Origin of the sequence: Streptomyces swartbergensis (assembly GCF_002148965.1) — a bacterium.
GTDB classification, from domain to species: Bacteria; Actinomycetota; Actinomycetes; order Streptomycetales; family Streptomycetaceae; genus Streptomyces; species Streptomyces swartbergensis.
In genome coordinates, this window is sequence record NZ_NGFN01000023.1 from 1 (window position 1) to 44446 (window position 44446).

The 44446-nt window shown below is 68.2% G+C and carries 46 protein-coding genes and 10 pseudogenes; 23 read left to right on the forward strand and 33 right to left on the reverse strand.

The window, feature by feature from the left end; all coding sequences use genetic code 11:
* The 7 genes and pseudogenes from CA983_RS06225 to CA983_RS06255 form a co-directional block, all read right to left on the reverse strand.
* Positions 1–268 (reverse strand): annotated as a pseudogene (locus CA983_RS06225) (IS982 family transposase); the annotation flags it as partial.
* Between the two features lie 57 nt (positions 269–325).
* Positions 326–670 (reverse strand): DUF6233 domain-containing protein, encoded by a 345-nt coding sequence (locus tag CA983_RS47645; protein ID WP_341866646.1) that lies wholly within the window; start codon positions 668–670, stop codon positions 326–328.
* A pseudogene (locus CA983_RS06235) lies at positions 610–1363 on the reverse strand (phosphotransferase family protein); the annotation flags it as partial. The pseudogene CA983_RS06235 and the gene CA983_RS47645, both read right to left, overlap by 61 nt.
* Before the next feature lie 38 nt (positions 1364–1401).
* Positions 1402–1704, reverse strand: a complete 303-nt coding sequence (locus CA983_RS06240; protein ID WP_208636901.1) for a hypothetical protein — start codon at positions 1702–1704, stop codon at positions 1402–1404.
* Between the two features lie 209 nt (positions 1705–1913).
* On the reverse strand, positions 1914–2348 hold the full coding sequence (locus CA983_RS06245; protein ID WP_158101836.1) for an Imm1 family immunity protein: 435 nt from the start codon (positions 2346–2348) through the stop codon (positions 1914–1916).
* Positions 2335–2625, reverse strand: coding sequence for a DddA-like double-stranded DNA deaminase toxin (locus CA983_RS49395; protein ID WP_158101837.1), 291 nt, complete (start codon positions 2623–2625; stop codon positions 2335–2337). The genes CA983_RS06245 and CA983_RS49395 overlap by 14 nt, the downstream gene beginning before the upstream one ends.
* On the reverse strand, positions 2622–3326 hold the full coding sequence (locus CA983_RS06255; protein ID WP_143645455.1) for a hypothetical protein: 705 nt from the start codon (positions 3324–3326) through the stop codon (positions 2622–2624). The genes CA983_RS49395 and CA983_RS06255 overlap by 4 nt, the downstream gene beginning before the upstream one ends.
* Between CA983_RS06255 and CA983_RS06260 the strand changes: the two genes are divergently transcribed.
* The 4 genes from CA983_RS06260 to CA983_RS06275 all read left to right on the forward strand — a co-directional run bounded on the left by CA983_RS06260 (position 3325) and on the right by CA983_RS06275 (position 6963).
* The gene (locus CA983_RS06260) at positions 3325–3867 is read left to right on the forward strand and encodes a TetR/AcrR family transcriptional regulator (RefSeq protein WP_086599883.1); all 543 of its coding nucleotides are present in this window, start codon (positions 3325–3327) and stop codon (positions 3865–3867) included. The genes CA983_RS06255 and CA983_RS06260 overlap by 2 nt on opposite strands.
* 440 nt (positions 3868–4307) lie before the next feature.
* Complete coding sequence (locus tag CA983_RS06265; protein ID WP_086599884.1) at positions 4308–4907, forward strand: TetR/AcrR family transcriptional regulator; 600 nt, start codon at positions 4308–4310, stop codon at positions 4905–4907.
* 126 nt (positions 4908–5033) lie between these two features.
* Positions 5034–5768 (forward strand): NADPH-dependent F420 reductase, encoded by a 735-nt coding sequence (locus tag CA983_RS06270; RefSeq protein WP_086599885.1) that lies wholly within the window; start codon positions 5034–5036, stop codon positions 5766–5768.
* Positions 5769–5955: 187 nt separating this feature from the next.
* Positions 5956–6963, forward strand: a complete 1008-nt coding sequence (locus CA983_RS06275; RefSeq protein WP_244206675.1) for an NtaA/DmoA family FMN-dependent monooxygenase — start codon at positions 5956–5958, stop codon at positions 6961–6963.
* 612 nt (positions 6964–7575) lie between these two features.
* Here CA983_RS06275 and CA983_RS06285 read toward each other — a convergent pair.
* The 6 genes from CA983_RS06285 to CA983_RS46135 form a co-directional block, all read right to left on the reverse strand.
* Entirely contained in the window at positions 7576–9171 is a 1596-nt protein-coding gene (locus CA983_RS06285; protein WP_086599887.1) for a glycosyltransferase family 39 protein, read from the reverse strand.
* A gap of 109 nt (positions 9172–9280) precedes the next feature.
* Positions 9281–10123 carry a hypothetical protein gene (locus CA983_RS06290; protein ID WP_086599888.1) on the reverse strand — a complete coding sequence of 281 codons (843 nt, stop codon included), beginning with the start codon at positions 10121–10123 and terminating at the stop codon, positions 9281–9283.
* A gap of 11 nt (positions 10124–10134) precedes the next feature.
* A complete protein-coding gene (locus tag CA983_RS06295) occupies positions 10135–11103 on the reverse strand; it encodes a hypothetical protein (RefSeq protein ID WP_086599889.1) in 969 nt (322 codons plus the stop codon).
* Positions 11100–11855, reverse strand: coding sequence for an ABC transporter ATP-binding protein (locus tag CA983_RS06300; RefSeq protein ID WP_086599890.1), 756 nt, complete (start codon positions 11853–11855; stop codon positions 11100–11102). The genes CA983_RS06295 and CA983_RS06300 overlap by 4 nt, the downstream gene beginning before the upstream one ends.
* A 17-nt stretch (positions 11856–11872) precedes the next feature.
* Positions 11873–12295 carry a hypothetical protein gene (locus CA983_RS06305; RefSeq protein ID WP_086599891.1) on the reverse strand — a complete coding sequence of 141 codons (423 nt, stop codon included), beginning with the start codon at positions 12293–12295 and terminating at the stop codon, positions 11873–11875.
* Between the two features lie 466 nt (positions 12296–12761).
* Complete coding sequence (locus CA983_RS46135; RefSeq protein ID WP_158101838.1) at positions 12762–12905, reverse strand: hypothetical protein; 144 nt, start codon at positions 12903–12905, stop codon at positions 12762–12764.
* A gap of 194 nt (positions 12906–13099) precedes the next feature.
* Here CA983_RS46135 and CA983_RS06310 point away from each other — a divergent pair, with 194 nt between their 5' ends.
* The 3 genes from CA983_RS06310 (at position 13100) to CA983_RS06320 (ending at position 14435) form a co-directional block, all read left to right on the forward strand.
* Positions 13100–13438: a hypothetical protein gene (locus CA983_RS06310; RefSeq protein ID WP_086599892.1), complete on the forward strand. Its 339-nt coding sequence runs from the start codon at positions 13100–13102 to the stop codon at positions 13436–13438.
* A gap of 159 nt (positions 13439–13597) precedes the next feature.
* Entirely contained in the window at positions 13598–14101 is a 504-nt protein-coding gene (locus CA983_RS47650; RefSeq protein WP_244206685.1) for a hypothetical protein, read from the forward strand.
* 109 nt (positions 14102–14210) lie between these two features.
* Positions 14211–14435 (forward strand): DUF5133 domain-containing protein, encoded by a 225-nt coding sequence (locus tag CA983_RS06320; RefSeq protein ID WP_086599894.1) that lies wholly within the window; start codon positions 14211–14213, stop codon positions 14433–14435.
* Positions 14436–15181: 746 nt separating this feature from the next.
* On the opposite strand, the gene CA983_RS46610 is transcribed toward CA983_RS06320, so the two are convergent.
* A complete protein-coding gene (locus tag CA983_RS46610; protein WP_086599895.1) occupies positions 15182–15337 on the reverse strand; it encodes a DUF6131 family protein in 156 nt (51 codons plus the stop codon).
* A gap of 384 nt (positions 15338–15721) precedes the next feature.
* Here CA983_RS46610 and CA983_RS06330 point away from each other — a divergent pair, with 384 nt between their 5' ends.
* Positions 15722–15991, forward strand: coding sequence for a hypothetical protein (locus CA983_RS06330; RefSeq protein WP_086599896.1), 270 nt, complete (start codon positions 15722–15724; stop codon positions 15989–15991).
* A 228-nt stretch (positions 15992–16219) separates the two neighbouring features.
* Here the strand turns inward: CA983_RS06330 and CA983_RS06335 are convergent.
* Both CA983_RS06335 and CA983_RS06340 read right to left on the reverse strand, forming a co-directional pair.
* A pseudogene (locus CA983_RS06335) lies at positions 16220–16726 on the reverse strand (uridine kinase family protein); the annotation flags it as partial.
* A gap of 181 nt (positions 16727–16907) precedes the next feature.
* Positions 16908–17050 (reverse strand): annotated as a pseudogene (locus tag CA983_RS06340) (ATP-binding protein); the annotation flags it as partial.
* Between the two features lie 309 nt (positions 17051–17359).
* Here CA983_RS06340 and CA983_RS06345 point away from each other — a divergent pair.
* The 5 genes from CA983_RS06345 to CA983_RS47085 all read left to right on the forward strand — a co-directional run bounded on the left by CA983_RS06345 (position 17360) and on the right by CA983_RS47085 (position 21757).
* Positions 17360–18178 carry a class I SAM-dependent DNA methyltransferase gene (locus CA983_RS06345; protein ID WP_086599898.1) on the forward strand — a complete coding sequence of 273 codons (819 nt, stop codon included), beginning with the start codon at positions 17360–17362 and terminating at the stop codon, positions 18176–18178.
* A gap of 1269 nt (positions 18179–19447) precedes the next feature.
* Positions 19448–20272 carry a helix-turn-helix domain-containing protein gene (locus tag CA983_RS06355; RefSeq protein WP_086599899.1) on the forward strand — a complete coding sequence of 275 codons (825 nt, stop codon included), beginning with the start codon at positions 19448–19450 and terminating at the stop codon, positions 20270–20272.
* Positions 20273–20310: 38 nt separating this feature from the next.
* Positions 20311–20931 (forward strand): LysE family transporter, encoded by a 621-nt coding sequence (locus tag CA983_RS06360; protein WP_086599900.1) that lies wholly within the window; start codon positions 20311–20313, stop codon positions 20929–20931.
* 371 nt (positions 20932–21302) lie between these two features.
* The gene (locus CA983_RS47080) at positions 21303–21410 is read left to right on the forward strand and encodes a hypothetical protein (protein ID WP_244206677.1); all 108 of its coding nucleotides are present in this window, start codon (positions 21303–21305) and stop codon (positions 21408–21410) included.
* A 92-nt stretch (positions 21411–21502) separates the two neighbouring features.
* A complete protein-coding gene (locus CA983_RS47085; protein WP_244206687.1) occupies positions 21503–21757 on the forward strand; it encodes a transposase in 255 nt (84 codons plus the stop codon).
* 703 nt (positions 21758–22460) lie between these two features.
* Here the strand turns inward: CA983_RS47085 and CA983_RS06370 are convergent.
* Positions 22461–22940: a MarR family winged helix-turn-helix transcriptional regulator gene (locus CA983_RS06370; protein WP_086599901.1), complete on the reverse strand. Its 480-nt coding sequence runs from the start codon at positions 22938–22940 to the stop codon at positions 22461–22463.
* An 81-nt stretch (positions 22941–23021) separates the two neighbouring features.
* On the opposite strand from CA983_RS06370, the gene CA983_RS06375 reads away from it, so the two are divergent.
* Positions 23022–23537, forward strand: coding sequence for a YceI family protein (locus tag CA983_RS06375; protein WP_086599902.1), 516 nt, complete (start codon positions 23022–23024; stop codon positions 23535–23537).
* Here the strand turns inward: CA983_RS06375 and CA983_RS06380 are convergent.
* On the reverse strand, positions 23512–23940 hold the full coding sequence (locus CA983_RS06380; RefSeq protein WP_086599903.1) for a hypothetical protein: 429 nt from the start codon (positions 23938–23940) through the stop codon (positions 23512–23514). The genes CA983_RS06375 and CA983_RS06380 overlap by 26 nt on opposite strands.
* Entirely contained in the window at positions 23937–24071 is a 135-nt protein-coding gene (locus CA983_RS47660; RefSeq protein ID WP_425276423.1) for a hypothetical protein, read from the reverse strand. Before CA983_RS47660 ends, CA983_RS06380 begins: the two co-directional genes overlap by 4 nt.
* Positions 24072–24165: 94 nt before the next feature.
* On the opposite strand from CA983_RS47660, the pseudogene CA983_RS49400 reads away from it, so the two are divergent.
* Positions 24166–24261, forward strand: a pseudogene (locus CA983_RS49400) (IS5/IS1182 family transposase); the annotation flags it as partial.
* A 65-nt stretch (positions 24262–24326) separates the two neighbouring features.
* Here CA983_RS49400 and CA983_RS06390 read toward each other — a convergent pair.
* Entirely contained in the window at positions 24327–25670 is a 1344-nt protein-coding gene (locus CA983_RS06390; protein WP_244206680.1) for an ROK family transcriptional regulator, read from the reverse strand.
* Positions 25671–26223: 553 nt separating this feature from the next.
* Here CA983_RS06390 and CA983_RS06395 point away from each other — a divergent pair.
* The 6 genes and pseudogenes from CA983_RS06395 to CA983_RS06420 all read left to right on the forward strand — a co-directional run.
* Entirely contained in the window at positions 26224–26553 is a 330-nt protein-coding gene (locus CA983_RS06395) for a hypothetical protein (protein WP_086599905.1), read from the forward strand.
* 180 nt (positions 26554–26733) lie between these two features.
* Entirely contained in the window at positions 26734–27186 is a 453-nt protein-coding gene (locus CA983_RS49130) for an FAD-binding oxidoreductase (RefSeq protein ID WP_107500205.1), read from the forward strand.
* Positions 27187–27631: 445 nt separating this feature from the next.
* Positions 27632–28981 carry an aspartate aminotransferase family protein gene (locus CA983_RS06405; protein WP_086599906.1) on the forward strand — a complete coding sequence of 450 codons (1350 nt, stop codon included), beginning with the start codon at positions 27632–27634 and terminating at the stop codon, positions 28979–28981.
* A gap of 23 nt (positions 28982–29004) precedes the next feature.
* Positions 29005–30084, forward strand: a complete 1080-nt coding sequence (locus CA983_RS06410) for a phosphotransferase (protein ID WP_244206681.1) — start codon at positions 29005–29007, stop codon at positions 30082–30084.
* Positions 30085–30135: 51 nt separating this feature from the next.
* Complete coding sequence (locus tag CA983_RS06415; RefSeq protein WP_086599908.1) at positions 30136–30816, forward strand: haloacid dehalogenase type II; 681 nt, start codon at positions 30136–30138, stop codon at positions 30814–30816.
* Between the two features lie 408 nt (positions 30817–31224).
* Positions 31225–32075 (forward strand): annotated as a pseudogene (locus CA983_RS06420) (ABC transporter ATP-binding protein); the annotation flags it as partial.
* Here the strand turns inward: CA983_RS06420 and CA983_RS44930 are convergent.
* The 4 genes and pseudogenes from CA983_RS44930 to CA983_RS06435 form a co-directional block, all read right to left on the reverse strand.
* Positions 32073–32171 (reverse strand): annotated as a pseudogene (locus tag CA983_RS44930) (IS5-like element ISMra2 family transposase); the annotation flags it as partial. The pseudogenes CA983_RS06420 and CA983_RS44930 overlap by 3 nt on opposite strands.
* Before the next feature lie 787 nt (positions 32172–32958).
* Positions 32959–33126 (reverse strand): annotated as a pseudogene (locus CA983_RS47100) (IS701 family transposase); the annotation flags it as partial.
* Between the two features lie 294 nt (positions 33127–33420).
* Entirely contained in the window at positions 33421–34356 is a 936-nt protein-coding gene (locus tag CA983_RS06430; protein WP_086599909.1) for a CU044_5270 family protein, read from the reverse strand.
* Positions 34349–34966 (reverse strand): RNA polymerase sigma factor, encoded by a 618-nt coding sequence (locus CA983_RS06435; RefSeq protein ID WP_086599910.1) that lies wholly within the window; start codon positions 34964–34966, stop codon positions 34349–34351. The genes CA983_RS06430 and CA983_RS06435 overlap by 8 nt, the downstream gene beginning before the upstream one ends.
* Positions 34967–35217: 251 nt before the next feature.
* Here CA983_RS06435 and CA983_RS06440 point away from each other — a divergent pair, with 251 nt between their 5' ends.
* On the forward strand, positions 35218–35712 hold the full coding sequence (locus tag CA983_RS06440; protein WP_086599911.1) for an HIT family protein: 495 nt from the start codon (positions 35218–35220) through the stop codon (positions 35710–35712).
* Here the strand turns inward: CA983_RS06440 and CA983_RS46140 are convergent.
* The 9 genes and pseudogenes from CA983_RS46140 to CA983_RS06485 form a co-directional block, all read right to left on the reverse strand.
* Entirely contained in the window at positions 35681–36088 is a 408-nt protein-coding gene (locus tag CA983_RS46140) for a hypothetical protein (RefSeq protein WP_158101839.1), read from the reverse strand. The genes CA983_RS06440 and CA983_RS46140 overlap by 32 nt on opposite strands.
* Positions 36089–36551: 463 nt before the next feature.
* Positions 36552–36730, reverse strand: a pseudogene (locus CA983_RS46620) (leucine zipper domain-containing protein); the annotation flags it as partial.
* 81 nt (positions 36731–36811) lie between these two features.
* Positions 36812–37294 carry a hypothetical protein gene (locus tag CA983_RS06455; RefSeq protein WP_086599912.1) on the reverse strand — a complete coding sequence of 161 codons (483 nt, stop codon included), beginning with the start codon at positions 37292–37294 and terminating at the stop codon, positions 36812–36814.
* Between the two features lie 73 nt (positions 37295–37367).
* Positions 37368–38273: a hypothetical protein gene (locus tag CA983_RS06460; protein WP_086599913.1), complete on the reverse strand. Its 906-nt coding sequence runs from the start codon at positions 38271–38273 to the stop codon at positions 37368–37370.
* 1269 nt (positions 38274–39542) lie between these two features.
* Complete coding sequence (locus CA983_RS45760; RefSeq protein ID WP_143645456.1) at positions 39543–39782, reverse strand: hypothetical protein; 240 nt, start codon at positions 39780–39782, stop codon at positions 39543–39545.
* Between the two features lie 200 nt (positions 39783–39982).
* Positions 39983–40939, reverse strand: a complete 957-nt coding sequence (gene ppk2 / locus CA983_RS06470) for a polyphosphate kinase 2 (RefSeq protein ID WP_208636905.1) — start codon at positions 40937–40939, stop codon at positions 39983–39985.
* 31 nt (positions 40940–40970) lie between these two features.
* On the reverse strand, positions 40971–41213 hold the full coding sequence (locus CA983_RS06475) for a DUF6411 family protein (protein WP_086599915.1): 243 nt from the start codon (positions 41211–41213) through the stop codon (positions 40971–40973).
* A 431-nt stretch (positions 41214–41644) separates the two neighbouring features.
* Complete coding sequence (locus CA983_RS06480) at positions 41645–43168, reverse strand: PstS family phosphate ABC transporter substrate-binding protein (protein ID WP_086599916.1); 1524 nt, start codon at positions 43166–43168, stop codon at positions 41645–41647.
* Between the two features lie 693 nt (positions 43169–43861).
* Positions 43862–43969 (reverse strand): annotated as a pseudogene (locus tag CA983_RS06485) (cold-shock protein); the annotation flags it as partial.
* Between the two features lie 260 nt (positions 43970–44229).
* Here CA983_RS06485 and CA983_RS06490 point away from each other — a divergent pair.
* Positions 44230–44446, forward strand: a 217-nt coding sequence (locus CA983_RS06490) for a transposase (protein ID WP_143645457.1), incomplete at its 3' end; no start/stop codon positions are given.

Genomic DNA, 44446 nt, shown 5'->3' on the forward strand with positions numbered 1-44446 from the left:
TTGACTTGACCAGGGGCAAAGCAGCTCGCAGCCGCTTGTTGTAGGCCGGGCGCTGCGGCAGGTACGGGAACATCCCGTGCAGGTGGGCGTGGGCGAAGCGCAGCCAGCGGGCCTCGCAGTGGAAGCCCAGCACGGCCTGGGCCACTGCCAGGGTCACCAGCTCGGCATCGGTCAGCCGCGGCGGACGCCCACGCCACCGCAGGGTCTTCAAACGGTCATCGACATGCACGTACAGTGCCGTCAAGAGGGTGTCTAAATCGGTCGTCACAACCCGATGTTGGACACCCTCCCTACGTCTGAGAACCCCGCATTCGGAACTACTCGTCTAGACCTCGATGCCGAGCGCCGTGTCCGGCCTGCACTTCGTACACGCCGGCACCTGATGGCGTAGCGCCTCGACCGCCTGCGCCCTGGTCGCAGGTCTCGACCGCTTGCCCGCATCCCAGCAGTCCCCAGTGCGTACGGCAACGATGTTGCTGCGGTCCAGGCCGCGCTCGATCAGCCACTCGGGCGTCGGCGGGCGCCTGGCTGCGCCGACGCGACGCTCAGCCTCGCGGCGCTGTTCGTCCCCGCCGACCGCCGACGGCAAGGGCGCGCTGATCACTTCACCGCGACCATGGCCAGCACCCCGCCGGCCTCCTCGTACGCCTCGGTGAACCGCAGACCCCACGCCGGGCCGTGCAGCAGCGCGAGGTTGGTCGAGCAGTGCGCCACATCGAGATCCGCCGGGCCCCAGGAGGCCGCTGCCCAGTCGACGACGCCGGTGATCCGGGCACCGGCCGACTGTGAGAGCCGCTCGTCGAACAGCACGTTGCCGGGCTGGAAGTCCCGGTGCAGGAAGCGCCCTTTATAGGGCGGCGCGGGGCTGCGGATCACGTCGATCGCCGCAGCCCATACTGCCGCGTCGGCACCCGGGTACCACGACGGTGTCAGCAGTCGTCAACGCCGCATACTCCCGGAGCGGCTGGATGGGACGTACCGCGTGGATCGTCACGAGTTGACGGGCCAGCAAGGGAACACGCGTCTCCAATCCCTCATTTTCGATGACCGTCCGGCCCGCCAGATGGGTCATCAGGAGCGACGGATACTCGCAGTGCGCTGCGGTCGGATCAACCGCGATCAGTCCAGGAGCCGGCACACCGGTCCCCGTGAGCAGGGTGAGGGCGCCGGCCTCCCGGCTCAGCCAGTCCGCGGCGTCCCCCAGGTAGCGCGAGTCGACGAAGCTCCGGAGGACCAGGCCACGGGTGCCTCCGTCCCGCGTGCCGACGGTCAGCCTCCGCATTTCCGCGGTGATGCCGCCGTGCAGCGTCTCGGCGTTGACGACCCGTTCGCCGACCGTTAGGTGCTGGCTCACCCAAGCCATGGTCCGCGGTAGGACAGCCGTCTCCTCGTCACGGTTAGTCACCTGTACACCGCTGTGGCGCCGGGCACCCAGGCGCAGATCAGGGTGGCGGTCGTCGTGGAGGGGCCGTGGCCCTTGCGGTGGCCGACGGGGCTGTGTGCAAGGAAGGCCGGGGGTGAGGCGGCGGGGCGCAGCACGGCGTAGATGCCCTCCCCGGCGGGGACGGTGCTGTGCGGGAGGTCGGTGAATGGCACGAATCCGTCGAAGCCGCGCTCGGCCAGCGTCGCGTCGGTCAGAGGCGCGGGGCGGCCCGTTGAGGCCGCGGCGAGGCCGTTCTCGGCAGGTTCGCGCTCGGGCGTCATCGTRCGTACCTCCAGGGTGGAGCGAGAGAACGACGCATCGCGCAGGTAGCCCCTGGCGCTGCCGATGGACGTCCGTCAATCGGTGATGCCCTCCCGAGGAGCTCGGGAGGGCACCCCGTCAACAAGTCCCGGCCACCAGGCCGGGAAGTTGCCGACTGAACTTCCATTCGAAGACGGCGCTAAGATTGGGAGGAACTGGATAGATCAGCTCACCAGAGCTCTGGCTCTTGCCATTGGACACACGTTGGACGCTGCCCACCGGAAGACAAGAACTCATTTACCGCTTGCCGCACAAGAGCGATAGAGATTTCTGAATTCTCCGGAAATTCGGTCGCATTTCCCATAATGGAGTAGGAGACCTCTCCCCGCCCCTTCGAAGGGTCGAGCGAGGCGTAGTTCCCGTCGTCCATGAAGGCGAGGACTCCGACCTGTGGTCCTGCGTCGACCCCAACCAGCAACTCGTGGTCGGGAACCCCTGCAGGCATCAGTGGACGTTCCATGCTGTGCAACGAAGCCAAGTTCTCCGACGGACCGCCGGCAAGGAGCGCGTCGATCAAAGCGTCAACATCACTCGGGCCCTGGAGCAGAACCGGGTTATCTCCGTGTTCACGCCGATAGTAGGCTTGCACCTTACGGGTCGTCACTTCGCGCCTCCATAGGTCCAATCCTCCCAGCCGCCCTTTCCGTTGGGCCAGTGTACGTGAGCTGCCTCTTGCCTAAAATGGCGTCGAGTACGCGATGACACCCGAGTGGCTGCGCGCATTGACCAGCTGGATTATTAATGACGAGTTTCGCCTTATCTACGCCATCCCGGATCATAGTAGCGGCCATTTTCTGTTCGACATCGCTCGCACGAGCAGACTTTGCAGCACCTTTCAAGAATCCCGCCTTACGAAGGCGATCGTTAACTATATCTATCAATGCGGCGTCTGCCCTCTTGTTACCGCTGACGAGGCGAATCGCGTGGCCGGAGGGGAAGTGGCTGGGTCTGGGCCTGGACTAGGAGCCGGGGTGGGGTCCGCGATATTCGTGATGGACGTGCCCGCATCGTCATTGGCCGCGCCACCGCTCCCCGGAACGGGACCTGTGATGTCGGCAGTGCCATCTGGGTTCTCGCCGTAGCAGTAAACGTCAGGATCGCCGCACTGATCTTCGCCCGGATGTCCGCACTTGAGGCCACTGCTTGGGTCGAGGCCTGTAGGGTCAGCCAGTGTCGCAGGGGAGTTTTTCGCGTAGCTCAGGCTCGTGATGCCCGCGTCGTCGTAGCGGGCGTACCAGTTGCGGGTACAGATCTCGTCCCCGCCAAGGCCCTTCTGCCCGTAATCGTCCACCGACGTCACCATGCCGAGGGTGTCGTACCGCTTGGTGACGACATGGGTGCGCCAGCTGTTCGTTGCTGTGAGCTGGGTGCTGGTGTAGGTGACGGTGTCACGGACCCACCGGGAGGGCTGGTCGGCGCCTGGGGCGCTCTGGATGCCGGTCTGCCGATACGTGTAGTTCTTGAAGGTGCTGGCGATGGGCTGACTGCCGTCGTACGTAATCTGCTGGCGCAGGCGACCCGCGTGCTGGCCGCTGTCGGTGACGGCGCCAAAGTCCACGTCCGTATCGAGGAGCGGTGCCATGGACACCTTCGCCGCCCGCGGCTACAACAACGCCTCGCTCCAGGAGATCGCCGACCGCGCCGGCGTCACCCAGGCCGGCGTCCTGCACTACTTCCGCTCCAAGGCCCAACTGCTCACCCGCGTCCTCGCTCTGCGCGACGAGACCGACATCGAACAGCTCGGCACCGACCGCCCCCGCGGCCTGGCCTTCCTGCGCCACCTCGTCGACACCGTACGCCGCCACACCGAACGCGAAGGCGTCGTCCGCCTCTACGCCGCCCTCTCCGCGGAGAGCGTCACCGAGGGCCACCCCGCCCGGGACTACTTCCGCGACCGCTACGCCGGTCTGCGCACCTTCGTCACCGAAGCCCTCGCCGAAGCCGCCGAAGTCGGCGAGACCCGGCCCGGCCTCGACCTCGAAGAGGCGGCCACCGCGATCATCGCCGTCATGGACGGCCTCCAGATCCAGTGGCTGCTCGCCCCCGAATCCGTCGGCATGGCCGCCGCCACCGGCCGCGTCATCAACGCGCTCCTGGCCGACTTCACCAGCCAGACCACCTGAACACCTGCGAAGGGCGTCCGAACGTCTCAGCCCGCCACGCGGCAGCCTCGCCTGCTCAGGAAAGATCCGTTTCTGCGGCCCCCTTTGGGTCTTGGGCCAATGCTCGCCGGCCCGGCGGCAGTTGCCGCCGGCCAATAATGCCCGCCCGGAGGCATCGTCGCGGAACAGAAGCCCGACGGGGAGGACCTCGTCCTAGACGGTGAACGGGTCGTGCCCGGGTCAGGGCAAGCCGGGCTTCGCCGCACTCCAGCGCCGCCCTGCCGCCGAGGTCGCAGTGCCGAGTAATCCGCCGTGGAGCACCCCGCCTCTGCAATCGGCGGCCGAGCCCCGGGACCGGCGGTGAGGACAGGAGTGAAGCCGTTTGACCGGATGCTGCCTCCGCTTTAGTCTGGAATCAGTACGGAGGTAGCCTCCGTTTTATGGAAGGGCCAAGAGAGCACATGAGTGCCAGTGAGCAGAAGGGGCGCAAGCCCCGTGCGGACGTCCAGCGCAACCGTGCTGCCCTCCTGCGAGCGGCGCAGCACCACTTCCTGAGGCATGGGGTCGGTACGTCCCTGGAGGCGGTGGCCAAAGATGCGGGCGTCGGACCTGGCACCTTGTACCGGCACTTCCCCACTCGGGAAGCGCTGCTGGCGGCCGTGCTGCAGACGCGCTCCGAGGAGCTGGTGGCGCGCCAGGAGGAGATCGCGCAGCTCGGCGACGCCGGCGAGGCGCTGGAGCAGTGGCTGCGCGCGCTGGAGGAGTACTTCAGCGCGTTCAGCGGACTGCCGGAGCCGCTCATGGCCGCGGCCAGGGCGCAGGATCCGGACAACCCGCTCACGCTCCCCTGCGACACGGTCATCACCGCTACCGAGGAGTACGTGCGAGCCGCCCACCGGGCGGGGAACGTGCGCGCGTCGGTGAAGGGGTACGACCTGTTCCTCGCGGCCCTCTCCGTCGCCTGGCTCAAGGGAGCCGGCGCCGCCGACGAGGAGTCACTGGACCGTGTTCGCGCGCTCATTGCCACCGGCTACCGCCGCGAGCGGGACACCCAGGCGTAAGCCTCCGCCTGGCGATCACCGGAATTCCCGGAGACCTCTGGAATTTGGGGCGATACCCGGCGCCCCCATCCACAGTGACCACCACCCGCCGCCCTGGGGGTAGTGCGACTTTCGAAAGGATAAATCATGAAAATTTCTGTTATCGGCGCCGGAGCGATCGGTGGCAACCTCGCTCGCAAGCTCAGTGGAGCCGGTCACGACGTCGAGGTGGCGGACGCCCGCGGCCCCGAGGCTGTCGCGCCCGACGTACTGGAGACCGGCGCCCGCGCCGTGGCACTTGAGGACGCCGTCAAGGGCAGGGACGCCGTCATCCTGGCCATCCCCTTCGGAGTGGCGGGGCAGCTGGCCGACCTGTTCGCCTCCGTCCCCGCCGAGACGGTGGTCATCGACACCTCCAACTACTACCCGCACCTCAACGGGCGGATCGAGGCAGTGGAGGACGGTGTGGTGGAGAGCGTGTACACCTCCGAGCTCCTCGGGCGCCCCGTGGTCAAGGCATGGAACGCCGCCCTGGCCGAAACCCAGCGGACGAAGGGTGTCCCGGCGGGTACTCCGGGCCGCATCGCCATCCCGGTCGCCGGCGATTCCGAGGAAGCCAAGCGCGTGGCCATGCGCCTGGTGGACGACACCGGATTTGACCCCTACGACGCCGGCGCACTGGCCGAGTCCTGGCGTCAGCAGCCGATGGGCCCCGCCTACTGCACCGAGCTGACCCTGGACGAGCTGCCGGCGGCCCTGGCCGCGGCCGATCGCGTCAAGGACGCGGCCGTCCGCGACAGCATGCCAGAGCGCTTCGCCGCCCTCGGGGCCAATCCCACCCTGGATGACGTCGTCGAGATGAACCGCGCCGCCCACCGGTGACAACGCCTGCCGCCGGCCGCGGCGCACACCCCGTGCGAGGGGGAGGACCACACACATCCTCTAGCACGAGCGCCGCGGCCCTTCGGTACGCCCGCTCTCCTGGCGTGCGCTGCCCCTGGGTGCGCGTCACCCCTGACGGTCACCGGACTCCGACTCCTTTGGTCTCGCCTCGTTTGGAGGAGCGACCATGACAAGCCGACAGATGCTCCTGTGCATGCAGTTCACCAGCGGCTACGGAGCCGAACCCGGTGCATGGCGCCTGCCAGGTGCGAACCTGTCCAGCTACACGGACATGGACCAGTACGTGCGCTACGCGCAGGCGGCCGAGCGCGGCAAGATCCAGCTGCTGTTCTTCGCGGACACCCCGGTGCTGGACGTGGACCTCGAAGATCAGGCCCCGCACCACCCGATCGATCCGCTGCTGGTGATGACCTCTATCGCTCGCGAGACCGAGCGGATCGGTCTGGTCGCCACCGCCTCCACCACCTTCAACGAGCCCTACACTCTCGCCCGGCAGTTCAAGGCCCTGGACGTGATCAGCCACGGCCGGGCCGGCTGGAACGCGGTCACCACCTCCGACCCCGCCGCCGCGGCGAACTTCGGCCACCACATCCCGCCGCGTGCGCAGAAGTACGAGCGCGCGCACGAGGTCGTCCAGATCGTGCAGGCGCTGTGGGGCAGCTGGGAGAAGGACGCCTGGGTCCGTGACATCTCCGGGAAGCGGTTCGCCGACATGGGCAAGATCCAGCCGTTCAACCTCCAGGGCCGCCACGTCGCCTCCCGTGGCCCTCTGCCCATCCCGCCGTCCGAGCAGGGTCAGCCGGTCATCTTCCAGGCGGGCGGCGGCAGTTACGGCCTGGAACTGGCGGGCCGTTACGCCGACGGCGTCTACGCCAACCCCTACACCATCGAAGACGGCCAGGCCCAGCGCCAGGCCCTGCACGACGCCGCCAAGCGCGCCGGACGGGACCCGGACGAGGTGAAGATGTTCGCCGGCTTCATGCCGACCATCGCCCCCTCCCGCCGGGCCGCGCTCGACCGGCGCCGTTTTCTGAACGAGTCCGTCGACCTGCGCCAGCGGGTGCGCTACCTCGGCGCGATGATCGGCCTGCCGCTCACCTACGACCAGATCGACGGTGGTCGGCCACGTCGGCGGCGGTGCCGACGACGACCCGAACGACCAGGCCCAGTCTGAGGGGTAGCCACATGCGCCCGTCGACACGAGTGAGTCCTCCCCGCGCTGCCCAGAAGCTTTCGGCGCCCCCGCCGCGCGCATCCTCCCTCGCCCTCCCCGGATCAACCGCACAAACGGAACCACCATGAAGCTCTCCCTCGTCGAACTGGCCACCGTCAGCCCCGGCGGCGACAAGCCGCAAGCAAGCAGGACGCCGTCAACGCAGCCAGCAGGCCGAGGACCTCGGCTACCACCGCATCTGGTACGCCGAGCACCACGACTCCGCCAGCACCGCTGCCTCGTCGGTGGAGATCCTCATCACCCTGGCGGCCAACACCGGACACATGGGTGACTGAGCGCAAGGAATGAGCAGCGGCATCTGACCGCCGGAAGGGATGAAGGCCGCATTGCGTACCGCGACCAGCACCTGGGCGAGCTCCTGGTGCCCCGGGAGACCGGTACTTTCTGTACCGACCTGACCTGGGTACTGGCGGCGCCGGGTGGAGCCGTCGACGGGACGGTCCACGAAGCGGATCCGGGAGGCGGAACCAGCATCCCGACGGGCGGCACCCGCCCCGCTGCAGACGGAGCGCGCCGGGTCGGTGGTGCTGGCAGGGAGTCCGCGGTAGGCCCTCAACGCAGAGTGATCACGGTGGCTGCGCCCACGGAGCCCGAGGTCGGGATCGTGCGGACAAGGGTCTCTCTGCCTCCGATCAGCTCTTGCAGACCCGCCTTGCCGGGCTGCAGCCGGCCCCGTTCGAAGAGCAGCAGACTGACTTCGGTGCCCTCGGGCACGTGCATCCTCCTGTACTGGGCGAAGGTGACGGCATCGCATCCTGAGTACCAGCCGACCTCGGGCTCGTAACCAGTGACCAGCAGGCAGGGGCCGGACGAGGAAAGTCGGCGGGCGACAGGCACGGTCGAATCGCTGAGACGGTCGGGCCCTGGCATGGCGCCGTGCGCGACGACCTGGGCCGTCCCCAGAACCGTGACGGCGGCGAACGCGGCAACCACGGCGAGTGCGGGCGCTGCCCACCGGCCGGCCAGTTCGGCCAGGGACTGGACGCCGAGCACGGTGAGAAGGACGACGGACAGGTAGACGAAGCGCGGTTCACCGTCGGTGGCGACGCCGAGGATGACGAAGACGAGAAGGGCGGTCGTACCCAGAAACACCCGCCGGCGTTCCTCCATCCGCAGCGTCTGCCCGTCCGCCCGCCGGCTGCGCAGAAGTCGTCGTAGAACGACGCCGGTGGCGAAGAGTCCGGCGGCCATCACAACCGCGCCCAGGTCTCCGGCCAGCCGATACGGAAAGATCGCCAGGTAGTAGAGGAGACCGTCGCCCACGAAGAGGCGATTGGCCTGCTTGGTCGCCGAGAAGATCATGCCGAGTGGCGAGCCTGTGACCTTCGAGGCGTGGACCAGGTGGGGAATCAAGCCCATGAGAAGGACGGCGGCGGCGACAGCCACACGGCGGCCAAGTCTGGTCCAGGCCCGTGGACCGTAAGCGAGAAGTGCCGCGAGCCCGACGGCGACGAGGTTCCCCACCACCCCGTACCGCAGGTAGAAGGCAGCCAGCACGACGAACGGCACGGCGAGCAGCGCGTGCGAGTCCGGCTTCTCCTGCGCGCGGACGAGAAGGAAGACGACCAGGAGAAGAAGCCCGGTGGCTCCTATGTCATTGAGGAACTCCGGGACCCGGCGGAGAAAACCCAGACCGCTGAGTATGAGGAGCATCGCGACCACGGCCCGTCTGGGCGTCGTCCATGCGGCGGCGACCAGGTAGGTGGTCGTGAGCGTGAACAGCGCCAGGACCAGGGCCACCACGCGCAGAGCGCCCGTGTCGTCATGCAGGGCGAGAGCCAGGCGGCCGAGCGCGGGAAGGCCGACCGGCCGATACGCACCCCAGCCCGCGTCGGGGGTACCGTCCAGCCAGGACCGGGCCTTGTTGGCGTAGACGGCCTCCTCGTGGCCGAGGTGCGGCTCGTGGTCCTGCAGCACGGCCCACACACCGGCGGCCAGGGCCAGCACACCGAGGACGAGCACCCGCACGGGAACCCGGCGCAGCCTGTCCACGCCACGGAGCCAGGCAGGCGGAACGCCGGACCGGCTCCACCGGGGACGGGCCAACAGCCATGCAGGCGCCGCGATCAGCAGGTACGGCCACGGCTGCCATCCGGGCAGCCAGTCACCGAAGCCGGCGATCAGCAGCACCTGTTGGAGGCCGGCCAACGCGGTGAAGACAACAGCGACGACGAGAGATCCTCGCCTGTTCGACGCTGCCGGGGAACCCGCGCGCGCCTCGGACTGAGTTGTTTCCATGCTTGGGTGCCGCACCGGCTCATGCGCGGGGCGACAGGGACCTCTCCGTGCGCAGAGACAGCCAACTCACCAGCAGCAGGCAGCAGGAGAGAGTGGACAGTACGGTCAGTGCGGTACCGGCGTCCGGGGCCCCTGGCGTGGAGCTCCACCAGTAGAGGCTCCACTGCGCGCCTTCGGGCAGCTTCATCCAGGCGGCGATCCAGTAATGCGGCACCCAGCCGCGGAGCTCCGTGGTCACGAGCGGCAGAGTGACCATCAGGGGACCCGCTCCCAGGACGGCTGCGGCGATCACGGCCCGCGCGACGGCGGCACCGCACGCGGCGAGCGCCGCGAAGAACGTCAGCACGAGCAGCGCCCTGGCGCAGGTCGTCAGTGCCTCACCCCATCCCGGAACGGCCGCCGGCACGTCCTCAGGCCGCGACCCGCCCGGAGGCTCTACGGAGTGACCCACCTTGAACGCGGCCCACAACGCCACCGCGGTCACGGCCATGCTGAGCACCGCGAGGAGCAGGACCACCACGATCTTGCGCAGGACCAGCAGCCAGACGCGCCCCTGGTACAGACGTACCAACGGCCATGTCCCGCTTTCCAGACCCTCGGCCAGCACGACCCCGCACAGCACAGCGACGAATACCAGGCCCAGCAGGGAAGAGTGGTGCCACGCGGCCGCCTGCAACGCTCCGGCCGGAGTGGCCAGCGCGGTGATGCTCGCGTCCAGGCCGTTCGGCCCGTGCTGGACGCCGTCGAGATACGACACGACCGCACGCACCGCGGCGGCGACAGCGAGCAGCACGGTCAGCACGGCCGCCGGTTGGACCGCAAGCCGTACTTCCGCCCGCAGCGGGGCGATGACCCGTCTCATGGTTCCGCCCCTCACACCAGGTCACGCGGACGGGTGCGCCAGGCCTGCCACAGCGCCAGGCAGAGCAGCGCCATCCAGGGCAGAGCCCGTACCGCGGCGGGAGCGGTCGAATCCACCGCCGAGGTCCACAGGTGGTCGTAGACGTTCAGCCCGCGCGACAGACCCATCCCGTCGGCCAGGACCGGACCGGGCAGCCACGTCGTGACAGGCAGTGTGGCGAGAGCCAGGACCAGCACCCCGATGAGGACCGTGCGCAGCGGCATCCGTACGACGGCCGCCAGCCCGACGGCGGCCACGCAGGCCACCCCCAGCACCAGCAGGCCGGTACCGGCCCTCTGCAGTGTGTAGGCCGAGACCTCGTCCGCCGCGGCCATCCGGTGGAGCGGGAAGGCGCGCCGCGTGTGCGTCACGGCCAGGAGCCAGACGCCTGCCGATGTTGCCGCGGCCGCCAGCAGGGACCACACCCAGAGCACGGCGGCCTTGGCGGACAGCAGCCGCCACAGGCGCTGTTCCTGCAGCAGCAGTGGCACCGCCGTACCGCGAGACCACTCTCCGGCGGTGAAGAAGGCGGCGAGGACAAGGACCGAGAGCAGGCCGGGTGCGGTGGCGAACCAGCCGAAGGTCCAGCCGACGGCACCGAGAGGGTGCTGAGCCATCCCCATCTGCTCAGCGCTGGCCACGAATCCGGCCTCGATGTTCTCGTATGCCGCGCGGGTGCCTTCCAGACCGGCCAGGCAGTCCTTGAGGAACGCGGCGGCGGGGACGTCCGGCGGGAGGTTCGCCGCGTCCTTCGCGCAACTCTCCGGAGTCAGTTTCGTGAGCCCGAGACGCACGTGCTGCAGGTTGTTGTGCGCGACGCGCTGCACGTTGAGCGCCTGGAGCGTGATGCCGACGGTCAGCAGGAGGAGTATGGCCACGGGGAGCAGGCGGGGCAGTGTGCGGCGCAGTTCGCAGCCGAGCAGACGCAGCCAGGACTTCATGCGGCCCCGCCCTCTCGAACGGAGGTGTGGACGACGGTCCGCTGCTGGGCGAAGAACCAGTCCTCCAGGTCCTGCGGTCCGTCCGTCGCGCCCAGTCCGAGCTGCTCGATCGTTCCGGACGCGCTCACCACACCCTGCGAGATCATGACGATGCTGTCGCACAGCCGGGCTATCTCGTCCAGTTGATGGCTGGATATGAGGATGCCCGCGCCGCGGGCGGTCTCTTCGGCGATGATGCCGCGTATCAGGCGCACGCCCGCGGGATCAAGGCCGTTGGTCGGCTCGTCGAGGATCAGTAGGGCCGGTTCCTTCATCAGGGCGGCGGCGATCGCCAGCCGCTGGCGCATTCCCTGCGAGAACGTCCGGACCCGGCGTCCGGCGGCATCCGCCAGGCCGACGCGTTCCAGCGCGCGGTCGGCACGGCCCTCGTCGGGCAAGCCCGCGGTGTCGAGCAGTGCGCGCAGCATGCCGCGTCCGGTCATCCAACGGTAGAAGGCGGGGGCGTCCAGCGCGGCGCCGACGCGCGCCAGCACGGGGGGACGCATCGGCAAGGCGTGTCCGAGGACGTGCACCTCACCGGCGGTGGGGGCGACAAGGCCGGTGGCTATACGCATGAGGGTGGTCTTGCCTGCCCCGTTGAGGCCGAGGAGGCCGGTCACCCGACCGGCCTCCACGCTCAGGGACACGCCGTCCAGCACGGTGCGCTTACCGTACGTCTTGACCACACCGCGGCAGGAGAGAACGGGTGTCATGAAAGGGAGATTCCTTGTCAGGAGGTGACGCGGTAGACCTTGAGGTTGAGCTCGTCGACCACGCCGCCGGACGGAGTGGAGGCGACCTTGGCGTAGTAGTAGCCGTTGCCCTCGCCGGCGTAGCTCTTGGTGTAGGGGGCGTTGTCACAGGACCAGTCCCGCCAGGCGACCCACTCGTCGAAGCCCGTCACCGACTTCTTGAAGTCGTAGCCGATGCGTCCCCCGTAGCGGGTCACGCACAGGTTCTGGGTGATGTACTGCGTGTTCGAGCCGACCGCGTACCAGTTGGAGGTCTCGTCTCCCGCCACAGCCGAACGGAGGTAGCGGTTGGACGTGCTCCACGTCGCCGCGGAGGCGGTGGTGACGGCTGCGCCGACCGCGAGAGCGGCGAGCAGAGTGGTGACGCCTGCGCGGCGTATGCGGGCAGATCTGAGGCTCATGAGCACTCCAGAGTGGGAGCCCACCCTCTGATCGAGGGGGGGCAACGGGATGCAGCCAACCGACTGCCACGTGATCATGAAGCTCAGGTATGGAGAGTGTCAATTGCGCGTGGATCTTTCCTGGAGGGAAAGTGCCGATAAGGCGGCGAGGTCGAATTCCTCCTGGTTGAAGGCCTGGTGAGGGCCTATCACTTGATTGCAGGGCCGTTCGGCGCTACGCCCCGATCAGGCACGTGACGTGGCGTCATGTCGCCTCGCAATACGGGGCCTTCCGCGTAGGAATGGGCCACTGTGCCCCCGGAGGTTCCGCCTTCGGGCGCGGCGGGAACTCGCCGGCTGTGAGCCGAGGGGCCGGGCAGGACTTGCGAGGGTCACCGCGCGCTCGGATGGCGATCACCTCGCCTGTGACGTTCGGTGACGGATCGTCATGGCCTGAAGTGTTCGCCCCGCGATGCGCATGACGATGTCAGGGGGCCTTTCGCCGCTGGGCACCAGCGACCTGTGCGATGAAGCCCGCGACTTGCGGGCCGAACGCCTGGGCGACGGCCGCGGTGACGTCGAGGAACGGCAGCGTCCTGAGGTTGGCCGCCGTACCCCTCCACGTGTCCACGCCGTTGTGCCGGTTGAGGTTGATCAGCGTGACCCTCTCCCCCGTCGCCGGGGCGCGGCGGCCGCTCCTCCGGGATCACCGGCGGGTGGACCACGATGTGCGGAAATGTGCTCCACTTCGAGGTAGCGGGGAGCCAGGGAGCGGCGGACCCATTCGGTGTCAGACGCGCAGGTCGGCCCGCTTGGTGCGCCTGGGTGTCCCAGGCCGATCTCGCGGTGGACTCCGGCCAGGCCCTCCTCGTCCTCGGCGACACCGGACGCGCCCACCACCTCATCAGCGAAGGCGAACGACTGCTGCCCGAGAGCCGGGGCAAGCCCCGAGGCGTGTTCCTCGCCTACCGAGCAGCGAGCTACCTCGACCTCAAGGAACCCGAGCCCGCCGCGGCCACCGCCACCGCCACCCAGTCCCTGCTCCTGGCCCGGCGCACCGGAGCACCCCGCTGCGTCCGCCTCACCGAGGACCTGCTCCCCCGCTTCCAGCCCTACGCCCGTGCCCAAGGCGTTGCGGAACTCCTCCGACTCACCGCCGCATAGTCGGCATCAGCCGACCGCACACAGCCCAAGAGCGAACCAAGAGTTCGCCTCCGACGTGCAAGGCGCCCTGGCCGCCGACGCACAAGCACTGTGGACCACCTCGGCCACACCGGCGATCCGGGCCGCGATGTGGGCAACGGGCGCGGCCCGGCCGAGGGTGTGCTGCACGCGCCGGACTGCGCGGAGGCGCCGCAGGATGCGCCGCCGCTCGATCTGGAGCACGCCCTGGACGTCGCTGACAACTCGACGACGCGGCTGTGCACCCTATGGGGATGCGCCCAGGAGCTCACCCCGACGCTGCGCGGTTCCACCACATCGACAACAAGTGACCCGTCGTTGCGTAGTGCGTGGATGCTCGCGATGGTGACGTGGAGCCCTTTGCAGCTTTGCTGGATGCTTATCGGCTCCCGCGAGTCCGGTGATCACAACGGTGCCGCCGTGCGTGAACGAGAGACGAAGCGGCGCCTACGCGGACGGGCCGGTCGGCGGGACCGACTCCCCGGCCGCGCCTGCGCAGCCTGCGGATTGTGCGGATCTTGCGGGCCCGCCCGCCCGGCCGCACCCTTCTCCCAGCGGTGCAGCCACGCCATGCCCGTGCGCCGCATGCACGGACGCCAGCCGCGATTCACAAACGCACACCCAGGCTTCCGGTCGCATCCATGATGTAGGACCAGGCTGACCGCTCAGCCTCCGGGTGCGGCGGGCACCGACGGCTGCGACCGTATGAGTGAAGGGGGCAGGTCCGAACGGGGGAGGACGGAGGCGGTCCGTCATGCTCAGGGCTCACCCTTCGCTCCTGCGGGAGCTCGTCGAGCGCTGCGAGAGTCTCCGGCGACGCCTGGCGTCCGATGGCAGCGCGCAGACCAGGCGCCAGCTCGATGACGCGTCGTACACGCTGTGTGTGGTCACCGGCACCCGCCAGTTGGACACGGCGCTGGATATGGCCCGCCGGCAGCTGGCCGACGCGATGCGGCGCGAGCAGCCTCTCCGTCGCTGACGCGCGCTCCGGGACCTCAGCCAGGCACGCGCCCAGAGGGCCAGACCTCCGCACCATCCATGCCAAGCAGGAACGGCGACCGCTTCCACAGGCTCCGCAGCCGACGGCTCCGCCGGGACAGATGGTGGACCTGATGGGCGCGCTGCAGCAGTCCGTCAGCAAGGCCCGAGGCGCGCGGCGAGCCGGACGTGGGCGAACTGCCGGGTACAAAGACACCGGCACAACGGACCGCGAAGAAGCCCGCCAGTAAGGCTTCCTCGAGGAAACCCCGGCACAGCACGTAAGGCTCCCCCGGCCCGCTCCCCCGGCAGCCATGCGCCGCTGAGCAGTCGTGGTCCGGGTACGCGCCGCCGTGGTCGGGGCTACGAGGTGCTCCGGTCGGGGTCGGGGAGCGCTGGGGCGGGAAGTGCAGCTCCAGGACCTCCACCCACTTGGTGCAGGACGTCGAAGCCGGTGGTGTCGGTCTGCGTCTGGACCAGCTCGGTCAGGGCGTCGATGAGGCTGAGCGGCTGTGCCCGGCAGAATCGCGGCGGCGGCTTGCTTCAGGCGTTCGTACGCGGCCGGGAAGACTTCCGCAGCACCGGACGGCCACCACCGAGCAGAAGCACCGGGTGATCGCGGCATGCGGGTAAGACCGGTCGATGGCAGCGGCTGCTGGGCGTGGCAATCCGGCACACGGCCAGACACGGGCCCGTGTGTCAGCCTGCATGGATGACGGTGCCGTCCTGCCTGTTCAGTCAGGCAGGTCACCAGTAGTGGCGGCGGCCGGCGACCGCGTGTCCCATGGAACCCATGATCCACAGGGCCGCGCCGATGACCGCGAGGATGATCCCGATCGTCCAAAGGATCGATATGCCGGTAATGAATCCGACGACAAGCAGGATGATGCCGAGGAGGAGCATGATCGCCTCCGGTGGTCAGTAGTGCTGCTTTCACTGTGGACCCCAGCGCCGTGCTGGGGAAGTGCCGGTGCTTAAGTATTCCGGGCTCGGAGCGTGATCGTGCGCCGGCAGGTGGCTGTGAACTGTGCCGTTCATTCCGTCACTGTGCTGGGACGGCGAAGATCCGGCGTTGTCGCGAGCCGGGCGGTCATCGCCGATGCAGTCACGGCTGATCGATGCCAAGCCGAGCCATGGGAACTGTGTGCCTGTGCGCGAGAGGGAAACCCAGAAGCAGTACGGGACACCCAGCCCTGCGGCTTTGAGACGCTGCCCTCAGACAGCGGACCTCAGGCGGCCGGGACAGCGTGGGCATTCAACACGGGAATAGGAAAGGAGTCGGCTGTCATGCCCCAGGTCGAGCAGCCCCTCACAGACGCCGGCATCAAAGTTCGCCAAGTCAACCACTACCAGTTCAGCTGGGTGGCCGGAGAACCCGGCCAGCGCGGCACCTTCACCCTGCAGCTGGTCCTGGACGAAGGCGCCGGGGAAGAGGTCCTCACAGTCGACGCCGACGACGCCGACGTCTTGAAGGATCTACTGGAACACAATCCGACCGTCCAGTACGACGTCCCACGCCAGACCCTGATGTTCGGCGTGACGCCCGCCGGCAGCTGACACCCAGCAGCCCACCGCTCACGCCCCGTCGAAAGATCGACGGGGCTCGACCTGCCTGCTGCAGGGAGTGGACCGCATCGAGGAGTGGCCGCCGGGCAGACCCCGGGCGGCCCGCCACGCATGGGGTCGGCGTGTGCATGCAGACGGTGCCAGGCCAGCTCCACAAGGGAAACATCGACACCGAAGGCGTCGACGAAGACCGGCGGGAAAGGTAACCGAGCCCAATGTCTACGCGCGCCGGCCCGCTCGGAACCTGCACGAGCGGGCCGACGACGCGTGCCCGACAGCCCCACTGCCTGGCACACGCAGACAGGCCGGCCAGGCGCCAGCCGGACTCCCAGTCGATCGGGCCGTGGTCGTGGCCGCGCTCACGAAGCCGCCGCAGGGATTCCTCGCGCGGGGGTCGACGTAGACCACCAGATCGTAGTAGTCGGTGAGTTCGGGCCGGGCGGCGTACACACCCTCGACGACGACGATGCCAGAGCGGGAGACGGTGTGGATCTCGTCCGGCGCCAGGGTCCCGGTCGGCCAGTCGTAGCGCCGGTAGCCGGCATCGCGGCCGGCGGCGAGCGGGGCGAGCACCTCCTCACGCAGCCGCTGCCAGTCGAAGTAACGGTGGTAGCCCTGCACCGGATCCAGCCCGGCGCGCTCCTCCGCGTCCATGGGGCGGTAGAAGTCGTCACCGTGCACAACCACGGCACCGCACAACTCGGCAAGGGCCTCCGCCATGGTCGGTTTCCCGGCCCCCTGCCGTCGACCGCGACCAGGGCGAACCCCTCGCGGTTCCGGGCGTCGACTGCAGTGGCGACCGCCGAGCGGTCAGAGGTCCTGATGGATGACGTCGTGGAGTCGTTGCACGTCGAGCTTTTTCGGCGTGGCGGCGGCGGTCGATCACCGTTCCCGTGTCGTCGAGTCACCCTCCAAACGACTCGTTGGAAGCGATGGCGATGCTCCTCTTCTCCTCCCTCTCCGTCATTACCTGGAACAGCAGCTCAGCGCCTCTGCGGTCAGCTCGATGTATCCCAGCTCGTCCATGCAGAGAGGATCGACCCGCCCGTAGCAGACAAGAGCAGTCGACCGTGTTGATACCTGTCAATTGGGTGGAAAAGGTCTGCCTCGGCGTGAGTACGTTCGAGTGTGGGGCAGCGACCGGTGGTCATCGCCGCGTCCGCTGGACGGGGCCGGCGATCGGGTGTGCGTCGCGCGGATGGTGGCGTGTGCTGCGCGCGGCGGCCCATTACATTGGCCCGCGGCCCACCCGCGACGGCCGTTGCGCTGGTGACGCTCGGTCGGCCACCCGCACGTTCTCATCGCTTGTCAAAGGCCGCTCCCCGCTCGGGAAGCGCCCCTCGTACGGAGGTCACTGCCATGACGCAGGATGCGAAGTCCCCGAAGAGGCTGCAGCGCAACCGCTCCACCCTCACCCACAAGGTCGGCTACGCCCTGACCCATCCCGGCCGTGTCGCCCCGTATCTGCGTCGAGCCTCCCGCGACACCTGGCTGCGCCTCAAGCACCCTGATCACGTCGGCTATTACCGCGCGGTGATGGCCTCGGACACCCGGCGCAACCCGGAGGCAGCGGTCGGCAGCCAGACCCATGAGCGCTGGTTGGCACTCGGGCAAATGCAGTTCGACTACCTCGTCGAGCACGGGCTGCGCCCCGAGCACCGGATGCTCGACATCGGCTGCGGCAACCTGCGCGGCGGCTGGCGCTTCATCGACTACCTCGACACCGGCAACTACTACGGCATCGATATCTCGCCCGACATCCTGATCGCCGCCAAGAAGACCCTCGTCGAGCGCGGACTCCAGGACAAACTGCCGCACCTGACCATCACTGGCGACCTCACCCTGGACTTCCTGCCCGGCGACCACTTCGACGTCGTGCACGCGCACAGCGTCTTCTCCCACTCGCCGCCGGCGGTGATCGCAGAGTGCCTCGCCCACGTCGGCCGCATCCTGACCGACAAGGGGTTCTTCGACTTCACCTTCGACCGGACGGAGGGCACCGAACACCAGGTGCTGCGCGAGGATTTCTACTACCGCACCGAGACTCTCTTGGCCATGGCGCGCAAGCACGGCCTTCACGGCAGTTTCATGGACGACTGGGAGAAGCGGCCCCACGGCCAGTCGAAGATCCGGGTGAGCCGCTCCCCGCTGCCGGCTCTCGACCAGTACGACGGCTGACCCGGCGCCGGCCGCCGCCGGCTACGGCTTCGCCGCACGGCGTCCAGCGGTAACTTCGCGGTATGGCCATCGGCGGGGGCGGCTGTCCAGGGTGGGGCGGTGAGCGACAGGCACCTCATTGAGGTCACTGACGAGATGCGCCAGACCCTGGACACCGCCACGCGGGAGAGATTCCAGAGGGAGCTGCGCGGAGCATCTCGGCGATGGTGATCCGCTCGTCCTCGGACAGGTAGCGCGGCGAGATCCCGGCGGCCGTTCGGCTGCTCGGTGATCGGTGCGTAGAGGCGCTCGCGCCCCGCCCGATCGACGACCTTCCGTCCGTACCTCCACCGGGTGGTGATCGTCTACCCGTGTCGGAGTGGACGGAAGCTGACCGGACGTGCGGGGTCCTCATGAGTGTGGCCACGAGTGCGCGTCCTGCTCGTGGCGGCCGAAGGAGCCTCGGTAGGCGGCGGGTGTGGTGTGTACCAGGGCGTGGAAGCGTCTGCGGAGGTTGGTGGCCGAGGACAGGCCGACCCGCTGCGCGACCGTCTCGATGGGGAGGTCGGTCTCCTCCAGAGGGCCCGGGACGTGTCAGCATGACCGTTACCCCGATCGATCTCTTCGCCTCCTTCATCCACCTTGACCAAGGCGGCCAGGTGCGCGCCGAACAACCCGTGTTCGACGCCGATCGGGACGGCTGGCAGGTGATGACCTTCCATGTGGAAACCGACGCCGACGTCCACGCCGACCACTGGGAAATTCACTCCGACGCGGACGAAGTCGTGGCCTGCCTCACCGGCGGGATACGCCTCTACTTCCGCCCGGAGCGGCCGGGGGAAGAAGAGGAGATCAAGCTGGCGGCCGGCACTGCGGCCATCGTCCCGCGCGGGCGGTGGCACCGCCTCGCACCCGCCTCGCACTGGACAGCCCCAGCGACATCATGTCGGTCACCCGGCCGCGTCGCAGCCGCCTGGAGAAGCGAACCGAAGCTTAGGCCAGGGGCGCCACATCCGGTCCTCATCCATGAGGGAGTTCGGCTCAGACCGCCCGCCCACCTCCGCGCTTGCCTATGGCTCCCCTGTGACACCGGGTGCGAGCGGGGTCGGGTAACACACAGCTATAGGGCGACCAAGACCTCGAGGGTCCCGGAGCTCGGCCCCAGCCGAAGAACAGGGCGGTTCGTCCGGAGTTTCAGAAGCCGTTGTCGTACCGATCAGCGAGCTCGCATGATCGAACACGGTTTCTACCTCATCCGGCCACGCCTGCGGCCTGCCGTACTCTCTGCGCATGCATGTTGCGGAATGGGGCGGAGGTCAGCTGACGGTAGTGCGTCCCGCGTCGGGCGGCTTCCCGCGGCACAGCCACGACGAGTACGTGATCAGTGTCAACCTCTGCGGCCTGGAGCGGGTCCGGCTGGATCGCGCCTCGTTCGATGTGAACGTGGACGAGTTCACCGTCTACAACCCCGGTCAGGTCCAGTCGTGCACCACCCAGGTCCCGCCCGACGCGTCCTTCACGTCCGTGAGCTGGTACGTCCCGCCAACGGTGGTGGAATCGCTGACCGGCGACGCCCCGGTCGACTTCGAACGGCCCGTCGTCCGCTCTCCACACCTGCGCGACGAATTCCTCGCTGTGGCCAGGGCATTCCGCCGCGTCCGTGAGCTGGTACCGGAGGGACACCCTCCGCCCGCCGAATCCGCTGTTCTGATCCAGGAGCGGCTCCTGCTCGTGCTGTCGCAGCTGCTCGACCTGGCCGCAGGCCGGCGCGGGCGTGCTCCGGAACCCGCTGACGCCCGGATCGCCGCGGTGCTCGCCCGGCTCCGCGCCGACCTGTCCAGCGCACCGCGGCTGGCGGAGCTGGCCGAGCTGGCCGGGATGTCCCGGGAGCATCTGATCCGGACGTTCACCCGCGCCACCGGCACCCCGCCCTACGCCTGGCACCTGTCGGCCCGGTTGGCCGAGGCGCGGCGACGGCTGCGCAAGGGTGAGCCCGTCGCCGGTGTCGCGCACGTGCTCGGCTTCGCCGACCAGGCACACTTCCACCGCCACTTCGCCGCGGCCTACGCCATCACACCGGGCCGGTACCGTCGGCTGTCTCAGATCAACATCTGACAAGACCGCACGGCCCCGCCCCCGCCACAGTGGTCGGCATGACTGAGATCTTCATGGTGGCTCTGTGGTTGGGGCTGGTGTTCAACGCGGCGCCGGGCGCGGTGTTCAGCGAGTCTCTTCGGCGCGGAATCCGGGGCGGCTTCGGCCCCGCCTTCGCGGTCCAGGCCGGCTCGCTGGTGGGCGACGCCGTCTGGGCGGTGCTCGGCCTGGCGGGGGTGGGGGCGCTGTTTGCGGTGCCGGCCTTGCGCGTGCCGCTCACCGTGGCCGGGTGCTTGCTGCTGGCCTGGCTGGGGGTGGCGGGTCTGCGTGACGCGCTCACGCGGAAGGTGTCCGATCCGGCGGCAGAGGCGCACGGCAAACAGGACCGCAAGGCCATGGCTGTGGGGGCGGGCATGTCCCTGGCGAACCCATGGAACGTTGTCTACTGGTCGGGCGCGGCCGGCGGGGTGGGCGCCGTGCTGGGCCCGGGCGGCGCGGCGGAACTGGGCGTCTTCTTCGCCGGGTTCATGGCCTCCTCGATGCTGTGGTGCCTGATCGCGGCGGGGCTCATCGTGGTCCTGCGCAGGGCGCTGCCACCACTGGCCGTACGCGTACTCGAAGCCTGCTGCGGCGTATCGCTCTTGGTCTTCGCGATTCTCCAGCTGAGCCGACTCATATGACGACATACCGGCCATCGAGTTTGAGGATCGAACAAGGATCCTGATCGGATGATGTCGGAGTGGTTCATGCGTGAGGACAAGACCTCGTGGCGATTCGGAGGTGTTGAAGTCTCACTGAGCGCCAGGAGGCCCTCCTTGTCGCAGTTGTACGCGGTTGAGGTCCCGGAGTTCAACTCGCCCGCCGTGTCCTGCGACTGTCTCGCGCATGCGTACGGGAACGCGGCGGATCAGCCGGATCGGGCGCGGCGGTATCCATCGGACAAGACGGATACGGAGTGGGCCGAGATCCGAGTGCTGCTGCCTGTACCGGCCTGGTTGGAGGGCGGGGCGGCAGGCCGGAGGGCTACTGCCAACGGCAGATGCTCGACGCGGTGCCTTACGCCATCGGCAACGGCGTCAAGTGGCGCTCGGTGCCCACCGACTTTCCCGCGTGGGACCGGGTCTACGCTTCTTCCGCCGCCGGCGACGCCAGGGTCTGACCGTGGAGTTCCACGACCGGCTGCGCGCAAGGGTCCGTGAGAGCGAGGGCCGCTCACCCACGCCGACGGCGAGGATCATCGACTCGCAGTCGGTGCGGGCCGCCGCCGCCTCGGTCCCCGCCTCCACGCGGGGGTATGACGGCGGGAAGAAGGTGCCAGGCCGTAAGCGGCACGTGATCACGGACTGTCTCGGCCTGCTCCTGGCGGTCGCGGTCACCCCCGCGAACACCGGCGACCACGAGGCAGCCATGCCCCCCCTTGGAGCGGGTGCGCACCGCGCACCATGCGATCCGCCTGGTCTGGGCGGACGGTGGCTACACGGGCATGCTCGTCGACTGGGCCCGTGACACACTCCGTCGCTGGAGATCGTCAAGTGCAGTGACGAGCCGCGCTTTGCGGTGCTGCCCAGAAGTGGGCGATCGAGAGAACGCTCAGCTGTCTGATGCGCTCGCGTCGGCTGGTCCGTGACTACGAGATGCTGCCAACCACTAGCGAGTCCATGCCTTGACGGCCGGCTCGGCCAGCACCTCCACCACCGCTTCCCGGGCGATGACCAACCGTTCAAGAGCCCGCTCGGCCTCATCTAGCACAGCCGCGATCCGGGCCGCTTCGTCCCGCGCCCGCCGCTACCCGCGCGGCCAACTCCTTCGCCTCCAGGAGACCCAACACCGACGGCACCAGCCACCTCCACCCGATCAAGAAGCAACACAACGCACCAACGCTGCCTCTCCGAAGCTTCACTCTCCACCTGCGGAAACCGTGGCCCTCGGCGGAGCTGGGCAACCGCCGCGTCGATGTAGCGCGTGATCCAGAACACGACGGCGGTCAAGTGCTCAGCATTAATGGCTGTTCCGTTGATCCCCAAGGCCGGCCCCCCTCAGGGTCAGGCATTGCGACCACCTTTAAGAGGGCAGTACGTGACCTGATGTCCGATTCGATGTCGCCTGATCATGTGACTATTGACCGGTCGACGCGCTTCGCAGCCCCTCCCTCGACGTCGAACGCAGGCACCGGCCGGGTACCCGCCACCGCGCCGGCAACCACCGGGAGCTACTCCGCCGCGGGCTCCCCGGCGAGGTCGGGCAGCAACCCGCGCACCGCCTCGCACTGCTCCGGGCCCACGACGTGGGCCATCGCCTCCTTGACCGTCTCGGCGAGGGCCCCGGAGGCCTCCTTGAGCAGCCGTCGCGCCTGGTCGGTGAGGGCGACCTCGACGCCCCGCTTGTCGCAGCACACCGACTTGCGGGTGACGAGACCGGCGTGATGCAGGCAGGCGATCTGGTAAGTGAGGCGGGTCTTGGGGCGGCCCAGGAGTTCCGCGATCCGGGTCATGCGCACCCCTTCGGCGGGCTGCTCGGCCAGCAGGCACAGGACCAGGAACTCGTCGTGCGAGACGTCCAGCCGCTCCTTGACGACGGGGCGCAGCTGCTGTTCCACGGCGCCCGTCGCGGCCAGCAGCATCCAGGCACGCAGCTCGACCGGAAGGAGTCCGTCGCCGGACCACGAGGGACATGCGGGCAGGTCGGCCATGGTCTCGAGTGAACTGTTGTTCAGTTGTGGATTACTGGCTAGCGTGATGTCATCCAAAATTGGACTAGGAAGTGAGGCACCATGACCGTCGCCGTCGAAACCGGTACCTGGCAACTCGACCGCACCGCCTCCACCGTCGCCCTGCGACACAGGAATGTGTGGGGCCTGGTCACCATGAAGGGCACCTTCGCCGCCGTGAGCGGCCAGGGTGAAGTACGACCCGACGGCTCCGCCGTCGGCACCCTGACCGTCGACGTCGCCTCCCTCCACATCAAGCGCGCCAAGAACATCAAGCACCTGCTGTCGGCCGACTTCTTCGACGCCGAGAACCACCCCGAGATCACCTTCGCGGCCCGCAGCGCAGAACTCCGCGCGGACGAGACGGTCCACGTCATCGGGGAGCTGACCGTGCGGGGCATCAGCAGGCCGCTGTCCCTCACCGCCCGCCTGGTCGACGCCGACGCCGACGCGCTCACCCTGGACGCCGAATTCTCCGTGGACCGCGCGCAGTTCGGCATGGACTGGAACCTGTTGGGCATGATCCGCGGCCTCGCCACGGTCGCCACCACCCTCAGGTTCGTGCGAACGGCAGTCTGAACAGTCCCGGCTCGGTCTCGGTCAGGATTCCGCGCCCGGCCAGGCGCTTCAGTTTGATGCGGACGTTGTTGATGTTGTCGGGCGAGATCTCCAGGTCCATCGCCTCGCACACCTGCCGCGCCGGCAGCGGATGGTCGGCCGCGGCGAACACCGCCATGATCTGCTGGTAGGCCGGATGATCCGGCTGCCTCGGGGGCGTCGGCGCGGGCGGCTGCGGATCGGGCAGCTCCAGCAGCGTCTTGCGGGTGATGCGGATCTCCTCGGCAGTGCGGTGGAACTCCTCCAGCTGCGCGGAAAGCTCCACGACCCGCTCCTTGGCCGCCTCGGCCTGCGCGGCGATCTCCTGTTCCCGCTCCTGCAGCCGTGCCAGCACCGCGCCGAGGGTGAGCTGATCGCCGGTCATGCGGTGCACCAGGACGGCGCGGTCGCCCCGGTCAGCCGGCGCAGTATCACCGCGGTCATCGCCCAGTACACCCGCGACTCGGAGGTGCGGGGCAGGTGCTCGTAATCGCGCAACAGGCGGCGGTGCAGCATTTGTGGCACCGGTACACGGCGAGATGACGCAATCGAAGAGGCACGTCCGGTTCTGAGGGGACCGGGTCGCGGCGACGTGACCCGGCTATCCGACCAATGGCGCGGCCTGGTCACCCGACCCGACAAAACAGCGATCGCCTACCAGGCCGCACTTCACCTCGCCGGCATCCTCATCTGGACCCGACGCCGGCCAAAGAGACAGAACCTGGGCCTGCTGCGGCGGCGTGGGAACCTGGGCGTCGCCTGCCGATCGGCTCAGAAGGCGGGTGCTGCCTGCTCGGCGGCCTGGCCCTGGCGGCGCGCACTGAGCACGGCGTCTCGCAACCGTTCCTGAGCAATCGTCAGGCATGCGTAGACCGCTCCTTGTGCTGTCGACAGACCGATCTGATGCGGACTCGTCCTGATCTCTGGCGCCGCCGGAAGGGTCTGGTCGAGCCGCTCACGCACCTGGGGAAGGACGATTTCGACGAGCGGACGCAGCCGGCCCACGAAGTAGACCGACTCCGGGTCCAGCGTCACCGCGACGACACTGACAGCGGTCACGATCGCCGTGGTGAACGCCTGCAGCACTTCGGCGTGCGGCGCCTCGGCGTGCGGTTGCAGCCAGAGATCCTCGATGCGCTCCAGGTCGAGCCCCCGTTTTCGAGCGAACCGGAGGAGGCCTCGGGTGCTCAGCAGATCGTCGAGGTTCTCGTCGCCGACTCCGGAGGAGAGCACACCGATGTCGCCGAAGGTGGGTGTACTGCCGCGGGCGAGCTCATGGTCCGTGCAGCTGGCGAAGTTCAGTATGGTGCTGACGCTGAAGAGCGCGGCGTTCTTGATGGTTGCGTCGTCGGTGAGGATTCCGAGCAGGGACGCGTTGGCATCGCTGTCGAGGAGCACAGGGGCCTCGATCAGGTTTTCGATGGCTTGCTGGAGGCCTGAGCCCGCGAAGATTTTCATCGACTCCGCGGGGCCGAAGATCTCCGTGCCGCCCCGGACCCGTCCGGGCACTGCGGCGACGATCTGACGCAGGGGACCCTGCGCAGATTGAGCGGCCTGCGCGATCAGGTCGACCAGCCATCGCGCGGCGTCCTCGATCTCCTGGTGGTCGGCGGTGGGAACCGTCACGTGCTGGATCTCACGCCCCCTCAGGTCGGTCACCAGCACACCGGTGGTCTGGGCGCCGAAACTGACACCGGCGACGTGCCCGGTCGTGCCGGGCAGGTCCAGATAGGTGGAGCGGCGGCCGCGGCCGGTGATCTCGTCGATGCCGCCGTCGACGACGAAGCCGTCGGCACGGAGCTCCTCCACCGCTCTGGACACCGTGGCCTTGCTCAGGCCCGTCAGCTCGATGAGCTTGTTCCGCGTCAAGGGCGCGTGGGAGAGGACCACGTCGAGGACTGATGCCTTGTTGTAGTCGCGTGAGGTCGGGTTGGTCACGTGATGACCATAGCGAGCCCGGTACGCCGATCGGGCAGGGACTGGTTTGGGCGGTGCGACCAAGGGTTTCGGCGCGGTGAGACGTGGGTGTTTCGACAGATCCGTCGTTCCCGCCCGGGGGCGCTCGAAAGGGTCCGTGTCGGCGTCTTCCGCCTTGCCGGACGGTTCTCGACTCATCTGTCATGCACTCCGCAGGGTTTGTGAAGCACTCCAGTAGCGCATCGCCGCGTCGCGGCGAAGCCCGGAAGCAGGTTTCGACGACCCACCGACTGTCGGCAGTGAGCGTTCGGCCGGATGGTGGAACCCTCTGCGGTCAGTCGCTTGGGAACGACCGGAACGGCCTCGATGCCGCCGGGCCGACGCCCTTCTTTCGGGGCGACTTGACTGCATGCTGAGAGCCCACCATTCCAGTTTCAGACTGGAACTGCAACAAATACTGGTAAAGTCGGGGCCCAGCATCGAGCACCTCCCGACGCGCCTGACGAATCAACGAACCGTCGAACAGCGATCGGGATGCCCGGCTTCCGTTGGACCTCGAAAGCCCCTGACTCACGTACGCCCGGAGCGGCTGACAGCACTGGCAGGAGAGAGCAGTGACATGAAGTTCACCCCCTACTGGCTCGACACCGCTCCCCCCTGGTTCCTGCCCTTCGCAGGCGGCTACTACAAGTTCCTGGACGTAATCAAGTAAGCATTGGGATAGAGATGCCGAGCACACGCGGGGAACACCGTGGAGCTCGCCCTTGCTGATGGTCTCGATGCGCCCAAGGAACGCGAGGGCATCACTGGCGTCCGCGCCGGGAAGCCGGCGGAGAACACCGAAGCAGGAGGCGCGCGGCTGCGCCAAGGCCCGGAGGCGGTCGCCGACCGGGCCCCGACCGCTGAGACCGTACGGGTGCCCGAACGGGTGCCCGAGCCGATGCCGGCTGCGGAGTTCGTCCTCCTGCACGGCGTCCACGACCCCGGGGCCGCCTCCCTCGTCCAGCGTTCCATGGTGAGCGCAGGCCTCATGGTGCGGGCGGCGGGCGAAGCCGCCCTCTCCAGGGCGGTGGTCCGATGACTGCCTCCCTCACGTTTCTGGTCGGGTGTATCGCCGAGATCGCGCCCGGCCTGCTGGTGGAGACCGGCCCGGGAGCGACGGGCCCCTACGCCTACGACGCCTCCAACTACCGTGTGCTGCCGCGGGCGGTGGCCTTCCCGCGCACCGCCGACGACGTGGTCGCGGTGCTGCGGGCCTGCCGTGGTCCAGGCGGCCGAGGACGTGCCGGAGATCCTGCGCTTCTCGCCCAGCGCGGTGGAGGGCATGGACGAGGCGATCGTCGCCACCATGCGCGCCCGCCGCGGTGCCGCCTCGGTCACCGGCCTGCCCGAGGGGCGGGCCTGGCTGTACGTCGAACTCGAAGGCGACGACCAGGCCCGCGGTCAACGCCCGGGCTGCCGAGCTACTGGATGTGCAGCAGAGAAGCTCCGCCGGGAAGCCGGTTGGCGTGGAAGGCTGGCGCGTCCTGGAGGCCGTGGCCAAGCACCACCGGTCACCGTCCTAGAGGTGCCGAAGATCTTCGGTACCTTCGACGACGAGGACAGGGTCCTGCGCCGCGCCAGCGACACGCCCTGGGTCTCGTCGGTTACGTACATCTTCGCCCTGAGACTGGGCTGCGGCCTGCGCGTCAGCGAGCATCTGGAGGCGGCCTGAACACCGGCCTCGTCTCCAGCCCCGCAGCCCCGCTCGGCGAGTCGAGCAGTTCGGGCCGGCCCGGCTCCCCTCCCCCAGCCGGGCGTGGGGCGCCGGTCCAAGGCAGTGGCCTCGCCAGTTCCGGCACGCTCCCTTACGTCCCTTCTGGCGCCTGGGTCGACCCGACCAAGGCATCCTTCCTCTCCCCTTCCCCTGCAGGGGGGCCGGGGTCAGCCTCGGGGGATCCCCGGGCGGACTGTCTGCCCCGGACCGGCGGCGCTCCCCGGGCCTCCCTCGGCGGGGTGTGCGGTGGCGAAACGCCCTCGTGGCATGCGGAGCGGGCTGCTGGTGCCCTCGCAAGTCGAGAAAAAAGTTCCTAGTTTCAGGTTGGAACTGGAATGAATGATGGTATGTTTCCGGCCAACGCAGCGAGCAACCCCGGAAAAGACTGAAGGTGTGCCTGCCGATGACTGCAACGCTGAGTCGGGCGATCGCCCACTACCCCAACCGGTTCGACCCCGGGGTACTGAGCGAGCTCCCCGAACACCTCCGGAAGACCATCCAGCGCCGGAACGACGTGCTGGGTCCTGGCTACACACTGATCTACAAGGAGCCGGTCGAGTTCGTCTCCGGTCACGGGGCTCACCTGATCGACCGGCACGGCAACGACTACCTCGACGCCTACAACAACGTCCCCTGTGTCGGTCACGCCCACCCCCACGTGGCCGAGGCCGTCGCCCGCCAGATGGCGACGGTCAACACCAACACGCGCTACGTCCAGGAAGCCCTGGTCGACTACGCGGAGCGGCTTCTTTCGACGTTCCCCGAGGAGCTGTCCAAACTGAGCATCGCGTGCAGCGGGTCGGAGGCGAACGACCTGGCGGTGCGGGTGGCGCGGTTCCACACGGGCGGCGAGGGCATCATCGTCACCCGTTGGGCCTACCACGGCCTCACCCGTGAGGTGGCAAGCTTCTCACCGACCCTCGGCGCGGGCTCGCCGCTGGGCCCGAACGTCCGGCTCATCGACGCTCCTGACCCGCGCCTCGTCGCGCCGGGATCCACGCTCGACGAGCACATGCGGCAGCAGGTGCGCGGCGCGATCGACGACCTCGAGCGCCACGGCTACCGGCTCGCGGCCCTGATCACCGACTGCGCCCACTCCAGCGACGGCATCTTCACCGACCCCCCCGGCTACATGCGGGCCGTGGTGGAGGAGGTGCACGCGGCCGGCGGTGTCTACATCGCGGACGAGGTCCAGTCGGGATTCGCCCGGCTCGGGGACTCGATGTGGGGCTTCAGCCGCCACGGTGTGCTGCCGGACATCGTGACCATGGGCAAGCCGATGGGCAACGGCCTGCCGATCTCGGGTGTGGTCTTCCGCCCCGAGGTCTGCGAGGAGTTCGGACGCAACGTCCGCTACTTCAACACCTTCGGCGGCAGCTCCATCCCCGTGGCCGCCGGCGCCGCGGTGCTGGACGTCTTCGAGAAGGAGAACGTGCAGCAGCGCGTCCTGGAGAACGGCAACGCTCTGCGCGCGGGGCTGCGGGAGATCGCCAAGGATTCCCCCTACGTCGCCGAAGTCCGCGGCGCCGGTCTCTACGTCGGCGTGGAGATCGTCAAGGACCGCCAGACCCTCGAGCCCGACCGCGCACGTGCCGACGACGTCATCAACGACATGCGCGATCGCCGCATCCTGATCAGCGGCACGGGCACGTCGGCGAACACGCTGAAGATCCGCCCTCCGCTGGCCTTCGACTCCGCCGATGTGACGCGATTCCTGGAGACCTTCGCCGAGGTCGCGAAAAACCGTCTGTAACAGGCCGGCCGAAGGGACTGACCGTGAACACCTCACCAGCTGTGAACTATGCTCAACGGCTCCTCGAGGAGAGCGGCCTGACGTCGTCCCATGAGCCCATCGACGTGATGCTGGTGAGCATTTTCCTCGAGGAGCACTACCGCCTCAACGGGCGCTTGGGGCGACTGGCGACCGAGAAGGACGACACGTTCAGACTCAGTACCGACTCGGGCAACTACCTCGTGAAGGTCTCACCACCTGACGAAGCGGAGGCGGTTGTCGCCCTCCAGACCGCCGCGATGCGCTACCTCGAAACCACCGCTTCGCACTTGCCCGTCCAGCGGGTGAAGCTGACCGCCGACGCAGACGACCACGTCACGATCCGGCTGAACGACGGCAGGACTCGAATCCTGCGGGTGTTCGACTTCGTCGAAGGCCAGGTCCTGGCCGATGCGAACCCGGACGCGGAGCGGCTCTCCAAGGCGGGCGAGATGCTGGGGCTGATCGACGTGGCGCTCAGGCCGTTCACGCACCCGGCGGACCGACGAGGTCTGGCGTGGGACATCCGGCATTTCCACCAGCTGACCGAACTGGTCGAGCACACGCCGAGCCCCGAGCACCGCCGGCTGGCCCAGTCGGTCTTCCGGCTCTTCGGCGAAAACATCGTCCCGAGGCTGACCGATCTCGAAACGCAAGTGATCCACGGTGACTTCAGCCCTTACAACATCGTGGTGGATCCACAGAGCGATCACTTCGTCACCGGTGTCATCGACTTCGGCGACACGGTGCGCAGTGCGGTGATCTTCGACCCCGCCGTTCCCATGGCGAACCTGCTCGGCAGGACCCCGGATCATCCCTGGCGGGACGCCTGCGCCTTCGCTGCCGGATACCAACGGGAGCGGCCCGTCCAGGCCTCGGAACTTCCGCTGCTCCCGGTTGCCGCGCTGGCACGACTCACACTGCGTGCGCTGATCACGAACTGGCGCGCGGAGCGCGCACCCGAACGGCGCGAGTACCTCCTCGGTCACGCCAAGGACGACTGGATCAATATCGAGCGTTCCTTGACCGTGAGCCTGGACGACGTCGTCGCGCACCTCAGGGAAACCCGTCACGGGCATTCCTGAAAGCCAGTCCCGAACATGTGCAGTTTTCTCACAAAAGACAGGAGCATTCTCATGGCCATTCCCTCGTTGCAGTTCCGGCCGAAATACGTCTCGTTCGACTGTTACGGCACGTTGATCGAGTTCCCGATCACTCCCATCACGCGTGAACTCGTCGGCGACCAGGTCCCCGCCGAGCAGTGGGACCAGTTCGTTCGCGAGTTCCGCGGCTACCGCTACGACCAGGTTCGCGGCGAGTACTACCCCTACGAGCAGGTGCTGCAGGACTCCTTCGAGCGGGTCTGCCGCAAGTGGGGCGTGAAGGCGGCGTCGGACGCGGGCAAGCGGTTCGCCGACGGCGTCCGCAGCTGGGGCCCCCACGCCGACGTGCCCGAGCCGCTGAAGAAGATGGGCGAGAACTACAAGCTGGTGATCCTGTCCAACGCCGACGACTCCTTCCTCGCGGAAAGCGTGCCGAAGCTCGGGGCGGACTTCCACGCGGTCTTCACCGCGGAGCAGGCCGGCTTCTACAAGCCCCGCTACGCCGCGTTCGAGTACATGCTCGACCAACTCGACGCGTCCCCCGAGGACTTCGTACACGTCGCCTCGCACACCCGCTACGACCACATGCCGATGCACGACATGGGATTCCGCAACCTGGTCCTGCTGGACCGCGGATACGACCCGGTCACCCACGGCTACGACTACGTGACGGTGAAGTCCCTGGACGACCTCAACACCATGCTCGGCATCTGACCGGAAGCCAACACCAGTCCCGCACGGCACACACCCGGGTTTCTCCCACGGTTTGTGTTTGCCGTGCGGGACAAGAATCCGGTGCCTTCCGCAGCTGTTTGACAGAGTCACTGCGGGCCCGACGGCAATCAGAACGACAGGAAATACGCCGTCGTGTCATAGCCGGTGTTCTGACAGCGTGCGACGCCGCTGCACATGGCAGCGTTCTCTTCTCTCTCTCCGGTCTCGCGCGGCACCCTCATCAGCCCCGAGCCGTTTGACGTCCGCCGATTTCGGCGTACCAGCCACCTCCCCCGGAACCAATACGTCCCTGCAACAGATACCCCAGTATCCCCAACGATTCCCAGGAGGCACCGCCATGGAAGGCAACCGGATAGGACGCAGAACCGTACTCCGCACCCAGGCGCAGTGGCCGCAGCCACGGCGGTCGCCGGCTGCGGCACCGCGACCGGCAGCAGTTCGTCCGGCGGCGGCAGGAAGAGGATCGTCGTCAGCAACAGCGGTGGCGCCTACAACGACGCTCTGACCAAGGCGATCTACGAGCCGTTCGCCAAGGAGACCGGCATCACGGTCACGACGGTCAACTACCAGTCGGCGCAGGTCATCGCCCAGCTGCGAGGGTTGCCCAAGGCGGAGATCCGCCGCCGGGTGGGCGAGACCCTGGAGGCGGCCGGGCTGTCGAAGTTCGCCGGCCGCAAGCCGCGTGAGCTGTCCGGTGGTCAGCAGCAACGCGTGGCCCTGTGCCGGGCCGGCCGCCGATCGTGCTGATGGACGAGCCGCTGGGTGCATTGGACAAGAAGCTGCGTGACCAGATGCAGACCGAGATCAAGTCCATCCAGCGAGAACTCGGCCTGACCGTGGTGTATGTGACGCACGACCAGGAGGAAGCGCTGGTTCTGTCGGACCGGATCGCCATCATGAAGGACGGCCGGATCGAGCAGTTCGACACGCCCCGCGGCCTGTTAGAACGCCCCCGCACGCCGTTCGTGGCCGACTTTCTCGGCGCCGCCAACTTCCTCACCGGCAAGGTCGAGGAGTCTACGGAGGACAACTGCACCCAGGTGCGCCTCGACACCGGCGGCGTCCTCACGGCCCGGCAGCACCCCTGTGTTCCCGGGCAGCGGGTCCGGGCTGCGGTCCGGCCGGGCAAGCTGCGCATGGTCGGCGCCGAGGAGAGTTGTTGTACCGGCACGGTAGAAACGGCCGTCTACGTGGGTTCGCTGACGCGTATCACCGTCCGCCTGGACGGAGCCGCCCCGGCGGCGATCACGCGCCGGACGGCCCATCCGCGGCGGAGCCAACAACGGCTCGATGCCCGCCCACGACTCGTCGGTCAGCTCATGACGACGCACCACGAACGGACCACCGCACCAACCACTTTGCGGACACCCACTAGCGGAGCCGAGTCCTTGCCTACCGGTAACGTCTCCTCGTCAGGGAGGCTCCCGAGATGGCCGGCCAGCAACCCGTTGATGTCGTCCCAAGTCACTGATCCGCGCGATACGGCAGCGGCCCCAGCACTGCGGCCTCGGCGGAGGGTACCGCCGAGGCCGCGTCGCAGTCGTCCAGGTTCGCCGTCGCCCCGCCAGCCAGACCAGGCTGCCGACGACCACAAGGGCGATACCCTCGATGATCAGCACGCGGGCAACGCTGTACCTTACCTTGTCCACGCTGACACCACGAAGCCCAGACATGCCAGAAGCACGATGGCGAGAACCGCGGCTGTCTTCTTGCTGGCTGGATTCACTCAAAACGCCTCCCTCGAGGAATGCCCCGATCTTGAAGAGTCCTGTCGGGTCGCTGTCGGTGAGGTTGTCGGTGCGGGTACGGATCTTGGTGGTGTCCTTGCCCGCGGTGTTCTTGTAGCCGTTGGCCAGGTCGATCAGCGTCGCGGTCCCGGACGTGGTTTTGATGCCCCCGGGGCGGCCGTTGTCGTCGATGTCGACCGGCTTGTGTCGTGCCGCCGGGGTAGACGGTCTTGGTGCGCCTGTCGTTGTTGTCGTAGTCGAAGTCGGTCTTCTTGCCGTCCGGGGCTGTCAGGTAGTCCGGGCGGCCGGCCTTGTCCCAGGTGTAGTCGGTCTTCCCGGTCGGGTCGGTGTAGTAGTCGACGTCACCGGCCAGGGTGTAGGCGAGCGCGGTCTCAGCGCCGTTGAGGAGGTGCTGCAGGCCCGCCGAGTCGCGGTGGCCGGCCCATCCGGCCAGCTGCCAGCCGTTCTTTCGCTCGACCGGCGCCAGCAGACCACGCACGTGGTCCCGCATCCGCCGCCGTAGATCCGCCCGGGCGAACCGGCCTGCCACCCGAGCGAACACTGGGCGTGAGCACTCCTGGTGGCGTCGCCAGTCGGAACGGCTGAGTCGGTGGGCGGCGCGGGCGAGACGGCGGTCGTGCATCAGCCGGCCGGTGCACACAAGGTCCGCTCGACGACCCAGCGCCGTGGGATTACAACGGCCTGTGCTCAAGGACAGTTGGCCGGTTCGCTCAGAGATGGTTGGTCGCTGCGGTCTCGGCCTTGCCTCGGCGGGGCGGGCGCGCCGCAACCGCTCGACGCCCTGGTGAGGTTTCCGGGCGCCGAGCGGTGCGATACAGCGTTCGCGGGCGGCCGCTCAGGGGCGTTGCATCACTCGGTCCACCACGGCGTCGGCGGCCACGTATGACCACTGCTCGTACGTCTCTGCTCCTGCGTTGCGCTGGTCACGCATGCCGAGGTACTGGTACGTCTTCGCGTCGAAGACCAGCACCGGTCCGCCCTCTGCCCAGGGAGTGCCGGGCTTGCCCACGTACTGGATGCCGATGCCCGCGCGGCCGTCTGCGTCCGTCCGGCCCGGCAGCACCTTGACGCCTGGGACGGTTGCGAGTGCCTCGAACGCCGCGGGGCGCAGGCCCTTCGGCAGAACGGGGGTGCGGAGCAGGCCTGAGAGGAAGAGCTGGACCATCGGCCACTCGTCGGCCTTCATCGGCCGGTCGTAGTCCGGCGTCCTGCCGATGTCGCGCAGTGCGATCGGCAGCTTGCCCGGCTCGGTGGGCAGCTGCTTCAGCTGCGACCACCTGCGCGGCGGCCAGCTGCTCTGACCCGGCTGGTCCGGCGGGACCCACTGGGTGTGACCCAGCTCGCTGACGTAGGACTTCTTGGAGCCGTCGACCGAGCTCCAGCTCTCGTCGACGTACGTCTTGCTCCGGCCGCCTCCGACCGGGGTTTCCTTGGTGATCTCCTTGGTGTAGATGAACTGGTCGTCGCGCGGCGCGATCGGCTTTTCGAGCCTGCGTTCCTCGGCGGCCGCCCCTCGCAGCACAGTGGCCGTGCTCACCGTCTGGGTGCGAGGCGAGGTCCCCGTGTTCTCGGCGACCACCACAGTCGCGGTGACCGCCGCCGCGGCGACGGCGGCCACCGCGATCCGCAGCAGCGGACGGCGGCGAACGGTCGTGGGGGCGGCGGGAGCCCGCATCGCCTGATACAGGCGGAAGCGGGCACGGGCGCGGACGGTATCCGTGAGAGGAGGCGCGTCCGCGTCCCACTCCCTCAGGAGCTTGAGTTCATTCATCGTCAGATTCCTCTCGGAGAGTAGTTGGATCGGATCCGCCCAATGCCTCACGAACTGTTCTGCGAGCCCTGTGCAGCCGCGACCGGACCGTCCCCACGGGCACCCCCAGGGCGCGTGCGACCTCCTCGTAGCCGAGGTCGGCCCAGGCGACCAGCAGCAGCACGTCCCGGTGGCGGGCGGGCAACCGGGCCAGGGCGCCGGCGAGTTCGCGGCCTACCGCCTGCGCGCTGACCCGCGCCGCCACCCGGTCCGCGAGCATCTCTTCGGCTTGGTCGCCGGGGGCGGACGAAGGAAGCCGTCCGAGCGCCTTCAGACGCCGGGCCTCGGCGCGCTTGTGGCGGCCTATGAGGTTGGTCGTGATGCCGAACAGCCACGGGCGGGCGCTGGCCTGCCCCGTGTCGTACCGGAAACGCAGCTGGAATGCGGTGGTGAAGGTATCTGCCATCACGTCCTCGGCCGCCTCCGCACCGAGCCGGCGCGCCGCGTATCTGTGCACCGAGTCGGCATGGCGGTCGAAGAGTGCGGCGAATGCCTCGGGCTCATCCCACGACCGTTCGATCACCGAGGCGTCACTGTCCTGCCCCACCCTGACGCCTGGTTCGACGGTCATCGGGGCTCCTTTCATCGATTCACGCGCTCTCAAATCTTGGGCTTTCACCGGTACTTCGCCGCTCGCAGAGATCCGGTTCCCCACGTCGTGACCGCGCGTGCCAGAGCAGCAGAAGGCTTCGCAGGCCGCGTCGGTTGCGGGAAATGTCGTCCAACCGTTGGCGCTCCTTCGAGTCGGTAGGTGTCGTGGACCTGCGGCAGACTGATGCACCTCAACGGAGAGGTGCTCAGGTGTCAGCGGACCGACGACCAATGAACCTTGAGGCGTATGTGGAACGGACCCGGAGCGGCCCGTGCTTCGTCTGTGCGTTCCTGGCCGGGAACCCGGACTACGCGCACGAGACGGTTTTTGAGGATGCCGATCACGTAGCGTTCCTGGACAGGTGGCCCACGGTGCCGGGCAAGGTCCTGGTCGCTCCGAAGGCTCACGTCGAGCACGTCGTGCGCGACCTGGACGAGGCGGCCTACAGCCGGCTCATGCTGTTCGTCCGGGAGATCGCCCTCGCCGTCGAGGCCGTCTGCGAGCCGGAGCGCACATACCTGTACTCGCTCGGCAGCCAGCAGGGCAATGCGCATCTGCACTGGCACATCGCCGCTCTGCCGCCCGGCGTCCCCTACCCTGAGCAGCAGTTCCACGCTCTGATGACGGAGAACGATGTCCTGGCGCTGCCGCCGGGCCAGGCGGCAGCGATGGCCGCAGGCCTGCGTGAGGCGGTCATCGCCCGGTCATGCTCAAGCCGCCGATGACCGGGCGGCGTCCGGCTGTTCCCAGTCGCCCGCACACCTGACGGGTCTTGCTGGTCGGGACGGTCGGCACGTGGATGCGGCCACCGTTGACCATCGGCGTGGGAAGACAAACGATCATACGGAGGCCGCAGGTCACCCCTTGCAGCACCATCGCTGGCTCCTCGGTGACGCGCAGTATCACCTCCACGCCCTGCCCGAAGTGCAACAGGCCAACCGCCGGCACCGCCGACTCGTCCGCCGAACCCGAGCTTGCCTTCTCGCCCGGGACTACGCCGTCGCCCGCGACTGCCTGCAGGACTGGTTCCAGGACGGAGAACCATCCGATCTGCAACAACACGGTGAGCATCCTGGAAGAGTCGATGGTGAGCCGGGCCATGGGGCGGCGCCATCAGCGCTGTCCGCATTCTGCTCACGGCCGAGGAAGCCACCGTGCGACAGCGCCTCGCTCAGCGCGAAACCGGATCCCAGCTACACGCTCACATCGACCGGAGCCTACGGATGGCACGGCATCTCGACGAGGAGACTCCAGGGGGCACCGTCCGTATCCCGACTCCCGACGGACGACCGGTCGGTGTGGGACATCGCCCTGCAAGTACTTCAAGCCACCACCTGGTAGAAGCGATTCAGGGCCTGCCACCCAGTGTGTCCGCTCCACAGAAAATGGATCAGAGCCCGGTCTCACTTGCAGACCACACGCGGGCAGATCGCTTCGGCCGCCCGACGCGGTGCTCGGGTCATAGCGCTCGAACGGCGGCCGACCACTGTTGAAAGCATGGTGCGTGACGTGGACACTGCCGGAGCCGATGCTTACCTCGCCCGTACCGGATCCTGCCGGCCCAGCTGGGCCGCAGAACCAAGTTATGGACCGCCTCCACACGCCAGCAGCCGATCCACTCATGGGCAGCGGCGCGCGAGATGCCCGTCTCGCTTGGGGCAAGCGCACCGGGCGGCCCGCGCGGACACGCTCGACCAGCAGCCGCCTGCCGTGAACAATCAGCCGGGCACTCCGGTGGGACACGAAGACCTCCGGATTGGTGCAGTCCAGGACACCACCACCACACCGGAGGTCCCCCACGATCAAACCCAGCGACCCCTTCGGTCAGGTGAGCCAGCTGCCCGCCGCGCATTCGGAGGCGGTGACCCACCGGTGAGACCCGATGCGGTCGTTCACGACCTGCCCTGGCCTGTTGTAGAAGTAGTTGTCCGTGAGGTTATCGGCCCACATCTCTCCCGGAGCGAGGCAGACGTAGCCGTTCTGATACTGGTAGTCCTTGTCGTAGTAGAAGGCGACGACGTCCTTGCCCCCGATGAACCCGCTGTTCATCACAGAGGACGCCTCTTTGTAGGCGATTGTCTGGAACGCGCCGCTGGTATCGCCCCAGAAGCGATCGTCTCCCGGTGTCGCGCCGAGGAGGTTCCCGTCACAGCCGTAGTCCGTCCAAGCCCTCACATTGCCGTCACGGCCCGGCCATTCCTGCTGACAGCGGTACTCCTGTGTTGCCGCCGCGGCAGAGGTGGTCGGTGCCGCAAGTCCGAGGGAGGTCAGGGCGATGGCGATGACGGCTGTACCTGGTCTGCGCATGGCGTACTCCTTGGTGTCCGCCTCTGGGACGAGGCATGCGATTCCACGGATGAGCCGTGGAGGTGATGGGCAGTCAGGCCCGTGGGCTGACGATCTTCTTGGCTCGGTCGAGCGCCTGGTGCTGCAACCGGGTGTGCGTGTCCAGGGCTTCGCCGTAGCGGCCGCGCAACTGGGCGACGTAATGGCTCTCGCGCTCCTCACCGATGGGGCGAAGGCCGGTGTCCCGGGCGCAGGTGGCGTCGGCCACGGCGAGCTTCCGCTCGGCCTCGAAGGCCTTGGACTCAGCCGTCCGGTAAGCCTGCGCGACCGCTGACTGACGGGACGCACCCGGGTCCCGGTGGACGTACCCCGCCCGTTTCATGCACCGCGACCAGGCGTTCTGCGCCGCCGAGAACCGCTGGTCGGCCAGTACCCGGGGAACGTAGAGCGACCGGAGATGCCCGACGGCCTTCTCCGCACGAAACCAAGCCCTGGGATCCCCGTACAGCCTCTTCTCGGCCTCGGCCACGCAGCCGCCCATCCGCTTGCGCAGGCTGCCGCCGCCGGGGATCTCGACGGTGATCACCGGCGCGTCGATCCCCTCGTCCAGAGCCTCGTCGTAGGCCTGGCGCCGCCGCTCGGACAAGCTCTTGCGGTACGCGAGGTTGGGGTTGGAAGCCCGGGCGGCCGCTTCCTTGGCCTGGATGCGGCTGCCGTATCCGTGCTTGCGGGCCCAGCCGACATCGTCCAACACATAACCGAGCGTGCGGCTTTCCTCCAGGCTCAGCCGCTCGGCCTCCCAGAACTCGAAACCATGTCGTCTCATGCACGTGCCGATCAACTGTTGCTGCGCGTCCGAGATCCGCAACTGCTCGGCATCGGTCAGTTGCCGGGCTCCCCCGGCCGACGGAGACGCCGTGCTCTGCGGAGTGTGCCGGGCACTGCCGCAGCCGGTGATGACGGCCGACACAAGGAGCAGGCTGATCACAGCCTTGCGCATGACATCCTCTCGCGTTGGGTGTGAACGGGACTGCTGTGCGGGCCAGGTCTGCTACCGGCCGCCCTCGAAAACGCCGCGAAGCGGACTCGGCGAGGAAGAGGGGGAGGGTGACGGTGAAGTGGTCCGCCGCGCGTCAACCCCCTTGGTCTCGCGGCCGACATGGGTAGCAACCCCCGGCGGGCCGGCGTCCAGTACACAACCGGGCCCCTCGCAGGGGCCCTGGTCCCCGTGCACATCGGTGATGGCGTCGCCGTAGTCCGCGTGCGAGTACCAGGCCATGAGCTTTGTCCGGGCGCTGCGGTTCTTCGCCACCGCCGTCGCCCTGTTGTCGGAACAGATCCGGCTCTTCACCCGGGAGGCCGGGTCACCTGGCTTCGCCCTCTCCACCACCAGAGTGCAGTACGTACCGCCCGGAGATGCCGCGGCTGATGCTGCCGGCGGGAGTCCGACGAGACCGGCGAACGAAGCGGCCACGCTCGGCGTGGCGGCCGTACGGGTGCACAGCTGCATGGCGCTCCTTGCGGCCGGACTGCCAGGGGGTGTGGTTGCGCCCCGCAAGGCTAGAAGGGTGCYGACCGCGCCGGTCCTGACAGGTGTCAGGTGTCGGGTCTCGGAAGCCATCCGATTTCCGAGCGTGAGCGTTTGTGGGCCGGGTGGGCATGGACTCCGGTCGTTGGCGGGGAGAGTTGGGCGTGGTTCGTCCGTTCACGTCGCTTGCGGAGATGGCTGATGCCGTCGGTAGCTCGCTCTACTGGGAGGCCCGGGAGAAGAAGATCCGGGAAGAGGTCGTCCGCGCGGCTGCGGGAGGAGGCCGAGCAGGTGCAGTAATAGCGCACCGCGTCCAGCATCACTCGGTGGCAGTAGCCCTCCGGCCGACCGCTCCGCCCCTGGAGCCACGGAGGCACCGGCAGCAACAGCCGGACGTCCTGCCGATCCGCCTCCGACAGGCCGGAGCGGCAACACCGGACGCGCTCCCGACCGTCCGGCTGGAGGCGGTGTTCGTCCCCCGGCAGCTCCTGCCGGGGGCGATGCTGGCAGCGAGGCCGCAAGGGCGTCGCTGTCGGCCGGAGGTCAGGCAGGGCTGGGTCAGGCTGGCCGCACGACCTCGTCTCCTCGTCGGCCATAGTGATCTCGGCGTCCGGCGATCGCAACGCGTGGGGGCCTGAACTCGTTCAGACGCAGAGGCAACCATCGATCATTCCCAGTCCAGGGCCGATGGCTCCGAGCCCTGCCGATCCGCGACGTCGCCGCGACTGGCGGAGACGTCGATCAGGCGCGGTGGGGTCGGCCGCAGTCGAGCGCGGCCGCGTCGGTGCCTCGCATGCGAGATGGATCGGTGCCGGCGGTGACAGCGTCGTGGATGGCGCCCAAGGCACGGGCGACGTCGAACAGTCGGCATGCTGCGCGCGGCTGGTCCCAGGCGAGCGACCCGAGATCCCCGAGCAGGTCCCGGTTCCCGGACTGGGAACCCGGCGCGGCACGAGCGCCGCCGAACACTGCGGCGGCCACACGTCCCCCTGACCCCGCCCCGCGCACCCGTCACCCGGGAAGCCCCGTTTCGTCGGCTCCCCGCTCTGGGGGCCTGGGCGCTCGCGCGCTGTACGCGCCGATCAGCTACGGACTGACACACCGCACCCGCGCACGGCGGGCCTCCGCGCAGCGATGACGCAGGCCTGGGCCCGTCGGGTGAGACGAGGGGTTCGTGATTGTCAGTCAGTCCCAGGGTGCTTGCCGGGCCCGTCGGCGTCGGAAGACAGCGGAGTGGGTGACAGTGTGGTGTCCTCCTCACCGGGCTCAAGAAGGGTGTCGGCGGCGCCGACGATGAGGGGGTCGGGTGTGCCGATCGCCTCGCGGTCCTTGCTGGCGTAATCGATGCGCGACAGCAGACTGCGCATGGTCTCCAGCCGGGCGCGCCGCTTGTCGTTGCTCTTGACGACGGTCCAGGGGGCGTGTGGGGTGTCCGTGGCGCGGAACATGTCGACCTTCGCCTCGGTGTAGTCGTCCCAGAGGTCCAGCGAGGCCAGGTCGGTGGGAGAGAGCTTCCACTGGCGCACCGGGTCGACCTGCCGGATCGCGAAGCGCGTGCGCTGCTCGGAGCGGGATACGGAGAACCAGAACTTCACCAGCAGGATGCCGTCGTCGACCAGCATCCGCTCGAAGGCCGGGCACTGGTCGAAAAACAGCTCGTACTCGTCCTTGGAGCAGTACCCCATCACGCGCTCCACGCCGGCTCGGTTGTACCAGGAGCGGTCGAAGAAGACGATCTCCCCGGCCGTCGGCAGATGCGCGATGTACCGCTGGAAGTACCACTGGCCCGCCTCGCGTTCGGTGGGCTTGTCCAGGGCGACCACGTGTGCGCCGCGAGGGTTGAGCCGCTCGGTGAGCCGCTGGATCGTGCCGCCCTTGCCTGCCGCGTCACGTCCCTCGCACACGACGACCACACGGGCGCCGGTGTCCTTGACCCACCGCTGGAGTTTGAGCAGCTCGATCTGCAGGACGCGTTTGGTCCGCTCGTACTCCTTGCGGCCCACCTTGCGGTTGTACGGATGGTTCTCCTGCCAGGTCCGGATGGGACGCCCGTCTTCGTCCAGCACGATCGGCTGCTCTCGCCGACGGGCATCCACGGTCAGTCCGTCCAGCAGTTTGTCCGCGTCTTCGGCGTTCATCACCAGGCTCCCGTTCGGCCCGCCCCGTCGGTCAGAAGGGCATGCGACCGCGGGAGCGGCGGCCAGCCGAACCGCTGCGGGTCACCGCGCGCGAACTGGTGTGGAAGGGCTTGCTGAAGAGCCGGCCCAGAATGCCGGGCGCCTTGCCACCAGCCCGCGCCCCGGCACCGAGCGTACGCTGCGTGCCGCGTTCGGGATGGCGGGAGAGACGGGGGACGAGGAAGGCCAGGACGGCCAGGACAACACACACGACGATGACGGCGGCGACTACCATGATCGGCTCCCTTCGCTGATGGACGGATACACGGGTGCCCCGCCCTGACCCACCCATGTGAGAAGCGAAGGCTTCGACCCTGACTGGTCCGCTCCCCAGCAGCCGGAGCAGCACCCCAGCCACCCAGGGGCGGCAGCCGAACGACACCGCCCAATGGACCCCGCTGCAACCAGCGCAGGCATAAAGCGCCGATAGGTGACCTCGAAGGCGGAGCGTTTCCTCTCCGCTTCGCGGAGGTGCCGATGCCGTAGGCGGTGACGACAGCCGTTAGCAGGGCGAGGACGAAAGCCCCGAAGACCTTGGCCCACGGGGCGTTCCGTCCAGGCTGTTTGGTTGCCCTCTGCAAACTGATCATTGCAGGCCAGACCCCCAGCTACTGACCGGACCCCCAGCTACTGCCAATCAAGCACGCCGCACGTGGGTCCGGAGCCTCACCGGCACTGCTCCGGCTCCCGCAGGCATGGCAGGTGCCCCTTCCCGCGGATCACGTTCTGGCTGGTGGCCTCGTCGAGGTAGGCCAGGAAGCCGGCGGCGAGGGAGCCAGGGCGAGGGGGGCCGTAGGTGTAGGCGTACTCGATGTCCTTGTACGGGTAGTGGCCGGCGCCCAGGTCGATCTGCCCGTCGTCGGGCCAGTCGCCGGCCAAGGGCACCGTGTTCACCTTGCCGCCCCGCTCCCTGGCGAGGCCGACTTCGCTGTAACCGATGGCGCCGGGCTGTTCCTCGACCTTGTTCAGGACAGCTCTGGTCGAGCTGAGTTCGCAGCGCGTGACGGTGTCACCGGCCCGCGCGAGCGGCCTGCAGTCCAATGATGTGCTCGGCGCCTGTTCCCACCCCTTGAGCACCCGGTCCTGGAAGATCTGCCGCGTACCCGACTCGTCCCCCCGGCTGACCAGGACGATGGGCAGGTCGGCGATCTCCTCCTCGCCGGGGACGACCTGGCCCCAGCGCTGGTACTTGCCCGCATACATGTCCCGCACCTGCTGAAGGGACATCCCGTGCGGGCCGAGGTCGATGTCCTTGTGGACGACGAGGGTGAAGAAGGACACCGCGATCTCCTTCCCCGTCAGGTTCCAGCGCTCCCCCATCGGCCCGTCCGAGAAGGTGATCACGGACTGGGCGGCGCTCGCTGACCGCTCACCCAGCTCCGCGAGTTCGAAGACGCCGTCCTCGCTGCCCCGCACCTCGACGGAGATGTCGGCGCCCTGGCACTTGTTCTCGTACTGCTTGGCGAGCGTCCGGACGACGGGCTCGAAGGCGGTCGAGCCCGTCAGGGTCAACTCGCCCTGTTCGCACTCGATCGGGTTGCCGACCCGCAGCAGGATGATGCCGGCAAGAGCGAGCACGGCGAGGGCCAGCGCGCCGCTGAGCAGCCGGGCAGGGAGACTGAACGTACGCAGCTTGTCGTCCGTTTGGGGAGCACTGTTGCGGTGGACCCGGCCGTCCCGGAGGCCGCCGATCAGCTTGACCTCCCCTTCGGCCGGACCGCCGGAGAGCAGCACCAGCAGCTTGAAGTGGTCGCCCGGATTGAGTGGGACGCGCGGGATGGTCACCGTACTGCCGACGTGTTCGAACCCGTTGGCGCTCGTGAAGTGACTGCTCAGATGCTCGATTCCGGACGGCTGGGTGACCGCGACGGCCTGGACCGTGCGGCCCGTGAACTCGGCGGTAAGCCCGTGGACTTCGGAGGAAGTGTAGTCATTGTCGGCGACGCTCTGCGATCCGTCGTTCTCGATGCGCAGGAGGACGAGCGACGCGTCGGCCATGTTCGGTACGTCGAAGTCGCCGAGGCGGGGGTTGGACGATCCGTCGCCTATGGGGCTGTCCATCTGTACGCGGTAGCCGATCAGCTTGCGGCGCGGCACCCGGCGGTCGTACAGGAACATCACGATGGGCACGAGGAGACCGAGGACGGATGTGCCGACGGCGATGACATTCTCGATGCTCAGCCACTCCATTGGTGGTCCCCCGCCACTCCCAGAGCTCACATGGTGGGGTCACCGTATGTCTGTCCGAACGGCCCGTCAGGGCTCTGACACCAATGTTCGCTTTGCGTTCAACTTTCCTCACAGGACACAGGACTTGGGACACAGGACTTGGGACATGGGACTTGGGACATGGGACGCGGGATATCGGCCGGCCGATATTCCGGCGGACCGGTCTCCGCACCCCGTGGAAACCTGACTCGCCCTCATCCTCGACCGTACGGCGGAAGATCCCCCATGGCACTGCGAAAGCCTCCGGACGCTGCAGTTCCGCGCCTCGACAGGATGCGCACGCCCCGACCTTGTGCCCGGCCCCCCACGCCGGTCGCGACCATGTCAAGGACACCGGGGAACGGTTCCGGGGACGCTCCCGCAGGGTTGATCCCTACCTGCACGCCGTCGACTGCAGGGCAGGGCCATACCGTGCGGTCTCTGGTCCTCTTCGGCATCCGCTTCGGTGTCGAAGTGCGTCATCGGCAGATCGTCCCAGCGGGGTGTCAGCTACGGAGAAACCAGAAGACGATGACGCGGTTCGTCAACGCGCTGCAGCATGCCGGTGGACGCGGGCCTTGCGGAGCCGCATTCACGGCTCACTGATGACAGCCCACCGGTGACCGGGAGTGTGTCACACCCTCAGCGCCCATCCGTCCTTGCAGGGCGCTGTGGTCACGCCGGTCGGATGTTCTCCGCCTGCGGTCCCTTCTGGCCCTGCGTGACGTCGAACTCGACTTTCTGCCCCTCCTGCAGCTCACGGAAGCCCTGAGCGGCAATGTTCATGAGAGCGCTCGTCGTGCTTCCCGGCAGCTTCGATGATGTCCTGCCCGCCGCGAAGGGCGCGAAGAAGACCGCCGCCAGGAAGGCGGCTCTGAGGAAACAGCCTGCACATCGTCCCCTTCCGCAGCCGGGGCGGGGAGTGAGCTGCGGCAGCGGAGCAAGGCGGCGTCGTACGAGCGGGCCACTAGGGCGTGTGTGAGGTCGTGATCAATCTCGGGTTCTGGCCCCGTGCGGGGGCGGGATGCGGTAGGACGCTGGGTGTGACACGTAGGCAACTCACAGACGAGCAGTGGGAGTTCATCGAGCCGTACCTGCCGATAGGCGAGTACGGTCCGTACCCCGAGCGGCTGCGGGAGCAGTTCGAGGGGGTGATCTGGCGGTTTCGGTCCAGCGCCCAGTGGCGCGAGATGCCCTCCGAGTTCGGACCGTGGGCGACCGTCTACGGGCGCTTTCGCGTCTGGCGGGACGCCGGGGTCT

What these genes read in the sequence shown, in the direction of transcription:
- CA983_RS06240 (WP_208636901.1), bottom strand. Translation starts at nt 1,704, where the DNA reads ATGACGCCCGAGCGCGAACCTGCCGAGAACGGCCTCGCCGCGGCCTCA.
- CA983_RS06260 (WP_086599883.1), top strand. Translation starts at nt 3,325, where the DNA reads ATGGACACCTTCGCCGCCCGCGGCTACAACAACGCCTCGCTCCAGGAG.
- CA983_RS06255 (WP_143645455.1), bottom strand. Translation starts at nt 3,326, where the DNA reads ATGGCACCGCTCCTCGATACGGACGTGGACTTTGGCGCCGTCACCGAC.
- CA983_RS06265 (WP_086599884.1), top strand. Translation starts at nt 4,308, where the DNA reads ATGAGTGCCAGTGAGCAGAAGGGGCGCAAGCCCCGTGCGGACGTCCAG.
- CA983_RS06270 (WP_086599885.1), top strand. Translation starts at nt 5,034, where the DNA reads ATGAAAATTTCTGTTATCGGCGCCGGAGCGATCGGTGGCAACCTCGCT.
- CA983_RS06275 (WP_244206675.1), top strand. Translation starts at nt 5,956, where the DNA reads ATGACAAGCCGACAGATGCTCCTGTGCATGCAGTTCACCAGCGGCTAC.
- CA983_RS06290 (WP_086599888.1), bottom strand. Translation starts at nt 10,123, where the DNA reads ATGAGACGGGTCATCGCCCCGCTGCGGGCGGAAGTACGGCTTGCGGTC.
- CA983_RS06295 (WP_086599889.1), bottom strand. Translation starts at nt 11,103, where the DNA reads ATGAAGTCCTGGCTGCGTCTGCTCGGCTGCGAACTGCGCCGCACACTG.
- CA983_RS06300 (WP_086599890.1), bottom strand. Translation starts at nt 11,855, where the DNA reads ATGACACCCGTTCTCTCCTGCCGCGGTGTGGTCAAGACGTACGGTAAG.
- CA983_RS06305 (WP_086599891.1), bottom strand. Translation starts at nt 12,295, where the DNA reads ATGAGCCTCAGATCTGCCCGCATACGCCGCGCAGGCGTCACCACTCTG.
- CA983_RS06320 (WP_086599894.1), top strand. Translation starts at nt 14,211, where the DNA reads ATGCTCAGGGCTCACCCTTCGCTCCTGCGGGAGCTCGTCGAGCGCTGC.
- CA983_RS46610 (WP_086599895.1), bottom strand. Translation starts at nt 15,337, where the DNA reads ATGCTCCTCCTCGGCATCATCCTGCTTGTCGTCGGATTCATTACCGGC.
- CA983_RS06330 (WP_086599896.1), top strand. Translation starts at nt 15,722, where the DNA reads ATGCCCCAGGTCGAGCAGCCCCTCACAGACGCCGGCATCAAAGTTCGC.
- CA983_RS06345 (WP_086599898.1), top strand. Translation starts at nt 17,360, where the DNA reads ATGACGCAGGATGCGAAGTCCCCGAAGAGGCTGCAGCGCAACCGCTCC.
- CA983_RS06355 (WP_086599899.1), top strand. Translation starts at nt 19,448, where the DNA reads ATGCATGTTGCGGAATGGGGCGGAGGTCAGCTGACGGTAGTGCGTCCC.
- CA983_RS06360 (WP_086599900.1), top strand. Translation starts at nt 20,311, where the DNA reads ATGACTGAGATCTTCATGGTGGCTCTGTGGTTGGGGCTGGTGTTCAAC.
- CA983_RS06370 (WP_086599901.1), bottom strand. Translation starts at nt 22,940, where the DNA reads ATGGCCGACCTGCCCGCATGTCCCTCGTGGTCCGGCGACGGACTCCTT.
- CA983_RS06375 (WP_086599902.1), top strand. Translation starts at nt 23,022, where the DNA reads ATGACCGTCGCCGTCGAAACCGGTACCTGGCAACTCGACCGCACCGCC.
- CA983_RS06380 (WP_086599903.1), bottom strand. Translation starts at nt 23,940, where the DNA reads ATGACCGGCGATCAGCTCACCCTCGGCGCGGTGCTGGCACGGCTGCAG.
- CA983_RS47660 (WP_425276423.1), bottom strand. Translation starts at nt 24,071, where the DNA reads ATGCTGCACCGCCGCCTGTTGCGCGATTACGAGCACCTGCCCCGCACC.
- CA983_RS06390 (WP_244206680.1), bottom strand. Translation starts at nt 25,670, where the DNA reads ATGAGTCGAGAACCGTCCGGCAAGGCGGAAGACGCCGACACGGACCCT.
- CA983_RS06405 (WP_086599906.1), top strand. Translation starts at nt 27,632, where the DNA reads ATGACTGCAACGCTGAGTCGGGCGATCGCCCACTACCCCAACCGGTTC.
- CA983_RS06415 (WP_086599908.1), top strand. Translation starts at nt 30,136, where the DNA reads ATGGCCATTCCCTCGTTGCAGTTCCGGCCGAAATACGTCTCGTTCGAC.
- CA983_RS06430 (WP_086599909.1), bottom strand. Translation starts at nt 34,356, where the DNA reads ATGAATGAACTCAAGCTCCTGAGGGAGTGGGACGCGGACGCGCCTCCT.
- CA983_RS06435 (WP_086599910.1), bottom strand. Translation starts at nt 34,966, where the DNA reads ATGACCGTCGAACCAGGCGTCAGGGTGGGGCAGGACAGTGACGCCTCG.
- CA983_RS06440 (WP_086599911.1), top strand. Translation starts at nt 35,218, where the DNA reads ATGAACCTTGAGGCGTATGTGGAACGGACCCGGAGCGGCCCGTGCTTC.
- CA983_RS46140 (WP_158101839.1), bottom strand. Translation starts at nt 36,088, where the DNA reads ATGGCCCGGCTCACCATCGACTCTTCCAGGATGCTCACCGTGTTGTTG.
- CA983_RS06455 (WP_086599912.1), bottom strand. Translation starts at nt 37,294, where the DNA reads ATGCGCAGACCAGGTACAGCCGTCATCGCCATCGCCCTGACCTCCCTC.
- CA983_RS06460 (WP_086599913.1), bottom strand. Translation starts at nt 38,273, where the DNA reads ATGCGCAAGGCTGTGATCAGCCTGCTCCTTGTGTCGGCCGTCATCACC.
- ppk2 (WP_208636905.1), bottom strand. Translation starts at nt 40,939, where the DNA reads ATGAACGCCGAAGACGCGGACAAACTGCTGGACGGACTGACCGTGGAT.
- CA983_RS06475 (WP_086599915.1), bottom strand. Translation starts at nt 41,213, where the DNA reads ATGGTAGTCGCCGCCGTCATCGTCGTGTGTGTTGTCCTGGCCGTCCTG.
- CA983_RS06480 (WP_086599916.1), bottom strand. Translation starts at nt 43,168, where the DNA reads ATGGAGTGGCTGAGCATCGAGAATGTCATCGCCGTCGGCACATCCGTC.